Annotated in this window: 36 protein-coding genes (1 of these 36 only partly in view); 18 read left to right on the top strand and 18 right to left on the bottom strand. The window is 70.6% G+C overall.

The window, feature by feature from the left end:
• Nucleotides 1-852, top strand: partial view of a sulfite exporter TauE/SafE family protein gene (locus tag HY049_01255; GenBank protein ID MBI3447536.1) — the 3' portion only. It extends 36 nt beyond the left edge of the window; the window shows 852 of its 888 coding nt (coding positions 37-888); its start codon lies off the left edge, out of view; it ends in the stop codon at nucleotides 850-852.
• A gap of 671 nt (nucleotides 853-1,523) precedes the next feature.
• On the opposite strand, the gene HY049_01260 is transcribed toward HY049_01255, so the two are convergent.
• Nucleotides 1,524-1,856: a hypothetical protein gene (locus HY049_01260; protein MBI3447537.1), complete on the bottom strand. Its 333-nt coding sequence runs from the start codon at nucleotides 1,854-1,856 to the stop codon at nucleotides 1,524-1,526.
• Between the two features lie 371 nt (nucleotides 1,857-2,227).
• Between HY049_01260 and HY049_01265 the strand changes: the two genes are divergently transcribed.
• The 8 genes from HY049_01265 to HY049_01300 all read left to right on the top strand — a co-directional run bounded on the left by HY049_01265 (nucleotide 2,228) and on the right by HY049_01300 (nucleotide 7,429).
• A complete protein-coding gene (locus tag HY049_01265; GenBank protein MBI3447538.1) occupies nucleotides 2,228-2,812 on the top strand; it encodes an amidohydrolase family protein in 585 nt (194 codons plus the stop codon).
• Nucleotides 2,812-3,417: a CPBP family intramembrane metalloprotease gene (locus HY049_01270; protein MBI3447539.1), complete on the top strand. Its 606-nt coding sequence runs from the start codon at nucleotides 2,812-2,814 to the stop codon at nucleotides 3,415-3,417. Before HY049_01265 ends, HY049_01270 begins: the two co-directional genes overlap by 1 nt.
• Nucleotides 3,414-3,752 carry a hypothetical protein gene (locus tag HY049_01275; protein MBI3447540.1) on the top strand — a complete coding sequence of 113 codons (339 nt, stop codon included), beginning with the start codon at nucleotides 3,414-3,416 and terminating at the stop codon, nucleotides 3,750-3,752. The genes HY049_01270 and HY049_01275 overlap by 4 nt, the downstream gene beginning before the upstream one ends.
• Nucleotides 3,749-4,219: a hypothetical protein gene (locus tag HY049_01280; GenBank protein MBI3447541.1), complete on the top strand. Its 471-nt coding sequence runs from the start codon at nucleotides 3,749-3,751 to the stop codon at nucleotides 4,217-4,219. Before HY049_01275 ends, HY049_01280 begins: the two co-directional genes overlap by 4 nt.
• 20 nt (nucleotides 4,220-4,239) lie before the next feature.
• The gene (locus HY049_01285) at nucleotides 4,240-4,692 is read left to right on the top strand and encodes an SRPBCC family protein (GenBank protein MBI3447542.1); all 453 of its coding nucleotides are present in this window, start codon (nucleotides 4,240-4,242) and stop codon (nucleotides 4,690-4,692) included.
• A gap of 138 nt (nucleotides 4,693-4,830) precedes the next feature.
• Complete coding sequence (locus tag HY049_01290) at nucleotides 4,831-4,998, top strand: DUF1059 domain-containing protein (protein ID MBI3447543.1); 168 nt, start codon at nucleotides 4,831-4,833, stop codon at nucleotides 4,996-4,998.
• A gap of 16 nt (nucleotides 4,999-5,014) precedes the next feature.
• Nucleotides 5,015-5,662, top strand: coding sequence for an MOSC N-terminal beta barrel domain-containing protein (locus HY049_01295; protein ID MBI3447544.1), 648 nt, complete (start codon nucleotides 5,015-5,017; stop codon nucleotides 5,660-5,662).
• Nucleotides 5,663-5,764: 102 nt separating this feature from the next.
• Complete coding sequence (locus tag HY049_01300; GenBank protein MBI3447545.1) at nucleotides 5,765-7,429, top strand: cobalamin B12-binding domain-containing protein; 1,665 nt, start codon at nucleotides 5,765-5,767, stop codon at nucleotides 7,427-7,429.
• Between the two features lie 33 nt (nucleotides 7,430-7,462).
• Here the strand turns inward: HY049_01300 and HY049_01305 are convergent, their stop codons facing one another.
• The 3 genes from HY049_01305 to HY049_01315 all read right to left on the bottom strand — a co-directional run bounded on the left by HY049_01305 (nucleotide 7,463) and on the right by HY049_01315 (nucleotide 10,852).
• Nucleotides 7,463-9,166, bottom strand: coding sequence for a M20/M25/M40 family metallo-hydrolase (locus tag HY049_01305; protein ID MBI3447546.1), 1,704 nt, complete (start codon nucleotides 9,164-9,166; stop codon nucleotides 7,463-7,465).
• A 72-nt stretch (nucleotides 9,167-9,238) separates the two neighbouring features.
• Nucleotides 9,239-9,682, bottom strand: a complete 444-nt coding sequence (locus tag HY049_01310) for a hypothetical protein (protein MBI3447547.1) — start codon at nucleotides 9,680-9,682, stop codon at nucleotides 9,239-9,241.
• 96 nt (nucleotides 9,683-9,778) lie between these two features.
• Nucleotides 9,779-10,852 carry an MBL fold metallo-hydrolase gene (locus tag HY049_01315; GenBank protein ID MBI3447548.1) on the bottom strand — a complete coding sequence of 358 codons (1,074 nt, stop codon included), beginning with the start codon at nucleotides 10,850-10,852 and terminating at the stop codon, nucleotides 9,779-9,781.
• A gap of 131 nt (nucleotides 10,853-10,983) precedes the next feature.
• Between HY049_01315 and HY049_01320 the strand changes: the two genes are divergently transcribed.
• Nucleotides 10,984-12,165, top strand: a complete 1,182-nt coding sequence (locus HY049_01320) for a winged helix DNA-binding domain-containing protein (protein ID MBI3447549.1) — start codon at nucleotides 10,984-10,986, stop codon at nucleotides 12,163-12,165.
• A gap of 4 nt (nucleotides 12,166-12,169) precedes the next feature.
• On the opposite strand, the gene HY049_01325 is transcribed toward HY049_01320, so the two are convergent.
• From HY049_01325 to HY049_01350, 6 genes are all read right to left on the bottom strand, one after another.
• Nucleotides 12,170-15,367 carry an efflux RND transporter permease subunit gene (locus HY049_01325; GenBank protein MBI3447550.1) on the bottom strand — a complete coding sequence of 1,066 codons (3,198 nt, stop codon included), beginning with the start codon at nucleotides 15,365-15,367 and terminating at the stop codon, nucleotides 12,170-12,172.
• A complete protein-coding gene (locus HY049_01330) occupies nucleotides 15,364-16,395 on the bottom strand; it encodes an efflux RND transporter periplasmic adaptor subunit (protein ID MBI3447551.1) in 1,032 nt (343 codons plus the stop codon). The genes HY049_01325 and HY049_01330 overlap by 4 nt, the downstream gene beginning before the upstream one ends.
• Nucleotides 16,392-17,792: a TolC family protein gene (locus HY049_01335; protein MBI3447552.1), complete on the bottom strand. Its 1,401-nt coding sequence runs from the start codon at nucleotides 17,790-17,792 to the stop codon at nucleotides 16,392-16,394. The genes HY049_01330 and HY049_01335 overlap by 4 nt, the downstream gene beginning before the upstream one ends.
• A 73-nt stretch (nucleotides 17,793-17,865) precedes the next feature.
• Entirely contained in the window at nucleotides 17,866-18,084 is a 219-nt protein-coding gene (locus tag HY049_01340) for a zf-HC2 domain-containing protein (protein MBI3447553.1), read from the bottom strand.
• 62 nt (nucleotides 18,085-18,146) lie between these two features.
• Entirely contained in the window at nucleotides 18,147-18,761 is a 615-nt protein-coding gene (locus HY049_01345) for an RNA polymerase sigma factor (GenBank protein MBI3447554.1), read from the bottom strand.
• 31 nt (nucleotides 18,762-18,792) lie between these two features.
• The gene (locus HY049_01350) at nucleotides 18,793-19,020 is read right to left on the bottom strand and encodes a DUF2892 domain-containing protein (GenBank protein MBI3447555.1); all 228 of its coding nucleotides are present in this window, start codon (nucleotides 19,018-19,020) and stop codon (nucleotides 18,793-18,795) included.
• Nucleotides 19,021-19,222: 202 nt separating this feature from the next.
• On the opposite strand from HY049_01350, the gene HY049_01355 reads away from it, so the two are divergent.
• The 4 genes from HY049_01355 to HY049_01370 all read left to right on the top strand — a co-directional run bounded on the left by HY049_01355 (nucleotide 19,223) and on the right by HY049_01370 (nucleotide 23,369).
• Entirely contained in the window at nucleotides 19,223-20,524 is a 1,302-nt protein-coding gene (locus tag HY049_01355) for a PQQ-like beta-propeller repeat protein (protein ID MBI3447556.1), read from the top strand.
• 44 nt (nucleotides 20,525-20,568) lie between these two features.
• Nucleotides 20,569-21,417 (top strand): AraC family transcriptional regulator, encoded by an 849-nt coding sequence (locus HY049_01360; protein ID MBI3447557.1) that lies wholly within the window; start codon nucleotides 20,569-20,571, stop codon nucleotides 21,415-21,417.
• A 146-nt stretch (nucleotides 21,418-21,563) separates the two neighbouring features.
• Nucleotides 21,564-22,022, top strand: coding sequence for a hypothetical protein (locus HY049_01365; GenBank protein MBI3447558.1), 459 nt, complete (start codon nucleotides 21,564-21,566; stop codon nucleotides 22,020-22,022).
• A gap of 60 nt (nucleotides 22,023-22,082) precedes the next feature.
• Complete coding sequence (locus HY049_01370) at nucleotides 22,083-23,369, top strand: FG-GAP repeat protein (GenBank protein MBI3447559.1); 1,287 nt, start codon at nucleotides 22,083-22,085, stop codon at nucleotides 23,367-23,369.
• A 96-nt stretch (nucleotides 23,370-23,465) separates the two neighbouring features.
• Here HY049_01370 and HY049_01375 read toward each other — a convergent pair whose 3' ends face one another.
• Together HY049_01375 and HY049_01380 are read right to left on the bottom strand one after the other, a co-directional pair.
• The gene (locus tag HY049_01375) at nucleotides 23,466-23,762 is read right to left on the bottom strand and encodes a hypothetical protein (GenBank protein ID MBI3447560.1); all 297 of its coding nucleotides are present in this window, start codon (nucleotides 23,760-23,762) and stop codon (nucleotides 23,466-23,468) included.
• A 97-nt stretch (nucleotides 23,763-23,859) separates the two neighbouring features.
• Nucleotides 23,860-24,171: a hypothetical protein gene (locus HY049_01380; protein MBI3447561.1), complete on the bottom strand. Its 312-nt coding sequence runs from the start codon at nucleotides 24,169-24,171 to the stop codon at nucleotides 23,860-23,862.
• A gap of 391 nt (nucleotides 24,172-24,562) precedes the next feature.
• On the opposite strand from HY049_01380, the gene HY049_01385 reads away from it, so the two are divergent.
• The 4 genes from HY049_01385 (at nucleotide 24,563) to HY049_01400 (ending at nucleotide 27,690) form a co-directional block, all read left to right on the top strand.
• The gene (locus tag HY049_01385) at nucleotides 24,563-25,120 is read left to right on the top strand and encodes a hypothetical protein (protein ID MBI3447562.1); all 558 of its coding nucleotides are present in this window, start codon (nucleotides 24,563-24,565) and stop codon (nucleotides 25,118-25,120) included.
• Between the two features lie 34 nt (nucleotides 25,121-25,154).
• Nucleotides 25,155-25,850, top strand: coding sequence for a class D sortase (locus tag HY049_01390; GenBank protein MBI3447563.1), 696 nt, complete (start codon nucleotides 25,155-25,157; stop codon nucleotides 25,848-25,850).
• An 80-nt stretch (nucleotides 25,851-25,930) separates the two neighbouring features.
• Nucleotides 25,931-26,968 carry a hypothetical protein gene (locus tag HY049_01395; GenBank protein MBI3447564.1) on the top strand — a complete coding sequence of 346 codons (1,038 nt, stop codon included), beginning with the start codon at nucleotides 25,931-25,933 and terminating at the stop codon, nucleotides 26,966-26,968.
• Between the two features lie 41 nt (nucleotides 26,969-27,009).
• Entirely contained in the window at nucleotides 27,010-27,690 is a 681-nt protein-coding gene (locus HY049_01400; protein ID MBI3447565.1) for a lipid-binding SYLF domain-containing protein, read from the top strand.
• Nucleotides 27,691-27,713: 23 nt separating this feature from the next.
• On the opposite strand, the gene HY049_01405 is transcribed toward HY049_01400, so the two are convergent.
• From HY049_01405 to HY049_01430, 6 genes are all read right to left on the bottom strand, one after another.
• Nucleotides 27,714-27,929, bottom strand: a complete 216-nt coding sequence (locus tag HY049_01405; GenBank protein MBI3447566.1) for an MbtH family protein — start codon at nucleotides 27,927-27,929, stop codon at nucleotides 27,714-27,716.
• Between the two features lie 33 nt (nucleotides 27,930-27,962).
• Nucleotides 27,963-29,261: an MFS transporter gene (locus HY049_01410; GenBank protein ID MBI3447567.1), complete on the bottom strand. Its 1,299-nt coding sequence runs from the start codon at nucleotides 29,259-29,261 to the stop codon at nucleotides 27,963-27,965.
• A complete protein-coding gene (gene larA / locus HY049_01415) occupies nucleotides 29,261-30,559 on the bottom strand; it encodes a nickel-dependent lactate racemase (GenBank protein MBI3447568.1) in 1,299 nt (432 codons plus the stop codon). Before larA ends, HY049_01410 begins: the two co-directional genes overlap by 1 nt.
• Complete coding sequence (locus HY049_01420) at nucleotides 30,552-31,763, bottom strand: PLP-dependent aminotransferase family protein (protein ID MBI3447569.1); 1,212 nt, start codon at nucleotides 31,761-31,763, stop codon at nucleotides 30,552-30,554. The genes larA and HY049_01420 overlap by 8 nt, the downstream gene beginning before the upstream one ends.
• The gene (gene hppD, locus HY049_01425) at nucleotides 31,760-32,854 is read right to left on the bottom strand and encodes a 4-hydroxyphenylpyruvate dioxygenase (GenBank protein ID MBI3447570.1); all 1,095 of its coding nucleotides are present in this window, start codon (nucleotides 32,852-32,854) and stop codon (nucleotides 31,760-31,762) included. The genes HY049_01420 and hppD overlap by 4 nt, the downstream gene beginning before the upstream one ends.
• A partial coding sequence (locus HY049_01430) for an amino acid adenylation domain-containing protein (GenBank protein ID MBI3447571.1) occupies nucleotides 32,847-44,168 on the bottom strand: 11,322 nt, incomplete at its 5' end. The genes HY049_01430 and hppD, both read right to left, overlap by 8 nt.

Genomic DNA, 44,168 nt, shown 5'->3' on the forward strand with positions numbered 1-44,168 from the left:
GCCGCCACGACCGTCTGGTTCATCTGGGCGTGGCTCCGCCTGTCGAAGTCCAGACCGACCGTCGTCGCCGGCGAGCGGAGCCACACCTGGTACCACTCCGTCGTCGGGTTCGTGATGTGCTTCTTCGACACGCTCGGCATCGGCAACTTCGCGACGACCACGTCGGCCTTCAAGTTCCGCTCGTCGATCCCCGACGAGAAGATCCCCGGCACCCTCAACGTCGGCTACGCCATCCCCACGGTCCTCCAGGCGCTGATCTACATCTCGATCGTCGAGGTGGACGTCGTCACCCTCACGCTGATGATCGCGGCGTCGGTCGTCGGCGCGTGGCTCGGCGCGGGGATCGTCGCGCGGTGGCCGCGCGCCTGGGTGCAGGTCGGGATGGGGTTCGCGCTCCTCGCCGCCGCGGGGCTCATGCTCCGCGCGCAGCTCGTGGCCGGCGGCGCGACCGAGGGGACGCTCGCGCTCCAGGGGAACCTCCTCGCCCTCGGCCTCCTGGGCAACTTCGCCCTCGGTGCGCTGATGACGATGGGGATCGGTCTCTACGGGCCGTGCCTCATCCTCGTCTCGCTCCTCGGCATGAGCCCGAGCGCGGCCTTCCCGATCATGATGGGGTCGTGCGCCTTCCTCATGCCGATCGGAGGCATCCGGTTCGTGAGGGAGGGGAGCTACGCTCCCTGGACGTCGGTCGTGCTGAGCCTCGCCGGCCTCCCGTCGGTCCTCATCGCCGCCTTCATCGTGAGGTCGCTCCCCCTGACGGCGGTGAGATGGCTCGTCATCGTCGTGGTCGTCTACGCGGCCGTCATGATGCTCCGATCGGCCCGCGCCGGTCGCGTCCCCGTCCCCGCCTGACGCACGCCAGCCCCGTTTTCCGGCCGCGGCATCCAGGGTAGACTGCGGTTCCACTTCGGGAGACACCGCATGCGAGCACGCCGCGCCGCCGTCCGGATCGCGATTCTCTTCGCATTCCTCGTCACGTCGACGCTCACGCGATCAGCCGAGCCCGCGCCTCCTCTCCGCTTCACGGTCCTCTCCGGAGGGAACCCCGCGGGGAAGCTCGAGACGCGCACCGATCCCGACGGCGCGCGCGTCTCCCACTTCGAGTACAAGGATCGGGGGCGCGGCCCCTCGATTGACGAGAAGATCGTCCTCGACGAGCGCCGCATTCCCGTGCGGATTGAAATCACCGGACACGACTACTTCGGGAACGCGGTCGACGAGCGCTTCTCGGTCGAGTCGGGGAGAGCCGCGTGGAAGAACTCGGCCGAGGAGGGATTCGCGAACGTCCGCGTGCCGTCCGTCTACGCCGGCATCGACGGCACGCTCGACGAGCTGGCGATCCTCGCGAAGGCTCTCCTCGCCGCCCCCGGCCGGAAGCTCCCGCTTCTCCCCGCCGGCGCCGCGGGCATCGACGAGGTCGGCCGCCTGACGCTGACCGCCCCGGGGAAGAGCGAGGAAGTCGTCCAGTACGCCGTCTCGGGGTTCGGCTTCGCGCCGCAGCCGATCTGGCTCGACTCCGGCGGTCAGGTCTTCTTCCAGGGAAGCTCGTACCTGACGATCGTCCGCGAGGGATGGGAGAGCGCGGTCGAGAAGCTCCTCGCGGCCCAGACCGGGTACGCGACGAAGCGCCTCGGCGAGGCCGCGAATCGCGTTCGGCGCGTCCCGGCCGGGGTGCTCGTGCTCAGGAACGGCGATCTCTTCGATCCCGCCTCCGGGAAGTTCACGCCGCACTCGACGGTGGTGATCTCGGGACACCGCATCACCGCCGTGGGCGCCGATTCGAGCGTCTCCATTCCGGCGGGAGCGGAGATCATCGACGCCTCGGGGAAGGCGATCCTTCCCGGCCTCTGGGACATGCACGTGCACTCCCAGGACGACGACGGCCTCCTGCACCTTGCGGCCGGCGTGACCTCCGTGCGCGATCTCGCCAACGACACCGACGAGCTCCTCGCGCGGCGCAAGCGCTTCGATGACGGCTCGCTCGCCGGCCCGCGGATCGTGCTGGCGGGGATCATCGACGGCCCGGGCCCCTTCGCGGGGCCGACCAAGGTGCTCGTCGACGACGAGGCGAAGGCGAAGGCGGCCGTCGATCGCTACGCCGACCTGGGGTACGTGCAGATCAAGATCTACAGCTCGGTGAAGCCGGAGCTGGTGCCGGCCATCGTGAAGGAGGCCCACGCGCGCGGCCTGCGCGTGAGCGGCCACGCTCGACCTGAAATCGCCTCCCGTGCAGGCGTTCGTCGCGCTCCTGAAGTCCCGTGGGACGGTGCTGGATCCGACCGTCGGCATCTTCGAGTCGATCATGACGGCGCGGAAGGGGGCGATCGACCCGGCGTACGCCGCCATCGCGGACAGAATGCCGCCGCAGGTGCGGCGCGGGTTCCTCAACGGGGGACTTCCCGTTCCGGACGGGATGGACGCGACGTACCGCGCGTCGTTCGACGCCATGCTCAGGCTCGTCAAGGTGATGTTCGACGCCGGGGTGCCGATCGTCGCGGGGACGGATTCCTATGCGGGGTTCGGGCTCCACCGGGAGCTGGAGCTCTGCGTCCGCGCCGGGATCCCCGCGCCCGACGTCCTCCGCATCGCGACGCTCGGTGCGGCGCGGGTCATGAAGCTCGACAAGGATCTCGGGTCGGTGGAGGCCGGAAAGCTCGCCGACGTCATCCTCGTCGACGGGAAGCCCTCGGAGTCGATCTCGGACATCCGGCGCGTCTCCCTCGTCGTGAAGGACGGAGCGGTCTTCGATCCGGCGGCGATGTATCGGGAGGTGGGGGTGATGCCGATGGCCGATCGTCGCGGCGGGAGGTGATGGCGACGACGACACCACCTTCGACCCCCGTCACTCGCCGAAAGCTCGTCGGCGCCAGCGTCGTGTCGGTCATCATCTTCGTGGCGCTCGCCGCCGGCGTCTCGCTCTTCCGCTTCCATTCGCTCGAGCCGCTCGCCATCAGCGTCGCTCCCTTGCTGACGCAAGTCGCCGGCGGTCTCCTCGTCGGAACCGCCTTCGCCGTGTCAGGGCTCGCGCTCCTCTTGAAGGCCCGCGTCTTCGAGTCCGCCAGACGGAAGGGACGCGAGGTCCTCCGGGCCACGAAGCTCGGGCGCGTCGACTTCGCAATCATGGCGATCGGCGCCGGGGTGGGAGAGGAGCTCTTCTTCCGGGCCGCGCTGCAGCCGCTGGTCGGCCTGTGGATCTCTTCGGTGCTGTTCACGATCGCGCACTACTGGGTCCCGCTGACGGGCGCCGCGCGCCTCTATTACGCGACCTTCGTCCTCGCCATCAGCGTCGCGCTCGGGGGGCTCCTCCTCTACGGCGGACTTCTCGCCGCGATCGTGGCGCACGCCACCGTCGACATGATCATCCTCTTCGTCGCGAGCGAGAAACTGGGTGAACACTTCAAGGAGGTCGCCCGATGACCGACAACCCCTACGAGAGTCCGAGCAGCAGGGTGGACGATCCTGTGCCGAAGACGGGGGATCGCATCACGTGCCAGATCGCGCGAGTCTCGCCGCCCCAGGCCGCCAAGGTCATGGGAATCGTCTACTTCGGCGTCAGCGTCCCGATCGTGATCTTCCTCGTCGTGGCTCAGTCGGCGGCCGGGAACGCGGAAGCGGGCGGCTTTCTCCTTCTGTTCGTGCCGTTCATCTACGCGGTGCTCGGTTTCGTCTTCACGCTTTTCGGAGCTTGGTTGTACAACGGAGTCGCCCGCTGGGTCGGCGGCATCGAGTTCACGACGGTTCGGGTGGAATGAGTCGCAAGCTGCGTGCCGTCTTTTTCGCTCTTCTCGGCCTCGCCGGCCTCGCCACCGCCGCGACCGTTCCGGAGTGGCAACTCCCCAGCCTCGGCGCCGGCCTCGTCTTCCTCTTCCTCGCCGGCACCGCGCTCAGCAACGCAACACAGATCGCCCGAGCCCTCCAGAACCTCGTCACGGAATCGGTGCTCGTGGAAGTCTGGGGCACCTCACTCCCGGCAGCGAACGACGGAGCTCTCGAGGTCGTCTCGATTCAGGGCGTGGGCGCGGGACTCTTGATCCGGCTGCGGGTCACAAAGGGGGGTACGCCCATTCTGTTGAAGGTCGCCCAGCCCCGATCCTTGACGCTGGAAAAAGATAGAGCGGAGAACGGCGAGGCCGCGTACGTCAGCTGGGCCGGCGTGAAGCTCTGGCCCGTGTCCGGCACGAGAGGCGCCGCGCTCGTGCTCCACACCGAACGGCGGTGAAGAGGCCGCCTGGAGTTCTGATGGCGAAGATCACGGTGGTTCGGGAGATTGCGGCTCCCGCGGCAGTCGTGTTCGAGTCCATCGCGGATCCGCGGAAGTTCGCCCAGGCGATTTCCGGAGTCTCGAAGGTCGAGTTTCTCTCGGAGGCGAAGGCCGGCGTCGGCGTGCGCTACCGCCAGTCCCGAGTGATGAAGGGGCGAGAGTCGACGATGGACTTCGAGGTGACGGAGCACGTCAAGAACGAGCGTCTCCGCATCTTGAACGAGACTCACGGGACCGTCTGGGACTCACTTTTCACCCTCACGCCGTCGGGAACCGGGACGGCCCTCACGATGCGGATGGACACGCGCTCGAGGCCACTCCTCGCGAAGCTCCTGATGCCGGTGATCTGTCTCATGATCCGCGGCGCCGTCGCGAAGGACATCGAGGCCGTGAAGACGTACTGCGAATCGGCCGCCACTCCGAAGCGCTAGGAGTTCGTCTGGGCTGCGGTCGGAGTGAGCCTCCGGAAACCCTGAAACGAATTCCCGGCTCCGGCATCCAAGCCTCCTGCGGGCCGGCATGAGGCCGGTCCGGTAAACTCGTCACTGAGGAGGTTCACCGTGTCCAAGATGCTCAACTGCGGCGACGTCGTCGCCGGATGCCAGTACAAGGCGGAAGCCCCCACCGAGGCGGAGCTGCTCCAGAAGGTCTCCGCCCACGCGAAGGAAAAGCACGGCGTGATGGAAGTGACTCCGGAGCTGGCGGCGAAGGTGAAGGCGGTCATCCAGGATCGGTAACCGCTCACGAGGCCCGATGCAGGTCGATCAGATCTGGCGGTACCCGGTGAAGTCGATGGGAGGGGAGCGCCTCGAGGAGGCGTCCCTGACCGAGCGCGGGGTTCAGGGGGATCGCCTCGTCCAGGCCTACGACGCGATGGGGCGGCTGGTCACGGCACGTCGCTTCCCGAAGCTCCTCCGCCACCGCGTGACGACGAACGCCCGCGGCGAGCCCGAGGTGGACGGCCGCCCGTGGGACTCGGAAGATGTCGCACGCGACGTCGCCGAGGATGTCCGCGCCGGAGCTCGGCTCGCTCGAAGCGACGCGAGCCTCCGGTTCGACGTCCTGCCGTTGCTCGTCGCGACCGACGGATCGCTCGCGGCGTTTGGCTACGACTCGCGGCGCCTGCGGCCGAACATCGTCATCGCCGGGGTCGAGGGGCTCGCCGAGAGATCGTGGGAGGGGCGCCTCATCCGGGTGGGGGAGGCGGTGGTGGGCCTCGACTCGCTCCGCGGCCGCTGCGTGATGACGACCTTCGACCCTGACACGAACTCGCAGGACCCGGCGGTGCTCCAGTCGATCGTCGATCGCTTCGACGGCCGCCTCTGCCTCAACGCGTGGGTCGAGAGGCCCGGGAGGATCCGCGTCGGCGATCCGGTCGAGCTCCTCCCCGCTGCTTCCTGATCGCTTCGGGACGGATGCCCCTCGGGGCGCGGCTTGTCCCGTGATGGCCACGGTCCCGCCGCGTGTGCGACACTGTGCCGCCCGCCGCGCACCGGAGTTGTCTTGAAAAGAGTTCTCCTCACGACCGTGTGCCGGCCTCTCGGCCCGCGCCACGGCGACGCGCCGAGCGTCGGTTACGAGCTGCTGCACTGCCAGGTCACGCGAGCCCAGGGTATCTTCAGCCCTCGCTCCCACCACATCCAGTTCGCGCTGGACTATCTGGCCGAGAACCTCGACGCCCCGAGCACCGTCCTCCAGTACCCGACGAAGCGCGAGCTGATCCGGGAGCTGAAGGCCGGGTACGACGTCGTCGCCGTCTCCTTCCTCGTCGCGACCTACCATCGTTTGAAGGAAGTGGTAGCGGCCATCCGGCGGTACGCGCCCGGGGCCGAAATCGTCCTCGGAGGGTACGGCACGGTCCTCGCGGACGAGATGCTGAGGCCCCTCGGCGATCACATCTGCCGCGAGGAAGGGGTCGCCTTCATGCGGCGCCTCCTCGGCGAGCCGCCGATCGAGATGCCGTATCGTCACCCGCTCATCGTGAACCCGCTGCGGATCTTCGGGGCGAAGGTCTCGGAGACGGGGGTCGTCTTCGCCGGGCTCGGCTGCCCGAACGGGTGCGACTTCTGCTGTACGTCGCACTTCTTCAAGAGAAAGCACATCCGGCTCCTGCCGACGGGGCAGGACATCCACCGCGTCGTCGATCGGTACCGCGCGCTCGACCCGAAGCTGTCGATCATCATCCTCGACGAGGATTTCCTCCTGAACCGGAAGCGCGCGATGGAGTTCCGGGAGGCGGTCATGTCGAGCGGGAAGGTTCCGTCGATCTTCTGCTTCGCCAGCATCAAGGCGCTGAGCCAGTACGACGTGACCGAGGTCCTCGAGATGGGGATCGACGGCCTCTGGATCGGCTACGAGGGGACGCGCTCCGGGTACGCGAAGCAGAACGGGCGCCCCGTCGAGGAGATCTTCCGCGAGTACCGCGAGCACGGCGTGACGATCCTCGCCTCGATGATCGTCGGCTTCCCGTACCAGACGCCCGACGTCATCGACGAGGAGCAGAAGGGGCTCCTCGCCCTCGAGCCGGCGCTGACGCAGTACATGATCTACGGGCCCACGCCGGGGACCCCCTTCTACGAGCGCGTCGTGCGCGAGGGACTGCTGCACGACGATGTCGCCGCCGACCCCGAGCTCTTCTGCCTGAAGGGAAGCGGCTTCTACTCGCTGGTGAAGCACCCTGCGATGTCGGCCGACGAGATCGAGGCCGCGCAGGCGCGCTGCTTCCGAACCGACTTCCGAACGCTGGGGCCGTCGATCTACCGCACCCTCGAGGCGTGGCACAACGGGTGGACGAAGCTGCGCGAGTCGAAGAGCCCGACGCTGCGGCTGAAGGCCGACCGGTTCGCGCGGGAGATCCGCAAGGCCTATCCGATCTTTCTCGCCGGAAAGCTCTTCGGCCCCACGCGGGCGGTGCGCGCGCGGATCGCGGAGCTGGAGCGGCGCGTCCACGAGAGCTTCGGCGCGCCGGGGAAATCCGAGCGCCTGCGCTCCTGGCTCGCCGTCGGCATGGCGGCGTGGACCTCGGTGACGCTCCGCATCGATCGCCTCCAGCACCCGAAGCTCATCCGCCGTACCTACCGGATGAATCCCCCCGACATCGCGGAGCTTCTCGGGATCGACGCGGCGGGGATGGGCTCGTCGCCCGAGACCGCGCTCCCGGGCGGCTAGCGCCGGCCGCCGCCGGCTGCTTCGGCGTCCTCGCTATTTCGGCTCCGCCGTCTTCGGCGGCAGGGGCTTCGGGAGCGGCTTGCGCGGGAGCATGTCGGGGCGCGTCGCGGCGTTGTAGACGAACGACGCGAGGATTGCCGACGCCTGCATCAGGTCCCCCGCCTGCACGTGGTCGTAGACGTCGATGTTGGAGTGGTGCGTCCGCGACGAGTAGTCGAGCGGATCCTGGATGAACTGGAAACCGGGAAGCCCGACGCCGTTGAACGGAAGGTGGTCGGTTCCGCCCGTGTTCTGGATGGAGATGGTCGTCGCCCCCATGTCGTCGAACGGCGCGAGCCACGCCTTGAAGACGGGGCGCATCATGTCGTTCCCCTGGAGATAGACCCCGCGGATCTTTCCCGTGCCGTTGTCCACGTTGAAGTACCCGGACAGCTTCGCGTGCTCCGGAGTCGTCTGCATCGTCACCGGATCGGCGAAGTGGTTCTTCACGTAGCCGCGCGATCCGAAGATCCCCTGCTCCTCGCCGGTCCACAGGGCGAGGCGCACCGTCCGATCCATCGGGAACCCGAGCGACTTGAGGATCCGCATCGCCTCGAGGACGACCGCCGACCCCGCCGCGTTGTCGGTGGCGCCCGTCCCCGAGTGCCACGAGTCGAGGTGCGCGCCGAGCATCACGACCTCGTCCTTCTTCGCGCCCCCGGGGATCTCGGCGACGACGTCCATCCCGTCGGGCGAGTCGTCGTAGAAGCTTGCGTCCATGTCCAGTTCGACCTTGACCGGGATCTTCTTCTCGGCGAGGCGGCAAAGGCGATCGTAGGGCTCCGGCGCGAGCGAGATCATCGGCGGCGGGATCGGCGCCCCGGTCTCCCACGAGCCCCCCTCCTCCGCGAAGAGGATGCCGCCCGTCCCCCGGCTGTCTCCGGCGACGACGGCGAGCGCCCCCTCGTCCCTGAAGAAGGCGCTCAGGCGATCGCGCGTGCGCTGCTGGCGCATCCACAGGTCGGCGACGACCTCGAAGGGCGCGGCCCCCAGGAACTGGCGCCGCTTCTTCGGATCGTCGGGGAGGCTTACGATCGGCCAGTCCACGCGCGGCGCGACGTAAGGCTCGGGGGCCTCCTCGATCCCGGCGAGCGCCTTGTCGTCGTATCGCCGGGCGGGGGCGTCGGTCGGGGGGGCGAGCTCGCGCGCCTCCGTCAACAGCACGAACCTCCCCTTCAGCTTCCCCTTGTTCTCGGCGGCGTACTTCTGGATCCGCGCGGCCAGCTTCGTCGGGTCGCCGTCCTCGCGCCGCTCGAGCTCCTGCGCCGTGAAGAGGGGGGCGAGGACGACATCGCCGCTCACCATCCCTTTCGTCCCCGACGACCATGCGAGCGGAACGCCCGGGAGGGCGGCGTACACGGGCTCCCTCAGGCTCATCGTGAAGCGCGAGAGCGACCAGCCGCGGCCGAAGGTCCCCCACCTCTCGAGACGGGCGCCGTCGATCCCCCACGACTTGAGGCTCTTCACCGCCCAGTCGGCCGCGGCGCGCTGCCCCGGAGAGTTCGTGAGGCGCGGGCCGTTCACGTCGGTGAGGTAGAAGAGGTGATCCATCACCTTCGAGCCGTGGAACGCCTCCTCCTTGATCCGGTGGACCGTCGCGAGGTCGACGCTTTCCTCCGCCGCCCTCGGCGCCCCCGGAAGGAGTGCGATCGCGAACACGATCAGCCGCAGCGCGAGCGTCGACCTCGTCTGTTTCATGGAGCCCCCCAGGACCCGTTCGATTGCGTGATGTGGACGAGCGGGGAGGCTATGACGGCGCGCCGGTGCGGGTCAATCGACCGTCATCGCCGTGGCCGGCACCCGGCCTCCCTTCGGCCCGGGCCGGCACCCCGCGTCGGTGCTGCACGTTTCGACGCCGTTCCACGCGAGTTCGTCGGCGCAGAGCGCATCGTCCGGTATGTGGACGCACCCCCAGTTCGACGGGGGGACGCAGAGGTCGCGCGTGCAGGGAATGCCGTCGTCGCACGAGATCGGCTCGTGCGAGCACCCCGTCTCGGGGTCGCCGGCGTCGCGCGTGCACGGGTTGCCGTCGTCGCACGCGGCGTCGGGGAACTCGAGAAGGGCCGCCTGCGGCGCCGGCCGCGCGGACTTCGCCGACGCGAAGTCCGGAACGACCATCCGATGCGGCGCGGCCGCGTACGCGGCGAGCAGGGAGCCGCAGCCAATCGCGAGGACTATCCGAAGGGCGTGGGCGCGCATCGCTGTGTAGGACACCGGCGCGCCGGGGATCGTTGTCCCGGTGTATGTCGAAACGACATAGTGCCGGGACGAACCGCACGAAACCGCTTTCCGCGCGGGCCCCGAGGACGGCTAGTCCTCGCTCCCGAACTTCGCCTCCTGGTCGGCGCGCTCGACGGCCGGCTCCACGAACCCGACGTGGAACGCAGCCTCCCGGTCGTGGTCGCCGCCGCAGAACTTCTGCCTGAGGCCGTCGAGACCGACCCTCTTGCGGGTGTCCTCGAGGGACAGGCGCGAGGCGACCGCCGCGCGCACCTGCGTCACGACGGACTGCAGCGCTGCGGAGACCTGGTCGAGGTAGGAGTTGTCGTGCTGGACCGGACCGTGGCCCGGCACGGTGGTCGTGGCCCCCAGCCCCTTCACCCTGTCGAGAGTGCGGATCCACTCGGTCAGGAAGGAGCCGTAGCTGTACGGCGTGGGTGTCACCAGGAGATCGCCCGTGACGACGACCTTCGCATCCGGAACGAAGACGACGGCGTCGCCGGCCGTGTTGCCGCGGCCCAGGAAGAGCACGCGCACCTCGCGCTTTCCGAGGTGCACCGTCAGCGTCTCGTCGAAGACGACGCCGGGCAGCACGCTCTTGTACTTCCTGTACTCGGGGACCGCGAAGTCGATGGTGCTCGCGTACTCCGTCAGGAATTTCCGGTCGGCCTCGGTGAGGATCTTCCCGCCGTCCCCCTTCCCCTCCTGCACCTGCTTGCGCATCATCGCGGCGTACGCCTCGCCCTGCTCGGCGTTCCCCTTGATGTACTTCGGCGCCGAGGAGGCGATCGCCTCCCGCGTCGGCCGCGTGCTGACGAAGGCGACCCCCGGGAACGCCGCCTCGAACTCCCCGTCACCCATGATGTGGTCGGGGTGCCAGTGCGTGTGCACCACGAAACGGACGGGCTGGCTCGTGAGCTTCCGGATCTCGTCGATGATGCTGCGGGCGTGCGAGGGAAAGCTCGTCGTGTCGACGACCAGCACGCCGTCGTCCCCGATGACGGCCACGCAGTTGCCGCTGACGATGCCGTTGTTCGATTCGGAGGCGATGAAGGCGACGATGCCGTCGGCGACGCGGGCGACCTGATAGGTGGGGGGCGCCGCCAGCCCCGGCTGAACGGAGAGTCCAGCCAGAACGGCGGTCTTCAGAAGTCTGCCGAGCATGTGAGTGTCCTCCGAAGGGCTCATACGCCGGCGGGACCGTTCCGGTTAACGGGCGGCAGAAAGAAAAGACGGAAGGCGCGTAAATGGTCTCCAGAATGGCATGATCGTCCGCCGAAACCGGAGGAGGTTCCATGGACCAGTCCAGGCTGCGCGCGTGGTGGTGGCATCGTCAGGGGCTCGACGGATCGCTCGAGGGGAACTCCCCGGCCGAGGTCCTCGAGCGGTGCGGGTGGGCGCGATCGGTCGCCGGCGTCGGGCCGTACCTGACGCTCTTCTCCCGCGCGGGGATCCGCCGGGAGGCGGTCGACGCCGCGGTGGCCGCCCTCGAGATCCACGAGCTCCCCTCGGCGCGCGGGTGCACCTACGTCCTTCCGGCGGCGGACTTCGCCCTCGGCCTTCTCGCGAGCGTCCCGTTCGCTGTCGCGGACTTCAAGGTCGCGCTCAAGCTCGGCGTGACGGAGAAGGAGATCGGCAAGCTCTGCGAGGCCATCCTCAAGGCCCTCTCGGGGGGCCCGCTCGAGCCCGACGCCATCCGCGAGGCGACGGGAAGCGCGTCGCGGAGCCTGGGGGAGGCGGGAAAGAAGAAGGGGGTCGGGACGACGCTGCCGATCGCGCTCTCGAAGCTCCAGCGATCGGGGGACATCCGCCGCATCTCGACGAACGGCCGCCTCGATCAGCAGCGCTATCGCTACGCTCTCTGGAAGCCAAACCCCTGCGCCAAGTCGAGGCTGTCCGAGGAGGACGTGGCGGTCGAGCTCGCGCGCCGCTTCTTCCGGTGGATCGGCCCCGCCACCGCGGGAGAGCTCCAGGGGTTCACGGCGCTCGGCGTCAAGGTGAACCGCGCGGCGATGGATCGGCTGGGGGTCGTCCCCGTCGAGAAAGGGGGTGATCGGTTCATGCTCCCCGACGACCTCGACGCCTTCAAGAGGTTCAAGGCTCCGAAGGCGGGGCAGATCGCCCTCGTGAGCAGCATCGACGCGCTCGTCCTGATGCGCCGTGACGTCCGCGGCCTCCTCGATGAGAAGGACGCGGGCCGCAAGGTCGTCGGCGACAAGCAGCTCGTCCAGATCGGAGGCCTGATGGATCTGCCGAGCCACGCCATCTTCGATCGCGGCCGCCTCATCGGCCTGTGGGAGTTCGATCCCGATGCCGGGACGATCGCCTGGTCGGGGTGGGAGAAGGGGAAGGCGATCGAGGCCGCGGTGGCGCGCACCGAGAGCTTCGTGCGCGATCAGCTCGGCGACGCGCGCTCGTTCAGCCTCGACTCCCCGAAGAGCCGCGCGCCGCGGATCGCCGCCCTCCGCAAGGGGTGAGGGGTCACCCGCGCGAGACCCGCGCGGCGTGCCCTCGCCTCGCCACGACGTAGTAGAGGACCGGCACGGCGACCCGGCTCAGGAGCGTCGCGGCGACTTCGCCCATCATGAGCGAAAGCGCGAGACCCTGGAAGATCGGGTCGAACAGGATCACGGACGATCCCACGACGACGGCCGCGGCGGTCAGGAGCATCGGCCGGAAGCGGATGGCGCCCGCGTCCACGACGGCCTCTTCGAGCGGGATTCCCTCCCGCAGGCGCCGCTCGATGAAGTCCACCAGGATGATCGAGTTCCGCACCATGATGCCGGCCCCCGCGATGAACCCGATCATCGACGTTGCCGTGAAGAAGGCGCCGAAGAGCCAGTGGCCGGGAAGGATCCCGACGAGGGAGAGCGGGATCGGCACCATGATCACGAGCGGGATCACGAACGACTCGAACCATCCCACGACGAGCATGTAGATCAGGACGAGGACGAGAGCGAAGGCGACGCCGAGGTCTCGGAAGACCTCGTACGTGATGTGCCACTCTCCGTCCCACTTCATCGAGAGGCGATCGGTGGAGTCGGGGAGATGCGTGGAGAAGCGCTCGACGGCGTACCCTCCCGGGACCTCGAGCCCGGCGACGCGCCCGTCGATCCGCGAGATCGCGTAGACCGGGCTCTCGATCTCCCCCGCGAGGTCGGCGAAGACGTAGACGACGCGCTTCAGGTTCTTGTGAAGGATCGCCGGGGGCTCGGTGCGCGCCTCGACGGTCGCCAGATCCCCGAGCCGGATCGTACCGCCGCCCGCCGTCGCGATTCGGAGATCGAGCGCCGGCTCGAGACGGCTCCGAAGGGCGGCGGGGAACCCGATGCGAATCGGCACCGGCTCCCGCTCGCGCGGCGCGTGAAGCAGGCCGGCGTCGACGCCGGCCACCGCGGTGACGAAGGCCCGCACGGCGGCCGCCTGCGCGACGCCGTGCAGCGACGCCTTCTCCCGATCCACCACCACGAACTGCTTCGGCTGCGGGAACGGGATCGACGTGTCGATGTCGACGACGCCGGGAGTGTCCTCGAAGAGCGCGCGGATCCGCCGGGCCAGGGCGATCTGCCCGTCGTGATCCGGCCCGTAGATCTCCGCGACCATCGTCGAGAGGACCGGTGGTCCGGGAGGTATCTCCACCACCTTCGCGCGCGCCCCGAAGCGCTGCGCGATCGCGGCGATCGCGGGGCGCACGCGCCTGGCGAGGGTGTGCGACGGCGCCGAGCGATCGGCCTTGTCGGCAAGGTTCACCTGGATGTCGGCGCCGTGAGGGCTCTGCCTGAAGAAGTAATGGCGCACGAGTCCATTGAAGTTCACCGGGGCGGCGGTCCCCGCGTAGATCTGGTAGTCGGTCACCTCGGGGACGGTCGCGAGGTACCGGCCGACCTCCTGGGCTACGCGGAGGGTCGTTTCGACCGGGGCGCCCTCGTCGAGGTCGAGGAGGACCTGGAACTCGCTCTTGTTGTCGAACGGCAGCATCTTCACCTTCACCGCACCGAACCAGACGAGGGCGCCCGCTCCGGCGAGAAGGGCGACGACGAAGGCGAGGAAGGCGAACCGGCGCCACGGCCGCTCGATCAGCCCGCGCATCTGGGAGCGGTAGAGTCGATCCAGCCGGCCGGGCTCCGGCCCGGCGCCCCGCTCGCGGCCTCCGTGCCCCTTCAACAGGCGCACCGCCGCCCACGGCGAGACCACGAACGCGACAGCGAGGCTGAAGAGCATCGCCATCGAGGCGCCGACGGGGATCGGGCGCATGTAGGGCCCCATCAGGCCCCGGACGAACGCCATCGGCAGGATCGCGGCGATGACGGTGAAGGTCGCGAGAATCGTCGGATTGCCGACCTCCGCCACCGCGTCGACGGCGAGAGCGCGGAGGGACCGGCCGTCCCTCATCGCGTGGTGGCGGTGGATGTTCTCGACGACGACGATCGCGTCGTCGACGAGGATGCCGATCGAGAAGATGAGAGCGAAGAGGGTGACCCGGTTGAGCGTGTAGCCGAAGAGGAAGTAGATGAAGAGGGTGAGCGCGAGGGTCACCGGGACGGCGATCCCGACGACGAGAGACGAGCGCCACCCCATCGCCAGCGCGATGAGCGCGACCACGGAGAGCGTGGCGATCAGGAGGTGCTCGATCAGCTCGTTCGACTTCTGCTGCGCGGTCCGGCCGTAGTTCCGCGTGACCGTCACCGAGACGGAGTCGGGAAGGAGCCGGCCGCGGAGAGAGTCGGTCAGCGCGAGGACGCGCTCGGCGAGGGCCGTCGCGTTGGCCCCCGCGCGCTTCGCGAGGGCGATCGTGACGGCCGGCTGGAGGTGCCCGCCCGGCGGTGCGCCCGACCCGGGCCCGGCGCCGAAGAAGACGTAGCTTCCCGGCTCCTCGGGGCCGTCGACGACGTCGGCGACGTCGCCCAGGTAGACCGGACGGGCGTCGCGCACGCCGACGACGATGCGGCCGAGATCCCGCGCGTCGTCGAGGTAGGGGCCGGCCTCGACGAGGACGCCGCGGTCGCCGCCGACCAGCGTTCCCGCGGGCGCCTGCGCCGACGCCGCGCGCACGGCGGGCTCGAGGTCGAGGATCGAGACGCCGCGCGAGGCGAGGCGCGCCGGATCGGGGAAGACTCTCACCTGCCGGCGCTCGCCGCCGATCAGCTCCACGCGCGCGACGTCGGGGACGGACTCGAGGGCCCGCGCCGCCTCGGCCGCGAGCCGGCGGAGCGCGAACCCGTCGAGCCGATCGCTGTGAAGGGTGAGGGCGAGGAAGGGCACGTCGTCGATGGTGCGGAGCTGCACGAGGGGAGGCGTCGAGCCCTCCGGCCGCTCCGCCGCGTGCGCGGCGAGCTGATCGTAGACCTTCACGAGGCTCGGCTCGAGAGGCTCGTTGACGCGGAAGCGCGCGGTGATCAGCGCGCTCCCCTCGCGCGACGCGCTGTACAGGTACTCGACGCCGGGCAGGCCCCACAGCTCCTTCTCCGTGGGGGTGACGAGCCGCTCCTCGATCTCCCGCGCCGAGGCGCCGGGCATCCCGAGGGCGATGTCGATCATCGGGACGATGATCTGCGGCTCCTCCTCGCGCGGCGTCACTCCGATCGCGAGCACGCCGAGGAGGATCGAGCCGATAACCGCGAGCGGCGTGAGTCGGGAATCGAGGGTGGCCGCCGCGACGCGGCCCGCCGCGCCGGTCATGACGCCGGGCCTCCCGGCGTCACGGGAGTGCCGTCCTCGAGGGGCGGCGGATCGAGGATGACGATCTCGCCGGGCCGCACGCCGGCGAGCGCCACGGCCGTCGAGCCTTCCACGGTTCCGGGGCGGATCCAGCGGATCCAGGCCCGGCCGTTCTCCACGACGTAGACGCCCGTCAGCGCCCCGCGCTCGAACAACGCCGCCGACGGAACGAGGGCCACGTGCGGGGCCGCCTCGTGCGCGAGCCGCAGCCTCGCGAACGACCCCGGCCGCGCGCGGGTCCCCGCGGGAAGGTCGGCCTTCACGAGGAAGCGGCGCGAGGCCGGCTCTCCCGCCGGGCCGAGAATCGCCACGCGCGATGGGACGGCGGCGCCGTCCTCCAGCACCGCTTCCACGACGTCGCCGATCCGGCACCGGTCGGCCTGTCCCGCGGAGAGGCTCGCCTGCACCCGCAGACCCGAGGCCCCCTGCACGCCCAGGAGAGGAGCGCCGGGGCGCGCGAGATCTCCGGCCTGCGCGAGGCGATCGATCACCACGCCGTCGAACGGCGCCCTGAGATCGACGTATTCGAGCTGCGCCTCCGCGGCGGACCGCTCGGCGACGGCCGCGGCATCGGCGGCATCGGCCGCCTCGACCTCCGCGCGCGTGGCCGCGTCCCTGTCGAGAAGCCCCCGCATGCGATCCCGCTGCGCCCGGGCCGCGGTCTCCCGGGCGCGCGCCCCGTCGACGCGGGCGCGGATGTCGCGCCCGTCGAGGCGCAAGAGGAGATCACCGGAGCGGACGGGAGTTCCGTCGTCGACCTTCATCTCCTCGATGACCGCCGAGATCCGGCTGGCGATCACCGCGACGCGGACCGCCTCCACCGTTCCCGGCACTTCCGTCCATTCCGTCGCGGCCTCTTCGACAGGTGCGGTGCGCACCACCCTCGGCGCCTCGTGCGCCGGGGCCGCCGGCGTCACGAGGCCGGAGCGACACCGGCTGAAGAGCGCAAGAAGGACGAGTGGGGCGACGCGCGAGATCGTGCGGTTCATCGTGCCTCCGTGCCTGTCGGTGCGAGCGCGGCGGCTGCGGCGCCCGCCGCCGGCGGCTCGAGCAGGCCGGCGGCCCGCAACAGGCGCGCCCGGCCCACGACGGCGTCGTGAATCGCCTGAACCGCCGCGAGCCGCGCCGCCACCAGCGCGTGCTCCGAGTCGATGAGATCGGTGAGCGGGAGCAAACCGGCGGCGTACCTCTCGGAGTCGATGCGGCGCGCTTCCTCCGCGGCGACGACGGCCTCGCGCGCCAAAGTCACTGACCGGTCCGCGACCTCGACGTCGCGGTAACAGGTCTCGACCTCGACGCTCACTCCGTCGGTGAGGGAGCGCGTCGCCGCCTGCGCTCGAGCCGAGGCCGCGTCGGCTCGCTCGGCCCGCGCGCCCCGCCCGCGATCGAACGCGCTCCAAGTCACCCGGATGCCGGCGACGTAGGACCCTGCTCCGGGGTCGAAGGCGTCGGTGTTTCGCTCGTAGCGTCCCTGGCCGACGACCTCGGCCACCCCTTCCGCGCGGGCGGCACGCGCGGTCGCGAAGGCCGCGTCGGCCTGGCGCCGCGCGGCGTCGATGTCGGGGCGCGACGCGAGAGCCGCCCCGGTGTACCTATCGAGATCGTCCAGCCGATCGGTCGGGGCGGAGAGGGGGGTGACGGGCTCGAACTCCTCGTCGGAGGAGAACGACAGATCCCTTCGGAGGCGCGCGGCCGCCAGCCTGACGTCGGCCAGCCCCCGCTCGCGATCGCGCTCGCGCGCGAGGCGGTCCACCCGCGCCCGGAGCAGCTCGGACGAGAGGGCGAGCCCCGACTCGACTCGGGCTCCGGCTCGAGCCTCGTGACGCCGCATGTCGTCGACCGCCGAGTCGGCGACGTCGAGAGCCTCGCGGGCGAGAGCGAGGCCGAAGTAGCTCGCCGTGACCTCCTCGACGATCCGGGCTCGTTCGGCCCGCATGTCCGCCGAGGCGGCGGAGGCCGCCGCCCGGGACGCGTCCACGTCGAGGCGCAGGCGGCCGGAAGTGTCGAGAGGGAGCTCCACCGACACGCCGGCCATGCCATGACCCCGGGAGGCCGGATCGTTCAGCCGCGCGACGTCGAAGTCCGAACGGGTGAAACTCGCCGACGTGAGCTTGTCGGAGAATACGAGGACCTGGTTGTCGGTCAGGCGCCAGCCCCCATCGACCACGACGCGCGGCCAGCGCTGCGATTCAGCCTGCCGCACCGCCGCCTGCGCCTCGACCTCGGCGGCGCGGCCGGCGGCCAGCGCGGGATGGCTCCGGAGAGCGAGCTCGATCGCGGCATCGAGCGTCAGCGGGCGCGCCGGGCCGGCGACGGGAACGGTCGCGCCGCTGAAGAGCACCACGACGGCCAGCGTCCACCCCGAGATCTCCCGTCCGCGTCGCATGGGCTCCTCCGCGCGCCCGTGAGCGGGCGTCCGATCGCAGAGAGCCGGAATGGGGCGGGGAGTTACAGCGCGGTCAGCTTGTTTTTCGAGCCTGCCGGAGGGCGTCGGCGAGAGAACGGATCGTCTTCGGCTCGAGAGGCTCGCGAGGCAGGCGGCGGACGGCCTCCACGGTGGCCTTCAGGGTGTTCACGAAGGCGCGGCAGGGGGGGCACTGGCCGCCGTGCTCGTCGATCGCCCGCCTCAGCTCGGCGGCCAGCTCGCCGTCGACGTAGTCCGAGAGGAACTCGACCATGGCGCCACACCCGTCGCCGCCGGGCCGGTGAGCGCGCGGAGATCTCTTCGGCGGTGGACGTTTCATCGGCCCGCCCCGCGCGTCGTCGTGAGATAGCCGTCGAGGGCCTTGCGCAGGGCGAGTCGGGCGCGGTGCAGCCGCACCTTGGCCAGCGCCTCCGTGATGCCGAGGACCTCCGAGACCTCGCGGGTCATGAGGCCCTCGTGGTCCCGGAGCAAGAGCACGGCCCTGAACTCGCTCGGCAGGCCGAGGATCGCCTCCTCGAGCTTCTTCTCGAGCTCTCCCTGGAGCAGCCGGTCCAGCGGAAGATCCGACCAGTCCGCGATCTGCGGCGGCTCGCCTCCCGGCTCCCTTTCCGGGAGGAGGGCCTCGAGGGAGACTTCGAGCTCGCGGGGGGCCGAGGCGTCGCGCCTCATCTTGAGGCACGTGTTGGCGGCGACCCGGTAGACCCACGACCTCAGGGCGAAGGGATCGCGGAGATCCTGAATCGACTGGTACGCCTTGAGCAGAGTCTCCTGCACGACTTCCTCCGCGTCGGCCCGGTGGCCGCACATCCGACGACCGAAGCTCAGGAGGCGCGGCCCGAAGCGCGCCACGAAGGGCTCGAACGCCTCCGGGTCGTTCCTCTGCAGCGCGAGGGCGAGCCGGCCATCCTCCTCCGCGTCGGGAGTGCGCATGCGCTCATCGTAGTCACGCGACCGGCCGTCCTCAACCGGCGCCGGGGTCGCCCGATTCGCACGGGGCGGGGCCCTCCCGGAGTCCCAGCTTCCGGAAGGCCCACATCGCCGGGCACGTCCCCGTGAACGCCGACTGGACGAGGTTCGCGCCGACGAACGCGGTGAACAGGAACCATCCCGGATGGACGAAATAGCCGAGGGCGACGCTCAGAAGGACGAAGCTGCCCGCGAGCAGCCGCAATGCTTCGTGGAATCCCATGGTTTGACCTCCAACCCGTGAAGAGCCGGAATCGGGCTCGGGGTTACAGCCGCCGCTTGAAGATCCCGCAGCTGTGTTGAACCGCGGGACGAACGCCGGCTCGCGCCGTGAACTCCGCGCTCCGGGCTGCGTACAGGTCCGCGGGGGCCGGCACCCCGCGGACGCGCGTTCCGCGACATCACGAGACCCCGGGAGACGATCGATGAAGCGACTCGCACGGCTCGTCCTCTTCGCCCTCGCGGTGGCGCCCGCCTCCGCTCAGAGCACCTTTCACGGCAACGCCGCGCGCACGGGAGTCTTCTCGGGGTCGGGGCCGACCCGGACCCCGAGCGTGAGGTGGAAGTTCAAGGCGGGCGGCGCGATCGCCTCCTCTCCCACCGTCGCCGCCGGCGTCGTGTACATCGGCGCGCTCGACGGGCACCTCTATGCCGTCGATCAGGAGACCGGCAAGGAGAAGTGGAACTTCAAGTCGAGGATGCCCATCACGTCGTCGGCGACGGTGACCGAGGACACCCTCTACCTCGTCTCGACCGCCGGATCTCTCGTCGCGATCGATCTCTCGAACGGCCAGCCGAAGTGGGTCCTGCCGGCCGAGTTCGAGCGGAAGTTCGAGGCGAAGAACCTCCACGGACTCCCCTCCGCGGCGCAGACGATCCCGGACGCGTGGGACGTCTTCATCTCGTCCCCCGCCGTCGTCGACGGGAAGGTGTACTTCGGGAGCGGCGACGGGAACGTCTACGCCGCCGACGCGAAGACCGGGCTCCTCCAGTGGAAGTTCCCGACGAAGGACGTCGTCCACACCTCCCCCGCGGTGGTGGACGGGACGGTCTACGTCGGAAGCTGGGACGGAATGCTCTACGCGATCGACGCGACGAGCGGGCAGCAGAAGTGGGCCTTCAAGTCCGGCGAGGACAACGTCATCCACAACCAGGTCGGCTTCCAGGGATCGCCGGCGGTGGTGGACGGGACGGTCTACGTCGGGTGCCGCGACGCGCACGTCTACGCGATCGACGCCGCGACGGGGCGGAAGAAGTGGGACTACCCGACGAGCAAGTCGTGGGTCGTCGCCACTCCTGCCGTCCGCGACGGCGTCCTGTACGCCGGCACCTCCGACAGCTCCCGGTTCCTGGCGCTCGACGCGAAGACGGGGCGCCTCCTGAACAACTTCGACGCGAAGGCCTACATGTTCTCCTCTCCCGCGCTCGCCGGCGACATCGCCTACGTCGGCGATCACAACGGAAGGCTCTACGCGATCGACGTGAAGAAATGGAAGCTCGCCTGGGAGTTCCAGACCGACGGCTCGAGGGCCGATCCGCTGAAGATCCTGAACGCCGACGGCGGCATCAACCGCGACGCGATCACTCCGGTCTTCGGCGACTTCGAGGACATGTACCTCGACGCCTACCGGTTCATGACGGTCGGAGCGGTCATGTCGTCCCCGGCCATCGACCGCGGCGTCGTCTACTTCGGCAGCCTGGACGGGAACCTCTACGCGCTGCAGTAGGAGCGTCGGCGGCCGGAGCCCCGTGGTAGAGTTCCCGTCACGCCATGAACTACAGGGAAGTGAAGCCCACGCCCGCGCTGGCCGCGCACCTCGAGTGCTTCTGGTTCGCCGGCGACGGTGTCGCGCCGCCCCCCGGGCGGCCGCCTGAGAGGATCCTCCCCGACGGCTGCGTCGAATGGCTATTCCACCTCGGCGATCCGTTCCGGCGCGTCACCGACTCGGGATCCGCTGAGCTCCAGCCGCAGAGTTTCGTCGTCGGCGAGCTGACCCGCCATCTCGTCGTGACTCCCTCCGGCCGGGTGCGGACGATGGGGGCGCGCTTCAAGCCGGGAGGCGCCTACCGCTTCGTGCCGATCCCCCTCGGCCTTCTCACCGATCGCGTGGCGCCGACCGCCGACGTGTGGGGAGCCGACGGGAGCCGGATCGAGGACGCCGTAATGAGCGCCCGGAGCGACGGGGATCGCATCCGTCGCGTCGAGGCCTTCCTGACGGCGCAAGGGGATCGGCGCGCGGCGCGTCCGCGCCTCGACGCGGCGGTCGCTTCGATCCTGCGCAGCCAGGGGTGCGCCCGCGTCTCGGATCTCGCGCACCTCGTCGGCTCGAGCCCGCGGCAGCTCGAGCGCGAGTTCCGCTCGGGCGTCGGGCTCACCCCCAAGGGGCTGGCGAGGACGATTCGCTTCCAGAACCTGATGCGCCTCGTCGGGGAACCGAGGCTGCGCGAGTGGGCGAGCCTCGCCCTCGACGCCGGGTACGCCGACCAGTCCCACATGGTCCGCGAGTTCCGCGAGTTCGCCGGACAGACGCCGACGGATCACGGGGCCGCGCCTCCGGGGGATCTCGCCCGTCATTTCGTCTCGCCGCAGCGTCTCGCCGCGCTTCTCGGGATGAGTTAGGAGTCGCGGCTCGACGGCCCGGGGCGGCGCCGCGCTGTCGCGTTCGTTCAAGAAACGGCGCGCGCGCGGCGTAGAGTTCAAGCGGCACCCGGGCGCTCGCCCGGGGTCTCATGGAGGGTGGAGCCGTGCGGGTATCGAGAGTGCTCTTGTTGATCGGACTGTGCGCCTTCGGAAGCGCGTCCGCGCCCGCGGGGACGATCGCGGGCGACGTCTCATCGCTCGCGTGGATGGCGGGGACGTGGATCGGCGCGAAGGACGGCGTCGAGATGGAGGAGATGTGGCTCCCGCCCCGGGGGCAGTCGATGCTCTCGGTGCACCGCGACGTGAAGGACGGGAGGACGACGTCGTTCGAGTTCCTGAGGATCGAGGGGAGCTCCTCGGGCCTGACCTATTGGGCGAGCCCCGGGGGGCGCCCCGCGACGCCGTTTCGCTGTGTGGATCTCGCGGGAAAGAAGGTCGTCTTCGAGAATCCGGAGCACGACTTCCCGCAGCGGATCCTGTACTGGCTTGGGGACGACGGGTCGCTTCACGCGAAGATCGAAGGGACGCTCAAGGGAAAGCCGGCCTCCGAGGAGTGGGCGTGGAGGAGGAGCCCCGAGATCTGAGGGGGCTCTTGTCGCGCGGGGCCCGCTCCTGTAGTCTCGTTCACAGGAGGGCGCCTCGTCGTGAACATCCACCGCAGTCTCACTCTCGTGACGGCGTTCCTGTCGGTTTCCACCGTCGCGCCCGCGCAGCAGCCCGTGCCTCTCTTCGTCCTGCAGGGGGCGAAAGCCGGCGACAACCTCGGGTACTCCGTCGCCGGGATCGGCGATTTGAACGGCGACGGCACCCCCGATCTCGTCGTGGGCGTGCCCGCGGCGGATTCCAACGGCCTCACCGACGCGGGAACCGTCGAGGCGTTCTCCGGGGTCGACGGGAGCCCCATCTGGAGCCGTGACGGCTTTCGCGCGAGCGCGTTCTTCGGGACGGTGGTCGTCGCCATCGGGGATGTCGATGACGACGGCGTGCCCGACGTCGTCGCCGCGGCGCCGGCGTCGCTGGGCCCGGCGGGAATCGACGGTTACGTCCAGGTGCTGTCCGGAGTCGACGGGAGCGTCGTCCGGGAGATCGATCCGAACGCGGGCGAGGAGCTCTTCGGACTCGGCCTCGCCGTGGTGGGGGACGTTAACGGCGACCTGGTGGACGACTTCCTCGTCGGCGCGCCCGGCCGCGGAGGCTCGGCCCCCGGGGTCGCGCGCCTGATCTCGGGAGCCGACGGCCAGGTCCTCCGCACTCTCGCCGCCACCGGCACCGAGCTCGCGTTCGGTCGCGCGGTGGCAGGGGTGGGAGACGTCGACGGCGATCTCGTCCCCGACTTCCTGATCGGCGCGCCGTACTCGCCGTCGAAGAAGGGGACGGCGTTCGCCGGCGTGGCGCATCTCTTCTCCGGGGCCACCGGGGCGATTCTGCGGACGTTCGCCGGAACGAGAGCCGCCGGCTTTCTCGGCCTCGCCGTCGCCGGCCCCGGTGACGTGGACGGGGACGGGGTGCCGGACTACTTCGTGGGATCTTTCGCGGCGACGGTGGACCACCATCGGAGCGCGGGGAAGATCGTCGCCTACTCCGGGGCGAGCGGGGTGAAGCGGTACGCGCTCAAGGGGCGCGCCACGGGCGACGTCCTGGGCTCGGCGATCGCGGGGGTCGGGGACGTGGATGGCGACGGGCGGGACGACGTCGCCGTCTCATCACTCGGCCCGGCGAGCGGGGGTCTCGTGCGCGTCTTCTCGTCGGCGAAGCGATCGATCCTGTTCGCGCACACGGGAAACCCCAACGATCTCGAGCTCCAGGCTCTCTCGGCGATCGGCGACGTGAGCGGCGACGGCCGCCCCGATCTCGTCGTCGGCGCGTGGAACGCCACCCCCGGCAAGGGGTTCGAGTCCGCCGGCGAGGTGCTCGTCTTCGCGCTTCCGTAGGCGGGAAGCGACCCGCGCCGGGCGGACAAAAAAAGGGCGCGCATCCGGCGTGACGCGCGCCCTTCTTCCTTCCCTGGATCGATTGGACCGGGTCGCTTACTTGGCGGGCTTGATCGCGACGACCGCCTGGTGCTCACCCTTCTCGTTGTCCTGGCAGGTCAGGCTGACCTTGTCGCCGGCCTTGAGGTGCTTCGCCTCTTCGAGGGCGATGCCGGAGACGGGAGCGGTGTGCGACTCGCCCTTCTCGTCCTTCATCGTCATCGTCTTGGCCGCCGCGTCGAACGACACGAACGTCGCGGTCAGGTCATGCGTCTTCCCCTTCATCTCGCCCGCGGCGGAGAGGGTCAGCGCGGCGACGAACACGAGCACAACGGCGAATGCGAGCTTTCTCATGTGTTCTCCTTTTCCAGTGCTTTTTTGGTTGAGCTTGAACTCAGGCGGGGGCTGACGGGACAACATCATACTACATCCCTCACGCCCCGTGGCTGGTTCAACCTTCGGACGGGCGGATCGCGATCACGGACTCGTGCTCCCCTTTCTCGTTGTCCTGGCACGTCAGCGTCACCCTGTCGCCCGATTTGAACTTCCTGGCCGCCTCGACTGCGGCACCGGTCAACAGGGCCGTGTGCTTCTGTCCGTCGTCGCCGTTGATCGTGATCGTCTTCGCTTCGAGATCCAGGGCCACGACGATTGCGGTGACCTCGTGCGTCTTGCGCGCCCCGTCCGCCGCCACCGACGCGGCGACGCAGACGAAGAAGACACCCAGCAGAACGCTCGACGCTCTCTTCAGCATCTTCGACATGTACGACCTCCCCGCGGGGCGTTCATGGGCTGAACCGATCAGCAGGCATTCGGCGCGCCATGCGCTCCCGCTGGGACGGCGGCTCGCAAGTCGCGCGCGCCCGTCGTCTGGTGCGGATTGTTCTTGATTGAGCGACGCGGCTGGGACGCGGAAGTCCGGATAGTCCGGAGGATTCGAACGCATGTGTGTCGTTCTTTCCGGACTCGCTCGCGTGAGCCGAGGGCGCCGAACCCGACATAACGATTGACGCTTCAACTTCTTGCCGCGATCCGGCGGCCCGTGGCACTCATGTTGCCTCCTGTGATGGCAACCAGCTCATGACTCCGGTTCGCGGGTCGGTGGTTCCCGCGGTCGCAAAGGGTGCGCCGGAGTCGTGCTTGGAGGTGACGTCATGAAGAAGGCGTGGCTGCTCTTCGCCGTCCTCGTCGTATCGGCTGCGGCGCTGACCCTTGCGTTGGCTCAGAGCCCGGCCGGAGACAGCGCGTCCACCCCCGCACCGGCTCCACCCTCGACCCTCAGCGGCGCCACGATCGTCACGGTGAGCCCCACCTCGATCGCGGTGAAGACCGATCCCGGTGGTCAGATCTCGCTCGTGACCGATACGGGCACCGTCATGCCGGCGGAGCCGAAAGTCGGAGATGGCGTCGACGTCGAGTACGAAATGAGCCCGTCGGGTCGGATGCGGGCCGTCCGTGTGACAGGCACTGCGGGGGGTGGGACCGTTCCCCCGTCCCAGAGCGCGACGACTTCGCCGCAGGACACGGCGCCGCCGCCGCAGAGCGAGGACGGTCGGCAGGCGAACTCGCAGACCAGGCAGATGCCGAAGACCGCCAGCCTGCTGCCGCTCGCGGCATTGTTCGGCGTGCTGTCGATCACGGCGTCTCTGGCGCTGCGGGCTTCCTCCCGCTCGCGTCGTCGGCTCACTTCGATCGGAAGGATCGACGCGTGAGGGTGATCCGGAGCTGAACACCGTGGAGGAGCCGATGCCCGCTGGGCACTCGGCTCCTCTGCACTCTTTCTCCACGTCTGCGCTCCGGTGGATCGAGCGGGGGTTTCTGGCCGTCGGTCTGCTTCTGCTCTCCACCGCCGCCGCCGGGATGCTAAATCGCGAGTGGAGCCAGGAACACGATGCGCGCTGGCTCGAGGCCGCGCGTCGGGAACCCGCTGCGCCGGCACGGCGGCCGCGGGAGAACGACGTCGTCGGCCGAATCGAGATCGATCGCATCGGTCTGTCGGTGTCGGTGCGCGAGGGAGACGGGGCGCGGGTTCTCCGCGTGGCCGCCGGGCATCCTCCGGCGACTCCGCTTCCAGGTGAAAACGGGAACGTCGTCGTCGCGGGCCATCGCGACTCCTCTTTCAGAACCCTGAAGGAAATTCGTCCGGGAGACCGCGTGCGCTTTTCGACGCCGTGGCACGTCTACGAGTACGTCGTCGCGCACACCTCGATTGTCGCCGCCGAGCGGATGAGTGTCCTCGACCCGACCCCACAGAACACGCTCACGCTGATCACCTGCTACCCGTTCGGGTTCATCGGCCCGGCTCCGCAGCGGTTCATCGTCCGAGCGCTCGAGGTCGACCGCTCGCACGACGCGGAAGCGGAGGCCGGGACCGCGCGACGTCCACCGATGGTGACAGCGAATCGGGTCGCTCGCAGCGCGCGACGCGGGGCAAGTCGTTGAGTTTCCGCGGTGGCATCGCCATTGCTGAAGACGGCGGTACGACGGGCGCTTCAGCCCGTCGAAACTGACGAGGTGACACGATGCGCACAGGAATCTCACGATCGATCGCGACCCTCGCGGTCGCTCTCGCTCTGACGCTGAGCGGCGTGCTCGTCTCCCCCGCAGAGGCGGGCGTTTCGTTCGATCTCTTCTACTCCAACCTGAGCCCGCACGGGAACTGGCAGGTCTCCGCCCAGTACGGCAGGGTCTGGCGGCCGTCGGTGGCTGCTGTGGACTGGAGCCCGTATATCGACGGACACTGGGTCTACACCGATCTCGGATGGAGCTGGGTCTCCGACTATGCCTGGGGAGCCATTCCGTATCATTACGGCACCTGGGTGGCCGATTCCGCATTCGGCTGGGTGTGGGTGCCCGGCTACACCTGGGCCCCCGCGTGGGTCACGTTCAGATCGGGGCCTGACTACATCGGGTGGGCCCCGGTGGCCCCGGGATTCGCCGTCGGCGTCTCCGTCGGACTCGCGTTGCCGGCCCCATCCAGCTTCGTCTTCGTTTCCTGCCACGACTTCCTCACGCCGAGCCTGCATGGGTCCGTCCTCCCTTACTCGAGGGCGACGGTCGTCTTCAACAACACACGGGTCGTGAACAATCTCTCGGTTCAGAACAACGTCGTCGTGAACCGCGGGCTGAACGTGACCACGATCGAGCGCGCGAGCGGACGGAGGGTCGAGGCCGTGCCGATCGAGCGCGTGGGCCGCGTGGCCTCGGAGGGGCGCTTCAACCGATCCGACATCGCCGTCGGCAGGCGCGGATCGCGGAACGGTCTTCGCGCCGCCGAGCCGGTGCCCGCGAGCCGGCCGCTTCCCGGTTCGGGCCATCGACGTGACGGGCAGGGTTCGAATCCTCCCAGCGCCACGCGCCACTCGACCATCAGCCCGACGCGTCCGTCGGGCAGGACATCCGTCGTCTCGAGTGCTCCACCCCCGCGACGAGTCGCCAGCCGCCCCGAGGCGAGAATCTCTCGCGGGCTCTCGCACCCGGGCGTGCGGCCGGTGCCGAACAGGTCGAGCCATCCCTCCGCGAAAGACCCGCCATCGCGCAAGCCCCACGAATCCCGATAGGCGGAAAACCCGGCAGGAACGAAAGAACGAAAGGAGGTCTCATGCGCGCACTCATTAGAACGTGCATCGCGTTGCTCGTCGTGAGCCCCGTGTTCGCCCTCGGCCCGAAGGACACCAAGCGGCTCCACGACGCGGAGACGGTTCTCACGGACTCCGTGACCGCGCCTGACAGGGGGATCCCGCAGGGTCTCCTGGAGCGGGCCGAGTGCATCGGCGTCTTCCCGGGAGTAAAGAAGGGCGCCTTCATCGTCGGCGGGAAGTTCGGGAGGGGTGTCTTCACCTGCCGTACGAAGGACGGCACGATGGGGGCCCCCGCGTTCTTCTCGATTGGGGGGGGGAGCTTCGGCTGGCAGTTCGGAGGCCAGGAGGCCGACCTCGTGCTCCTGATCATGAACGAGGACGGCGTGAAGCATCTCCTCCAGGATCACTTCACGATCGGCGGCGAGCTCTCCGCGGCAGCCGGCCCCGTCGGCCGAACGACGGACGCCGCGACGGACGCCCAGCTCCACGCGGAGATGCTCTCGTGGTCGCGCTCGCGCGGCCTCTTCCTCGGGGCGTCGCTCGAGGGGGCGGTTCTCAATCAGACGAAGAAAGCCAACGAGAGCCTTTACGGGAAGCCGGTGACCGCGAAGGAGGTGCTCGTCGATCAGAGCGTCGGCGTTACCGCGCCGGCGAAATCATTCGTGGCCGTGGCGACGAAGGACTCCCGTCGATCGTCCTGACGCTCGGGCCTGCGGCCGCTGAGTCAGCTCTTCGCGTCCATCTGCTTGCGGAGGCTCAGCGGCCGCATGTCGGTCCAGACCTCCTTCACGTGCGCGAGGCACTCGGCCTTCGTGCCGCTCTTTCCGGCCTCGCGCCAGCCGGCCGGGATGTCCCGGTCCGCCGGCCAGATCGAGTACTGCTCCTCGTGGTTGACCACGACGCGGTAGATCGTCTTGTCATCCGGATCGTCGCTGAACATGCGCTCCTCCCTGTCCGTGAATCGTGAATGAACTCATCCTGACACTTCCGCGGGGATCGGCGCCCGCGCGATCGCCGCCTCGTCGTCGAGCCGCCGGAGGGGCTGGAAGATCCCGCCCGCCATCGCGGTCGCGATGCTGAGCGCCCCCGAGAGGACCAAGATCACCGCGATCCCCCGCTTCGGCCCGGCGCCCACGACGGCGCCGAACACGGGCACGAGCGCGCCGCCGCGCGCCATCAGCGGCTCGAAGACCCGATCGGCGAGCGGCCCCGCGACGAGCGAGGCAAGGGGCATCGCCGACATCGCCAGGGTGACGCGCGCGGAGAAGACGCGCCCCTGGAGATCGGCAGGGACCGCTCTCTGCCAGATCACCTGGCTCGATCCCGATTGCAGTGGCAGCGTGAAGAAGAAGACGAAGGCCGCCGCCCCGAGCCAGAGGGTGGACGAGGTCATTCCGGCGGCCGCGACGGCCACGCCCGAGCCGCCGGCAAAGAGGGCCGCGCCGAGGGCCGGCCGTCGGGGACCTCCCCACACGCTCATGATCGCGCTCCCCGCGATCATCCCCACCCCGCCGAGCGAGAGGAGGGTACCGAGGGCCGCGGGTGAGGCGATGCCGAGCACCAGCGGCGTGAAGAGCACCGAGGCCAGCTCGGCGAAGAAGTTCACCACGGCGAACAAGAGGAGGAGCGCCGCCAGCCCGCTTCGCGAGAAGATGTACTTCCATCCGAACGGGAGATCGCGCCAGTAGCTCGTGGGCGCCGGTCCGTCCCCGGCGCGCCCCGGGATCGCCGCGAAGGAGAGCATCAGCGCCGAGAAGAGGAAGCTCGCGAAATCGAGCGCCGTGATCCCGGCGAGGCCGATCCAGTCGACGAGCGCCCCCGCGACGACCGGGGCGGCGATTTGGGACGCGGCCTGCGCGAGGTTCGTCAACCCGCTTGCGCGCCCCAGCTGCTCGCGCGGAACGATCTGCGTCACCACCGCGGAATAGGCGGGGAACTGGAAGGCGGCGACGCTCGACGTGAAGGCGACGATGACGCAGGCGTGCATCAGCGACAGCGATTCGGTCCACGCGAGGAAACCCACGGCGGCGGTCGCTGCGGCCCCGGCCAGATCGCAGGCGATCAGGAGCCGCTTCCGGTTCCAGCGATCGATGAGCGGGCCGGCGAGCGGCAGGACGACGAGGGGAGGGACCGCCGCGCAGAAGATGACGAGGGCGTACTGCGTCGTCGAGTCGCTCCGGAGGAAGATCCATACCCCCAGGGAGAAGGCGGTGAGCCCCGAACCGACGAGCGAGACGATCAGCCCGACCCACACGAAGGCGAAGGCGCGCATCAGCCCACCCTCGCTTCGTCGAGGACCGGCAGCGTCGCGATTCCCCGAGGGACGATGTACCCCCGCCCGCCGGGGATCGCCGCCATCGCCTCGTCGAGCGTCTCGCACGGAATCATCCCCATCCTCCGCACGGTCTCCGGATCGAGACCCGAGACGAGGCGCACGCGGTAGCGCTCGGACTTCCAACGGATCCCCCAGGCCGTCTGCCCGTTGATCCGGTAGTTGTCCACGAGCTTCCGCGCCGTGGACTCGGAGCCGCCGGGGACGAACCATTCGAGGAAGTCGTCCCGCCCCAGCCCTTCGGAGCATTCGGCGAGGAGGACGAGATCCCCGCCGTCGTTCAGCACGACGCGGGCGTGCTCGAGCGCCTTGTGCGACTGGATGACGTTCAGGTCGCGGGGCGCTCCGCCGCAGCTCACGACGACGACGTCCCGCCGCTCCGGCGCCCCGATCGAGTGCGCCGCGCGGTACTCGCCGCACCCCGCCCGGTGGGCGGCGCGCCAGTGTCCCGTGTACGCTCTGGTGACGCGGCCCGCCCCGTCGACGACCGTATTGACGAGGTAGGACGGCCCGAAGAGCGCCGCGCACGCCTCCATGTCCTCGCTGACGGGGTTGCCGTCCAGCCGCCCCGACTCGACGCCGTCCGCCTTGCGGAGTGTCGCCCGATCGAACCCGAGGAGGTGGTTCCTCTGGATCGCCGGGTCCGATCCGCACCCCGGCAGGAGCCCCTTCCGCCCGCCGCTGAATCCCGCGAAGTAGTGGAATCCGATGGCGCCGACGAGGACGACATGGTCGGCGTCGACGAGCCGCCGGTTGATCTCGACGGGCGTCCCCCGCTCCGTCGTGCCGAGTGCCACGTGGGCGGCGGCGTCGAAGGCGTCGTGGGCGTGGATCGCGACGCGGCGCGCGACGTCGTCGCCGACGATCCGCGCGATCTCCCCGGCCGTCGGCGCCCGGTGCGTGCCGCCGCCGACGAGAAACTCGACGCGCGAGTCCGGGACCGAGAGGGCGTTGAGCCGGGCGAGGAGGAGGGGGGCCACGCGGTTCGAGCCGCTGGCCCGCGTCGCGTCCGGGACGACGACGCACACGCGGTGACCCGGCCGCACGATCTCCGCGAGGGGTGGCGATCCGATCGGATCGTCGAGACGCGCCGCGAGCGCGGCGTCGTCGAGCGCCCGCTCCTCCGGGCCGCCGGCGTCGAGGATGTCGAAGCGCGCGGGGTCGAAGGCGAAGTCCACGCGCCCTCGGCCGAATCCGAGCGAGATCGTCGCGGCCCCCCGTCTCACGGCGTCACCCACGCCGGGTCTCCCCGCCGCCCGTGGCCGCGACGACCTCGATCGATCGCCGAAGGCGCGCCATCCCTTCGACGATCGCGTCCGGCGTGAGCGCGCTGAAGCTGAGGCGCATCGACGAGACGGCCGGTCGTGCGTCGCCGGCCGCGAAGGCGGGGCCCGGAAGAAAGGCGACCTGCTCGCGCTCGAGGGAGATCCCGAGAAGCTCCGTCGCGTCGATGGAGTGCGGCATCTCGGCCCAGACGAAGAAGCCCGCGCGAGGGACCGACCAGCGGGTGCCGCGGGGAAACGTCGTCGCCATAGCGCCCAGCATCGCGTCGCGGCGGCGCGCGTACTCGCCTCGCAGGGCGTCGAGGTGCGCGTCGAACCCTCCCGCCGCGACGAACGCCGCGATCGCGCGCTGGCCGAGAGTCGCCGTGTCGATGTCGCTCGCCTCCTTGAGCGACGCGAGGGGGCCGATGAGCTTCTCGGGGGCGACGATCCATCCCGTCCTCAGGGCGGGCGCGAGCGTCTTCGAGAACGACCCGAGGTAGAGCACCCAGTCCGGCTCGAAGGCTCGCAGCGCCGGGAGATCCTTCCCGTCGTAGGAGAGCATCCCGTACGCGTCGTCCTCGACGATCGGCACGCCGTGCTCGCGGGCGAGCGCGGCCAGCCTTTGGCGCGAGGCGACGGGCATCGACGCCCCGCTCGGGTTGTGGCCGTCCGACATCGCGTAGACCAGCGCCGGCTTCGGCCCGGAGCTGAGTGCCCGCTCGATCGCGCCGACGTCGATCCCCTCCTGCGGGCTCCACGGGACGGTGACGAGCCGCGGCCGGAGCGGCGCGATCGCCTGATGGAAGCCCGTGTAGCCGTGATCCTCGAGCAGGACCGGATCGCCCGGGTTCACGAGGAGGCGGGTGAGGAGCGCCATCCCCTGCTGCGCCCCCGCCGTGAGGAAGACCTGTTCCGGGGAGCAGGTGACCCCCCGGCGCCGCATCAGCGCTGCCGCGAACGAGCGAAGGTCGGACGACGGGGGGCCGTACTGGAGCGCCCGCGGATCCGCGGCGAGCGTCGCGCCGATCGCCTCCTGGAGTCCCCGCGTCGGGAAGTGGTCGGCCGCCGGCAATCCGAGGGCGAACGAGACGACGCCCGGCCGGGCCGTCGCCACGAGCATCTCCTGGAGCGCGGATCGCTTCAGCGATCCCGTCCAGTCGGCGAGATCGAGGCTCACAGATTCCCCCGCGTCGCCTGCTCGCGCTCGACCGCCTCGAAGAGGCCACGGACGTTGCCGCCGCCGAACCCCTTCGCCCCCTTCCGCTGAACGATCTCGAGGAAGCCGGTCGGCCTCCCGGTCACGGGGCGCGTGAAGACCTGGAGAAGGTATCCCCACCGATCGCGATCGACGAGGATGTTCAGCTCGCGCAGCTCGCGCACCTCCTCCTCGATCGCGCCGACGCGGTCCTCGAGGCCGTCGTAGTACGTCCGCGGCGTCTCGAGGAAGTCGATCCCCGCCTCCCGCAGCGCGCGGACCGTCCGGACGATGTCCGTCGAAAGAAGCGCGAGGTGCTGCGCCCCCGCGCCGCGGTGGTAGTCGAGGTACTCCTCGATCTGCGACCTGCTCTTCCCCGGCGCCGGCTCCATCAGGGGAAGCTTGATGGCTCCGTTCTCGCTCTCGACGACCTTGGAGTTCATCGCGCTCCTGTCGGTCGCGACGTCCTCGTGGTGGCACTCGTGGAATCCGAACGTGTGCTCGTAGAACTCGATCCATCGGGCGAGCGTGCCGGGCTCGACGCACGAGGCGACGTGGTCGACGGCGGCGAGGCCGGCCGGGCGGCCGCCGATGGGCGACGACCACGGCTTGAACCCCGGAAGAAACGCGCCCTCGTACCCGTCCCGCTCGACGAGGGAGTGAACCGTGTCGCCGAACGTCGCGACGACGGCGACGCGGGCGCGGCCCGTCTCGTCGGTGATCGTCCGCGGCTCCTGCACAGGGCGCGCGCCCAGGGCGACGCACCTCTCGAAGGCGCGGGCGGCGTCGTCGACCCTCAGCGCGACGTCGCGGATCGAGTCGCCGTGAAGCCGCGCGGCCTCGGCGATCGCTCCGTCGGGGGTCAGGGCGTTCGTGAAGACGAACCGGATCTCCCCCTGCCGGACGACGAACGACTGGCCGTCGCGACGCCCGGTGGCGAGCCCCGATTCGGCGAGGGGCGTGAACCCGAGGGCGCGCGCATAGAAGTACGCCGACGCGTACCCGTTGCCGACGTAGAACTCGACGTGATCGATCCCGCGAAACATCGAAGACCTCCATCCTCTTTCAGGCATGCTTCTCGACGATGGCCGCGATCGCGCGCGCACCGTCTCCCTTCACCATCGAGTAGTGCGACCCCGGCGCCCACTCGAGAGTCAGCTTCCCGCCGACGTGCCGGCTCCACCCGAGAGTCGGGTCGCCCGGGCCCACGGCGGCGTCGGCGGCCCGGACGAGGACGACGTCGCCGTCGTAGCGCGCGGGGCGGTAGGCGTCGACCGCCTCGAGGCGCGACGCGACACCCGTGAGCCACTCCTCCGCGTCCTCGTCGCGCACCGCGGGCGAGAGCTTCGCCTTCCTCCGGGCGGCGTCGATCGCCGCGGCGGGTGCGTCGGCCTCGACGCCCCACAGAAAGGCGGCGGCGCGCGCGATGGCCGGCGCGGGCGGGCGCTCGTCGCGCTCCGCCGCGACGTCGAGGAGGATCAGCGCCCCCACGGCGCGGCCAAGACGGCGCAGCTCGCGCGCGGCCTCGAGGGCGACCAGCCCACCGTAAGACCAGCCGAGGAGGTCGATCGGTCCCATGGGGATCTTCCGGACGATGGCCCGGGCGTACCGGGCCCCCGCCTCCCCGATGCTCTCGGGCCTCGATCCCGTGATCCCCTGGATGCCGTAGACCGGGCGGCGCGCGTCGAGATGCCCCGCGATGCCGCGAAACTCCGCGACCCCTCCCGCGAGCTCGTGCACGCAGACGAGCGGCCGCGGCCCCGGGCCGCTCCGGAGCGTCACGAGGGGGGAGACGTCCCCCGCTCCTCCCCGGATCATCCGGGCGAGCCCGGCGATCGTCGGCTCGTGGAAGACGGCCGCCACCGGGAGGTCCGCCTTCAGCTCCCTCCGGATCCCCGAGACGAGGCGCACCGCGAGAAGGGAGTTTCCTCCCGCCTCGAAGAAACTTTCGGCGACGTCCACGCGCTCGCTGCGGAGCGTCTCCCCCCAGATGCGCGCCACGTCCCGCTCGAGATCGTCGCGGGGGGCGAGCCCGGCCGCGTGCCGCGGCGCCGCGTCGGGGAGGGCCCGCCGGTCGATCTTCCCCGTCGCCGTGCGAGGCATCGATTCGAGCGTGACGTACGCGCGCGGGATCATGTAGTCGGGGAGCCACGCGCGCAGCGCGTCGATCGCGTGCGCGGGATCGAACGGGCCGCCGCCGGTGGCGACGTGGGCCACGAGGTGCCGGCTCGCTCCCTGGCCCCACACGGAGACCGCCGCCTCGCGAGCCCCCGGAATCCGGACGAGCGCGGACTCGATCTCGCCGATTTCGATCCGATAGCCGCGGAGCTTCACCTGCCCGTCGCGCCGGCCGAGGAAGACGAGCGAGCCGTCGTCGAGCCTTCGGGCGAGGTCGCCGGTCCTGTACATCCGCGATCCCTGTGTCTTCGAGAACGGATCGGGGACGAAGGCCGCGGCCGTCTCCGCGGGGCGCGCGGCGTACCCCCGCGCCAGGACGGAGCCGCCGATGCAGATCTCGCCGATCGCTCCGATCGGCACGGGCCGGAGGGCCGGGTCCACGAGGTGGATCGTGGTGTTCGCGATGGGGACCCCCATCGGGACGGGATCGCTCGGTTCGTCGGGATTCCGGAAGTGGCGCGTCGCCGCGAAGATGATCGCCTCGGTCGGCCCGTACCCGTTCACCACGTCGAGAGGGGCCACCGCCGCGCGCAGCACCGCCGCGATCCGCGAGGCGCTCGGGCTCTCGCCGCCTGTATCGAGGCGTCGCAGGCTGGCGGGGAGCGCGCGGCCGGTCCGCGCGAGATCGTCCGCGAGCTCGTGGAAGTAGCCCACGGGAAGGTAGGCCGATGTGATCCCCTGCCGCGCGAAGCGGTCGAGGAGATCCGCCGGCGTCTCCCCCCGGGGGTCCGGGTGGATGACGACGGCGGCGCCGCTCGCGAGCGTCGTGAAGATCTCGTCGATCGAAGCGTCGAAGACGGGCGAGCTGAAGTAGAGCGAGCGGCCGTCGGGGCCGAGGTCGTGCCGCGTCGCCTGGCCGGCCACGTGATCCGCCACCGCCCGATGCTCGAGAACCGATCCCTTCGGCTCACCGGTCGATCCGGAGGTGAAGAGGACGTACGCGGCGTTCCCCGGGACGGCGAGGGGGGGCACCGGCCCGGCGCTCTCGAGCCCGAGATCGTCCGCGTCGGCCCGCACGACGGGCAGGCGGCACGCGGGGATCGCCCCCTCGAGGCCCCGCTCGGCGAGGACGACGCCCACTCCCGCGGCGGCGACCATGAAGGCGAGCCTCTCCTTCGGCAAGGCCGGATCGAGCGGGACACAGACCCCCCCCGACTTGAGGATCCCGAGCATCGCGGCGATGGACGAGGCGGTCCGGCCGGCGAGGAGCGCGACGCCGATCTCGGGCGCGACGCCGGCGCGACGAAGCCGTCGCGCGATCCGGTTCGCGCCGGCGTCGAGCTCGGCGAAGGTCAGCGTCGCGTCGTCGGCGACGACCGCGATCCGATCTCCGGCAGCCCGCGCCGCCTCCTCCACCAGCTCGTGCAGGCAGCGGGGCGCGCGGGGAACCTCGGTCTCGTTCGTGGCGTCGACCCGGGCCTTCTCGCGCGGAGTCCGCACGTCCACGTCGGCGATCCGCGCGTCGGGGTTGCGCCCGAGGCTCCGGACGATCGCCATGAAGTGCCCGATCATCCTCGCGGCCGTCGCGGCGTCGAACAGGTCGGTGTCGTACGTCAGCGAGCCCGGGATCCTTCCCTCCGCCTCCGCCATCGCGAGCGTGAGATCGAACGGGGTCGATCCTGTGTCAGCCGGAAGGGTCTCGAGCGTGAGGCCCTCCGCCAGCCTCTCCTCGAGGGTGTCCCGCGCGGAGCGCTGGAGGAGGAACATCGCGTCGAAGATCGGGTTGCGGCTCATGTCGCGCGGCACGCCGAGCGCGTCGATGACCTCCTCGAAGGGGACGTCCTGATGGGCGGAGGCGTCGAGGACGCGATCGCGCGCGCGGGCGACGAGCTGTCTCATCGTGGCGGAGGGATCGACGCGCAGGCGGATGGGAAGCGTGTTCGAGAAGAATCCGATGAGGGTCTCCGAATCCTCGCGCGTCCGGTTCGCGACCGGCGTTCCGACCACGACGTCGGCGCTCCCCGCGTAGCGGGAGAGGAGAGCGTGGAAGCACGCGAGGAGCGCCTGGAAGAGCGACGCCCCCTCGCTCCGGGCGAATCGCTCGATCGCCGCGATGTCGTCCAGCGCGAGCTCGAAGCCGACGCTCGCGCCGCGCAGACCGCGTCGAGCGGATCGAGGCCGGTCCGTGGGGATCTCGAGCGGCTCGACCCCCTCGAGCTCGCGGCGCCAGTAGTCGAGCTGCCTCTCGAGCTCCCCGCCGCCGAGCCACTCCCGCTGCCGGGCGGCCCAGTCGGCGTACTGGATCGGGAGATCCGGGAGCGGCTGGGGTCGCCCGGCCGCGAAGGCTGCGTAGAGCGCCTTCATCTCGCGGACGAAGACGTCCATCGACCATCCATCGGTCGCGATGTGGTGGATCACGATCGCGAGCGCGTGGTCGTCGGCGGCGATCTTGAAGAGGTGCGCCCGCCAGATCGGCCCCGCCGCCAGATCGAACGGGATGGCGACCTCCCCTGCGATCCGCCGCCGCGCCTCCCCCGCAGGGTCGGCCGTCCCCGACAGGTCCACCATCTCCAGGAGACTCTCTCTCGCCCCGGCGAAGGACTGCTCCGGGTCCTCGCTTCCCTCGCGGATGCGGGCCCGCAGAATCTCGTGCCGGCCCTCGATCGCCGCCAGCGCGCGATCGAGCGCGACGGCGTCGAGAGCCCCCTTCAATCCCAGCGCGGTCGCGACGTTGTACGAGCTGTTTCCGGGATCGAGCCGGTCGAGGAACCAGAGCCGGCGCTGCGCATACGAGAGGGGGACCGCACCGCTCCGATCCGCGCGCGCCGACCATCGGGAGGGATCTTCGGCGCGCGCTGCGGACTCGACCTTCGCGGCGAGCCCCCCGACCGTCGGGCTCTCGAAGACGGCGCGCAGCGGGATCTCGACCCCCAGGGCGCTTTTCAGGCGCGAGAGCACCTGCGTCGCGAGGAGCGAGTGCCCTCCCAGCTCGAAGAAACCGTCCGAGGCGCCGACGCTCTCGATACCGAGGACCTCGCCGAAAATGCGCGCGACCTCCCGCTCGACCGGCGTTCTCGGCGCGATGAAAGCTGCGGTCGGCCGGACGCCTGCGGGCGACGGGAGGGCGCGACGGTCGAGCTTCCCGTTGGGCGTCAGCGGCATCCTGTCGAGGACCACGAAAGCGGCGGGGACCATCGCCTCCGGCAACCGCTCGGCAGCGTGGGCGGCGAGGGCCGGGGCGAGGGCGCCGGCGATCGTCGAGCGTAACGGGAGGTTCGTGAGCGGCGCTCGGGAGTCCGCGGGAGCCGGAACGGCGAGCGCCGCCGGGCGGCGAGCCGCTTCCTTCCGGGCGAACAGGACGTCGAACGTCTCGGGGCGCTCGCGCGACAGCCCCGCGATGCCAATCCAACCCGGGGCCGCGAGGGCGATGGCGTCGTCCGGGTGCATCGCGCCGAAGTTGGCGGTGCTGACGCCCGCGCCGGCGACCGCACGCACGTCGCGCGCCGTCTTGCCGTCGATCTCCCCGGAGTCCAGGAGCCGGGCGGCCTCGATGGGATCGATCACGCGGGCGTTCGGCACGTCCCGCACGACCACGTCCTCGGCCCCCGAGCGGAAGGCTGCGTCGAGTCGGTCTCCCGCGCCGCCGTCCCACGCGATCTCCAGCGCGGCGGCGCCCCCGGGGCCCGCTCCCACCTCGAGGACGACGTCGTATCGGAAGCGCGTCAGCTCGTTGTCGGCCCGACCGCGCTTGACGAAGGCCTCGACCCGGACCTTGCGCCCGTGGCGCCGCGCGGCCTCGGCGAAGAAGGGGGGGGAGACGAGGAGCTCTTCCTCGCGCTCCACGAGCTGGTGCATCCGGGCGCGCGCCTCGGCCGCCGGCGCCTCGGCGGCGGCGCCGTGGAGGGCCAGCGAGGCGGCGAACGCGCGCTGCAGCCTTGCGTCGCGGACGTCGCCGACGAAAACGCGCCCGCCCACGCCGACCGACCTCAGCGCTCCTTCGAGGACCCTCTCGAGGTAGGAGGCGTCGGGGAAGTACTGCACGACGGAGTTGAGGACGACGGTGTCGAACGAGCCCGGCGCGAGGTCGCGGAAATCGTCGGCGAGTCGCTCGTGCAGGACGACGTGCGCGAGATCCGGGCGCCCCGCCATCGCCTTCCGGACGCAATCCAGCGAGACGCGCGAAAAGTCCGTCGCGATGTAACGCTCGCAACGCGGGGCCACCTGGGTGAGGAGCAGCCCGGTGCCGCAGCCGACCTCGAGTACGCTCCGGGGCCCGGCGGCCGAGAGGGAGAGGATCCTCTCGACCGTCGTCTCGCGCCACTCGCGCATCTCCTCGGGATCGATCGGATCCCCCGTGTAGCTGCTGTTCCATCCGGTGATGTTGAACGCGAGGTCCCCGGCCCCCGAGGCGGTCAGGTACGTGGCGTCGTAGAGATCGCGCCACCGCTCGATGTGCTCCCTCTCCCACGCCTCGCGCGCCGCCTCGCCGCGGCGGGGGACGACGTAGGCGACGAGGCGCGTCTCGCCGTCCCCCGGCAGCGGCATCACCGCCGCGCTCTCGACGGCGGGATGGCCGGCGAGGACCGATTCGATCTCGCCGGGCTCGATCCGGTGGCCGCGGATCTTCACCTGCGAGTCGGACCGGCCGAGGAACTCGATCCGCCCATCGGCGAGGCGCCGGACCCTGTCCCCCGTGCGGTACATCCGGGCCGAGGGGTCGCCGGAGAAGGGATCCGGGACGAATCGCTCGGCCGTGAGATCGGGCCGCCCGGTGTACCCGCGGGCCACCCCCGCCCCGGCGACGTACAGCTCGCCGGCGGCGCCGAGAGGCGCGGGGCGGAGCCTCCCGTCGAGGACGTGGGCGCGCGCGTTGGCGATCGGGCGGCCAATCGAAGGGAAGGGAAGGGAGGCGCCCGCATCGACGTCACCCGAGGTCGCGACGACGGTCGTCTCCGTCGGCCCGTAGTTGTTGACCACGCGGAAGGGGAGGCGCGAGACGTCGATCGCGTGCAGGCGGTCGCCGCCCGTCAGCAGGGCGCGCAGATCGCATGTCGCCGGCCAATCGAGCGCGAGGCACGCCTCGGCGAGGGGGGTCGGCAGAAAGCTGATCGTGACGCGCCCGGCGACGAGCCAGTCGCGCAGGGCCCCGGCGTCGAGGCGCGTCTCCTCGCCGGGGATCAGAAGGCACGCCCCCGACGCGAGGTACGGCCACATCTCCCACACGCTCGCGTCGAAGCCGGTGCCGGCGACGAGCGTGGCGCGATCGCCCGCGCCCACGCCGAACGCGTCGCGGTGCCACGCCACGAGATGCGCGAGGTTCCCGTGCGTCACCTCGACACCGTTCGGCTCGCCGGTCGAGCCCGAGGTGAAGATCACGTACGCGAGGTCGCCGGCGGAGACATCCACCGGCGGGAGATCCGGCCGCGATCCGTCGTCGGGCCGCGCCGGCTCGATCTCGATCAGCGGCCGCTCCGGCGTCGCGTGGCGCCCGGCCGCGAGCGACCGCGGGGCGAGGAGGACGCGCGCCCCCGATCGCGCGAGCAGAAAGTCGACGCGCGAGCGGGGATTCGCCGGATCCACCGGAACGTAGGCGGCCCCCGCTTTCGAGACGGCCAGCGCCGCGATCACGTGCTCGATGGATCGCGGGGCGAGGATGGCCGCACGATCTCCGAGGCCGACGCCGAGCCGGCCCAGCCGGGCCGCCAGGTCGCTCGCCCGGGCGTCGAGGTCGCCGTACGTGAGGACGCCGCCCGCCGTCTCGATCGCGGGCGCCTCGGGGGCGCGCGCCGCCTGCCGCTCGAAGAGCCGGTGAACCGGGGCGCCGTCGAGCTCGAGGGACTCTCCGCGGGCGTGCACGCGGCTCTCGAGCTCCAACTCGTCGCCGGCCGCGATGCGCAGCTCGGAAATCCGCCGCCCCGGTTCGGCGGCGATCGACGCGAGGATGGTCGCGTATCTTTCGACGAGGCGCCGCGCGGTCGTCTCGTCGAAGAGATCCGAGCTGTAGAAGAGGGATCCGCCCAACCCGCCTGCGGCATCGTCCCAGAGGTGGACCTCCAGGTCAAAGCGCGTCGTCCACGAGTCGAACGGAAACGAGCCGATCGAGAGGCCCGGAAGATCGAAGCTCCCCTGCGGCGCGTTCTGAAGGGCGAAGGCGATCTGGAATATCGGGTTGCGGCCGAGATCGCGCGATGGGTGAAGCTCCTCGACGAGCCTCTCGAAGGGAAGATCCTGGTGCGCGAAGGCCTCGAGGGTCGTCTCCCGGGCGCGCGCGAGGAGCTCGCGGAAGGTGGGATCCCCCGAGACGTCCACGCGAAGCACGAGCGTGTTCACGAAGAAACCAATGAGGGGCTCGAGCTCGAGATGCGTCCGGTTCGCGATTCCGGTACCGACGGAGACGTCGGTCTCTCCGGTCAGGCGGGAGAGGAGGGCGTCGAAGGCGGCGAGGAGGCCCATGAACAGGGTGCCGCCCCCCTCCTCCGCGAGAGCGCGGATCGCCGAGGCAACGTGTGCGGGGATTGCCACTTCCGCGCGTCCGCTCCGGAACGACTGGACCTTCGGCCGCGGGCGGTCCGCCGGGATCTCGACCGGCGGCGGGATCGGAGTCAGCCGCTCCCGCCAGTAACCAAGCTCGCTTTCGAGACGCTCCCCGACGATCGTCCGGTGCTGCCACACGGAGAAGTCGGCGTACTGGAGCGGGAGATCCGGAAGCGGCGACGGCCTCCCCGCGGCGAACGCGCCGTAGAGCGCCGCCACCTCGCGCATCAGGACTCCCGTCGACCAGCCGTCCGAGACGATGTGGTGCATCGTCATCGTGAAGAGATGGTCGCGCTCCCCCAGCCTCACCGCGCGCGCGCGGACGAGCGGGCCGCGCTCGAGATCGAACGGCCGGAGCGCCTCCTCGGCGACCAGCCCGCGCGCGGTCTCCTCCGCATCCACCCGGCCTGCGAGATCGATCACTTCGAGGTGAGGGTCGGGCGGCGCCGCGATCACCTGGCGCGGGCCGTCCGGCCCCTCGACGAAGCGTGTGCGGAGCGCCTCGTGCCGGCGCAGGATCTCGCCGAGGGCGCGGCGGAGCGCGGCGACGTCGAGATCGCCGGCGAGCCTCAGGACGTTCGGGATGTTGTACGCCGCCATCCCCGGAACGAGCTTGTGAAGGAACCAGAGGCGGGCCTGCGCGAAGGAGAGCGGGATCGAATCCGGTCGCGGCACCGTCACGAGCTTCCCGGAGCGGGACGAGGACGGCGACGAGTCGAGGTACGCGGCGAGGGCCTCGACGGTGGGCGATTCGAAGATCACACGGAGCGGCACCTCGACTCCCAGCGCCGACCTCAGGCGCGCGGTGACCTGCGTCGCCAGCAGCGAATGCCCCCCGAGTTCGAAAAAGCTGTCGGTCGCGGCCACGCCGTCGACTTTCAGGAGATTCGCGAAGACGCGCGCGATCGCGATCTCCGTCGGAGTCCTCGGAGGCGGGCCGCCCGCGTCGCCGCGCCGCGCACCGTCGGGTGCCGGCAGGGCCCGGCGATCGATCTTTCCTTGCGTCGTGAGAGGGAAGGCGTCCAGGAAGACGAAGCGGGACGGGATCATCGGGCGCGGCAGGATCGCGTGGAGGGCGCGGCGCAGCACGGCGGCGTCCCGTCCCGCGCCGGGAGCGGGGACGACGTAGGCGATGATCTCCGCCTCCCCGCGCGCCCCGTGGGGCACGGCCACCGCCCCCCGAACTTCCTTGAGGGAGGCGATCGCCGCCTCGATCTCGCCGATCTCCACGCGGAAGCCGCGAATCTTCACCTGCCCGTCGCGGCGCCCCAGGAACTCGATACGCCCGCGGCGATTCCAGCGCGTCACATCTCCGGTTCGGTAGAGGCGCGAGCCGGGAGGGCCGTGAGGGTCGGGGACGAACCTGTCGGCCGTGAGATCCGGTCGGCCGGCGTACCCGCGCGAGACCCCCTCGCCGCCGATGAAGAGCTCCCCGGGCGCTCCGGTCGGAACCGGCTGCATCGCCGCGTCGAGGACGTAGACGCGCGTCGTCGAGATCGGCGCGCCGATCGGGACGCGGGGGCCGATCTCGCTTCCGGGATGGAGCACCTCGCAGCACGCCGCCGTGGTCGTCTCGGTTGGGCCGTAGGCGTTGACGAATCGCCGGCATCCCGCGTCGAGAAGCCGCCGCACGTGGACCGGGGAGACGACGTCGCCGCCGGAGAGAACCTGGGCCACGCCGGCCAGCGCGTGGAGCTCTTCGTCGACGACGATTCTGAAGAGCCCGGCCGTCAGCCAGAGGAAGCTGACGCGGAAGCGGGCGATGAGGCGCGCCATCTCCGCGGGGGAGGCGACGCCGGGGGGCGCGATTGCGAGGCGCCCCCCATGGAGGAGCGCGCCCCAGATCTCGAAGGTCGACGCGTCGAAGGCGACCGGGGCGAGCTGAAGAATCGTCTGGTCGGGGCCGAAGCGCGCGTACTCCGTCCCGCGCACCAGCCGCACCACGTTTCGGTGCGTGACCTCGATTCCCTTGGGGACCCCCGTCGAGCCGGAGGTGAACATCACGTACGCGAGCTGATCGGGGAACGGTCGTGCGGGCTCGAGGGCGTCGTCCGCGGCCATCGCCTCGCGCCGCAGGTCGACGAGAGGAACGGTGGGGATCGAGCCGGCCGGCGTCTCGCGGCCGTCGGTCAGGACGAGGGAGACCCCGGCGTCGGCGAGGTGGCGCGCGATGCGCGAGGGAGGGGCGTCGGGATCGAGGGGGACGTAGGCTCCCCCCGCCCGCAGCACTCCGAGGATCGCGGCGATCAGATCCGGAGAGCGATCCATCGCCAGGGCGACGCGCGTCTCCGCGCGGACGCCGCGGGCCGCGAGGGCCCGGGCGATTCCCGTCGCCTCCTCGAGGAGAGCGCCGTACGAGATCTCCCGCATCTCGGTCACGAGCGCGGGATCCTCCGGGCGGGAGCGCGCCGTCTCCTCGAAGAGGCTGCTGATCGTCGCCATCTCCGGATAGTCGCGGCGCGTGTCGTTCCAGGAGTTCAGGAGACGTGTTCTCTCTCCCGGGGCGAGAGGGTCAATCGCCGAGATGCGCCGCGACGGATCGCGCGCGAGGGACGAGACGAGCGCGACGTATCGGGCCGCGAGATCCCGCATCGTCTCGTCGTCGAACAGATCCGCGGCGTAGACGAGAGATCCCGCGATCCCGCCTCCGGAATCGTCCCAGAGGTGGAGCTCGAGATCGAAACGCGACGAGGCGGCGTCGCAGGGGAACGGCGCGATCGAGAGCCCCGGGAGGTCGAAGACGTCCGCGGGGGCGTTCTGGAAGGCGAAGGCGATCTGGAAGATCGGGTTTCGCGCGAGGTCCCGCGCCGGGTTGAGATCCTCGACGAGGCGCTCGAAGGGGATCTCCTGGTGCGCGAAGGCGCCGAGGGCCGCCTCGCGCGCGCGCCCGATCAGCTCCCGCCAGGTCGGATCCCCCGACGTGTCCACGCGGACGACGAGGGTGTTGACGAAGAAGCCGATCAGCCCCTCGAGCTCGGGAAGGGACCGGTTGGCGACCACGGTGCCGACGGCGACGTCGCTCTCGCCGGCGTGGCGGGCGAGGAGGAGATCGAACGCGGCGAGGAGCGCCATGAAGGGGGTCGCTCCCTCCTCGTGCGCGATGCGCTTCAGGGCTCCCGCCACCGTGGGGTCGAGGGCGAGGCGCGCCGCCCCTCCCCGGAAGCTCGGCACCGCCGGCCTCGATCGATCGGCCGGGAGCTCGAGAGGCGCGGGAAGGGGAGTCAGCCGCTCGCGCCACCAGGCGATCTCGCGCGCGAGGCGCTCCCCCGAGAAGTCGCTTCTCTGCCACTCGGCGAAGTCGCCGTACTGAATCGGGAGCTGCGGGAGAGGCGACGGCCGCCCCGCGCCGAAGGCCTCGTACAGTGCGGCGACCTCCCGGACGAGGACCCCCATGGACCAGCCGTCCGAGACGATGTGGTGCATCGTGAGGAGGAGGACGTGGTCCTCGCGGGCGACCTTCAGGATTCGCGCCCGAAGGAGCGGACCGCGGGCGAGGTCGAAGGGGGCCGCGGCCTCCGCGGACGCGATGCGCCGCGCCTCCGCCTCGCGGTCGGCGGAGGGGACGGCGGAGAGATCGGTGACCGGGAGGTCGAACCTCGACTCGGCGTCGACGATCTGGACGGGGCGGTCCTCCCGAGCCTCGAAGCGCGTCCTCAGGCTCGCGTGGCGACGGATCAGCTCGGTGAGGCAGCGCGCGAGGAGCGCGAGATCGAGGGCCCCGCGCAACCGCAGCGC

The organism is Acidobacteriota bacterium, from assembly GCA_016195325.1.
Taxonomy (GTDB): Bacteria; Acidobacteriota; Polarisedimenticolia; order JACPZX01; family JACPZX01; genus JACPZX01.

Bases quoted from the DNA above. Each gene is read 5' to 3' on its own strand.
- HY049_01380 (MBI3447561.1), bottom strand. From the start codon at position 24,171: ATGTCGAAGATGCTGAAGAGAGCGTCGAGCGTTCTGCTGGGTGTCTTC.
- HY049_01330 (MBI3447551.1), bottom strand. From the start codon at position 16,395: ATGAACCGCACGATCTCGCGCGTCGCCCCACTCGTCCTTCTTGCGCTC.
- HY049_01315 (MBI3447548.1), bottom strand. From the start codon at position 10,852: ATGCTCGGCAGACTTCTGAAGACCGCCGTTCTGGCTGGACTCTCCGTT.
- HY049_01270 (MBI3447539.1), top strand. From the start codon at position 2,812: ATGGCGACGACGACACCACCTTCGACCCCCGTCACTCGCCGAAAGCTC.
- HY049_01325 (MBI3447550.1), bottom strand. From the start codon at position 15,367: ATGACCGGCGCGGCGGGCCGCGTCGCGGCGGCCACCCTCGATTCCCGA.
- HY049_01385 (MBI3447562.1), top strand. From the start codon at position 24,563: ATGAAGAAGGCGTGGCTGCTCTTCGCCGTCCTCGTCGTATCGGCTGCG.
- HY049_01390 (MBI3447563.1), top strand. From the start codon at position 25,155: ATGCCCGCTGGGCACTCGGCTCCTCTGCACTCTTTCTCCACGTCTGCG.
- HY049_01335 (MBI3447552.1), bottom strand. From the start codon at position 17,792: ATGCGACGCGGACGGGAGATCTCGGGGTGGACGCTGGCCGTCGTGGTG.
- HY049_01405 (MBI3447566.1), bottom strand. From the start codon at position 27,929: ATGTTCAGCGACGATCCGGATGACAAGACGATCTACCGCGTCGTGGTC.
- HY049_01360 (MBI3447557.1), top strand. From the start codon at position 20,569: ATGAACTACAGGGAAGTGAAGCCCACGCCCGCGCTGGCCGCGCACCTC.
- HY049_01275 (MBI3447540.1), top strand. From the start codon at position 3,414: ATGACCGACAACCCCTACGAGAGTCCGAGCAGCAGGGTGGACGATCCT.
- HY049_01320 (MBI3447549.1), top strand. From the start codon at position 10,984: ATGGACCAGTCCAGGCTGCGCGCGTGGTGGTGGCATCGTCAGGGGCTC.
- HY049_01305 (MBI3447546.1), bottom strand. From the start codon at position 9,166: ATGAAACAGACGAGGTCGACGCTCGCGCTGCGGCTGATCGTGTTCGCG.
- HY049_01400 (MBI3447565.1), top strand. From the start codon at position 27,010: ATGCGCGCACTCATTAGAACGTGCATCGCGTTGCTCGTCGTGAGCCCC.
- HY049_01355 (MBI3447556.1), top strand. From the start codon at position 19,223: ATGAAGCGACTCGCACGGCTCGTCCTCTTCGCCCTCGCGGTGGCGCCC.
- HY049_01340 (MBI3447553.1), bottom strand. From the start codon at position 18,084: ATGGTCGAGTTCCTCTCGGACTACGTCGACGGCGAGCTGGCCGCCGAG.
- HY049_01280 (MBI3447541.1), top strand. From the start codon at position 3,749: ATGAGTCGCAAGCTGCGTGCCGTCTTTTTCGCTCTTCTCGGCCTCGCC.
- HY049_01290 (MBI3447543.1), top strand. From the start codon at position 4,831: ATGCTCAACTGCGGCGACGTCGTCGCCGGATGCCAGTACAAGGCGGAA.
- HY049_01375 (MBI3447560.1), bottom strand. From the start codon at position 23,762: ATGAGAAAGCTCGCATTCGCCGTTGTGCTCGTGTTCGTCGCCGCGCTG.
- HY049_01350 (MBI3447555.1), bottom strand. From the start codon at position 19,020: ATGGGATTCCACGAAGCATTGCGGCTGCTCGCGGGCAGCTTCGTCCTT.
- hppD (MBI3447570.1), bottom strand. From the start codon at position 32,854: ATGCCTGAAAGAGGATGGAGGTCTTCGATGTTTCGCGGGATCGATCAC.
- HY049_01260 (MBI3447537.1), bottom strand. From the start codon at position 1,856: ATGTCCCAGAGGCCGGGAAGGATCGCCTTCCCCGAGGCGTCGATGATC.
- HY049_01395 (MBI3447564.1), top strand. From the start codon at position 25,931: ATGCGCACAGGAATCTCACGATCGATCGCGACCCTCGCGGTCGCTCTC.
- HY049_01410 (MBI3447567.1), bottom strand. From the start codon at position 29,261: ATGCGCGCCTTCGCCTTCGTGTGGGTCGGGCTGATCGTCTCGCTCGTC.
- HY049_01295 (MBI3447544.1), top strand. From the start codon at position 5,015: ATGCAGGTCGATCAGATCTGGCGGTACCCGGTGAAGTCGATGGGAGGG.
- HY049_01345 (MBI3447554.1), bottom strand. From the start codon at position 18,761: ATGCGCACTCCCGACGCGGAGGAGGATGGCCGGCTCGCCCTCGCGCTG.
- HY049_01285 (MBI3447542.1), top strand. From the start codon at position 4,240: ATGGCGAAGATCACGGTGGTTCGGGAGATTGCGGCTCCCGCGGCAGTC.